This window comes from Bacillus cereus group sp. BfR-BA-01524 (genome assembly GCF_022662595.1).
In the GTDB taxonomy this organism is placed as follows: domain Bacteria; phylum Bacillota; class Bacilli; order Bacillales; family Bacillaceae_G; genus Bacillus_A; species Bacillus_A thuringiensis_S.
The window spans coordinates 1-57,411 of the sequence record NZ_JAKUDW010000001.1 but is presented as its reverse complement, the minus strand read 5'-3'; the positions used below and the strand labels follow the sequence as shown (position 1 = coordinate 57,411).

Below are 57,411 nucleotides of genomic sequence, written 5' to 3'. Positions count from 1 at the left end.
TCATTCATCACAACAAAGTCTGCATCTTTTCCTACCGATAATGCACCTTTATTATTTAATCCAAACTCTTCTGCTTGGTTAACTGATGTCATCAGTACTGCATCTTCGATTGAACAACCTGTAAATTCAATTACATTTCGGAAAGCTTGATCCATTTTTAGAATACTACCAGCTAACGTTCCATCTTCTAATCGAGCACTACCATCTTTTACATGTACTGGCTGTCCGCCAAGCTCATATAATCCATCTTCAAGACCTTTTGCGCGCATTGCGTCAGTAATAACACTTACTTTTTTCGGTCCTTTTAACTTATATGCTAATTTCACCATATCAGGGTGAATATGAATACCATCTGTAATTACTTCAACCATTACATCTGGATTTAATAACACATGACCAACAACTCCTGGCTCACGGTGATGTAATCCACGCATTTGATTGTATAAATGTGTCGCATGTGTAATCTTTCTATTTTTTAGTTGCGCATCAATTGCATCTGTATGCCCCATTGTGCCAACTACACCAGTTTCAGCAAGATATTGTTCAAACTCTAATGCTCCCTCTTCTTCTGGTGCATATGTTACTAATTTAATTAAATTCCCACTTGCTTCTTGCCATTGTTTAAATTGCTCAATATTTGCAGGAACGATATGTTCAAGTGGTTGTGCACCTGCACGTTTCTTTGAAACATAAGGTCCTTCTAAGTGAATATATTCGAAATGTGCTCCTTTTTCTTTTGCTTCTTTCGCAGCGGTTAGCGCTGCTTCAATTGCCTCTGGAGCTTGTGTCATTGTTGTTGGGAAGTAAGTTGTAACCCCTTCTTTTAACATTTCTTTACCTAGAGTTACTAACCCATCGCTATTTGCATCCATCGCATCAATATCGTATCCACCATGAATATGAACATCGATCATACCTGGAATTACAATCTTCCCTGTAGCATCAAAAACAGTTTCATTTTCTTGTGGTACATATTGAGCCATCAAACCAATTTCTTTAATGGTTTCTGCGTAACGGATAAATCCGTTTTCCACTATTTCTTGACCTGTGTAAATTTTGGCATTGATGACAATTTGCGTTTTCATTTTCATCGATCCTTTCCCATGAAATACCTACTTGTTATTATTACCTTATTCGCCTAGTTCCATCTTAATATATGCACGAGTAGTTGTCTATACATTCTAATGAAATTTCCTTTTTATTCAACAAAAAAGGAAATTTCTTACGTCCCTTATAATTATAATATATATTATTCATTTTTCCAAAAAGGGACAGTATCCACCCCTAATATAGAAATCACTTCAACAATGGCATTAACCCGCTAGACTCTAACATAACATGTTCACCATCTGTTTCTATTTCTACTGTACGTTTATTCGTTCTATATACCATTATACCGTGCCTTTTTAAGCGTTTTACTACACTTTGGTGAGGATGTCCATACGGATTACTACTCCCGTAAGACAGAATAGCAAACTGCGGCTCCACTTTTTTTATAAACGTTTCACTTGTTGAAGTATACGAGCCGTGATGCCCCACTTTTAAAACATCTGCATGTACATCAAATTGTTTTAATATTTCATGTTCTGTCCTTACATCCGCGTCACCCATTAATAAAAAATCCGCTTTTCCATATCGTACCTTTAAAACAATTGAGGATTCATTATTTTCATCTTTTGATTTCCCATTGTTTAATACCTGTATAGAAACATGTGGATCCAGCGGTATATATTGCCCTTCCTTTACTGAAACGAAAGGTATCCCTCTTTTTTTAATATTATTCCGATATGTATGATAAGTAAGAGAACTATATGTTTTTCCGCTATCTAATATAAGCGATACCGGCATTTGCTCTACAATTGGAATTAACCCCCCTATATGATCCATATCGGGATGCGTACTGACAATTACATCTAAATGATTAATCCCTTTCTCAATTAATTTCTGAATAATAACCTCTCCTGCTTCATAAGGTCCACCATCAATTAACATTGTTTGTCCGTTTGGCATTATGATAAGTGTTGCATCACCTTGCCCCACTTTTAAAAAGCTCACTTTCATTTTACTAAGATGTTGCCGATGCATATGTAAAGGAGACGTAGTATGAATGGACATCATATACCTTTTAGCTGATGCGCTATTTAAAGAAAAACATAATAAAACAGAAACTAATAGTAGAATAATCCGCATACCTCTCATAACTCGTCTCCTTTTTTCATTTAGTATGGCACTGTAAATAATTGATATACAAAAAAAGCTTAGCAAAATGCTAAGCTTTTATTTCGATATCTCTTGTAAGGAACCGAAGAATAAATCCGCTTCATTCATTTGTTCATTCTCTTCAGAAAGCGGCGGTAAATCATCTAATGTTTTCAATCCAAATGTGTCCAAAAATTCTTTTGTTGTTCCGTATAAAATAGGACGCCCTGGTCCTTCTGCTCTTCCCATTTCTTTTATAAGTAAATGTGAAACCAACGTTTGTAACGCCTTATCGGTTTTAACTCCTCTAATCTCTTCCATTTCAGTCCTTGTGATTGGTTGACGATATGCAACAATTGCTAACGTTTCGAGGGCAGCTTGTGAAAGCGAAGCAGCTGTTGGTGTATCTATTAATTTTTGATAATATGAAGCATGTTCTTTCTTTGTAGCAAAACGATATACTTTTGCATACTGTACAATTTGCAAACCACGGTTTGCACCTTCACATTCTTGTTGCATTTCTTCTAAAATATTAATTACTTCATTCATTTCAATTTCAAGAACTTTCGCTATTTGTTCTGGATAAATCCCTTCATCACCAGAAACAAATAAAAGGCCTTCAATAATTGACTTTTGTTCTTTCCTATCCATTTCACGAGCTCCTTCCTTCTATTTTCCCATAAAAATACACATCAAAAAACCGAATCACAATCAATGCGTTCGGTTCAATATTTTTTCTCTTGTTCCAAACGATACATTAAACCATAGCATGAAATAAAGTGTTTCTATCCCAATTTCACATACTTGCTCTATGCAGATTTATTAGAGCTTGATACGAAAATTTCATCAAAATTATGTTCTTGCTCAATTATGATTTGTTGATTTTTCATAAGTTCCAGAACTGCTAAAAATGTTACAACCATTATTTCACGTTCATCATCAACAAACAAATCATAAAAACTTTGGCGACCACCCTTTATTTTTAACTGCTTTAAAATATCAGTCATTCGCTGTTCAATTGGTATTTCTTGACGAGTAATACGTGTTGTTACAGGTTTCTTTGCCTTTTTACGGCGCATTAATTTTTGAAATGCCGCTAGCATATCATATAACGTAACATCAAGAGGCAAGTTTGTCTCTTCTTCTTGTTGCAACGATGTAAAGTCAATTGGTGGACGTGTATATAGCTGTGCTCTTTCTTGTTCTCTTTCTTTTAACTCAGTAGCAACTTGCTTATATTTCTTATATTCAATTAACCTCTCCATCAATTCTTGACGAGGATCATCTATAAAATCATCACCGTTATCAAGTACATCTTCTTCATGTTTCGGCAACAACATTTTACTTTTAATTTGTAATAACGTTGCGGCCATTACTAAATACTCACTTGCAACATCTAATTGAAGTTCTTTCATCGTATGCACATAAGATAAATATTGCTCTGTAATATCCGCTACAGGAATATTATATATATCAATTTCATAACGATGTATTAAATGTAACAATAGATCTAAAGGCCCTTCAAAAGCCTCTACTTTAAAATTATATTGCACAAAGCATCCCACCACATTTTTTCTATAACAACATAAGTATAGAGCATACTCATGTTCTATCCAACCTTTTTAAGAAATTTAATTAAAAATAGACCGATGCCTATGTCATCATGCCCACCACTTCATATGATAACAGTGTAGTAAGAACAATGTAGGAGGTCAAAAAACTATGGGTCACGTTGATTGTGGTTTTAGCGGTGGGTTCGCATTACTTGTTGTACTGTTTATTTTACTAATTATTGTAGGAGCAGCTTGCTTCTGCTAATATGAACAATAACGGCTAGGGGGAAATCTCCTAGTCGTTTATTGTTCATATTTCTATGATACACTTATATGTATAACCATTAGATAGGGGCGAGAAAACATGTATCCTACCGAATACATACAATTTTTAATTCATTTCCAAGGAGATTACGACTATTTTGAATGCCACGAAATACTAGAAGAGTACTGGAAGACAAAACCAAGAGGAAATCGTGACCATTACTTAGTGGGTCTCATTCAAATTGCAGTTTCTTTGTACCACCAAAGGCGTGCTAACTGGAATGGCTCCACAAAAATGATGAAAAGCGCAATCACAATTTTAGAAAAAAGCAGTGTGCCTTTACAACGTTTAGGAATTAATCAAGTACAACTTCTTTTCTTGCTCAATGAAAGATTGCAATCTATCCATAAAAAAGAACGTTTTGTACCTTTATTTTTACCCTTATCAGATCCATCGTTAGAGAAGCAGTGTATAGAGTTATGTCAAAAACAAAACCTCTCTTGGAAAGACTTGAATGCTATCCCAGGTGAATATATTATACACAAGCATACTTTGCGTGATCGCACAGAGGTCATTACTGAACGAAACGAACAATTACAAAAAAGAAAGCAGAGATAATAAACTACTTATCCCTGCTCTCACGAATGTATATTTTGTTCTAGCCCTTTACATTTTTCGCAAAAACTTGCTGTTTGCTCATTTCCGCAAATTGTAAACTCAAGAAATTTACTCTTTAACTCTTGAACCATCTTCGTTCCAATCCCCACATGACGATGAGACGGATTTACACTTAAATGCTGAATTTCTAATACTTGATTCTCTTTTTTTACAATCCCCATTATTCCAACAAAATCTTCATTTTGTTTCCACAAATACAATTGCCAATCATCTTTTGCTTCATATTCTTTCATTGTCAATTGTAATGTTTTTACATCTTTTTCAGTTGGCATAAACGAAAGAAGCCCCATTGCAATTTTTTCATAACTTTTTTTAAAACGAATTAACATAACCCTTATCCCTTCTTACAAAAGTTACAAACTAGTAATCCCCTCAATCACTCTTTTCATATCACATTCATTTTACAATATTTTCAACAGAGTGAGAAGAGTCTAAAACAACTTGATAATCATACAAAGCGAAAAGAAGAAAGTCAAATCTATGTTTCAGCACTATTCCTTTAATAAATAGAGTTAAAAAAATAAAATTTTATATGGAATGAAAAGAAACATATCATTCAACATCACTTCATTAATAGTTACCCTAAAACAGCACAATTCTAGCACAATTAATATAACAAAAAATATTTGTTGAAACATATAATGTATTGTATTCTATGTAATTTGTTAAAGGTTTGTTCTCACAAGCAATATATTTTAGCAACAATACTACTTGTATGATGCTGTTGAAGAAGTACTCAATCTCATTAAAAATAAAAAAGAGAGCAAAAGCTCTCTTTTTCCTTACCTTATTCTTCCCAAACTTTAACTTCTTTCATTACATCGCCTTGACGCATTTTTAATACTGTTTCAATACCGCTTGTTGCTTTACCAAATACAGTATGAACGCCATCTAAATGTGGCTGTGGCTCATGAACAACAAAGAATTGGCTACCGCCTGTGTTACGGCCAGCGTGAGCCATAGAAAGTGATCCTACAAGGTGTCTATGAGGGTTTCCATCAGTTTCACATGGAATAGAGTAACCTGGACCACCAGCACCTGTACCTGTTGGGTCTCCACCTTGGCTTACGAAGCCAGGAATAACACGGTGGAATGTAACACCGTCATAAAATCCTTGCTCTGCTAATTTTTTAAAGTTTTCTACTGTTTTTGGCGCTTCTTCTGGGAAAAATTCCAATTCGATTTTTTCACCGTTTTCCATTAATATGTATCCTAAAGTTTTCATATGTATATGTCTCCTTTCAACTATCTCAGCACTATATTACCACATTCATGACTAGAAACAAAAAGAATCCGACAATCTAGATACTTCTTTTTTGAAATGTGGAAAAAGCTAGGTGACAAATAAGAAATATATACTATAATAACTTTGTTGCCCGAAAATTTTAGAAAGAGAAAGGGAGCGGTTTTTCGTGAAAACGAAATTATTAGCTCTGCTATTAGCTGTAACGGTATTTATGATGCCAACAGCTTCATTTGCAGACATCATCGAGGGAGAATCAATTGTTACACTAGGAGAAAACTTATCCGAACAACAAAAACAAGATCTGTTAAAAGAAATGAAAGCACCGAAAGATGCTACAATTATTACTGTATCTAATGCGGAAGAACATAAATTTCTAGAAGGCATTGTTCCAAAAGCACAAATTGGTACGAGAGCAATTTCTTCTTCTATGATTACATACACAAAACCAGGATCTGGTCTTATTGTACGATCAAAGAACATTAACTGGGTAACAGATGCAATGTACACTAACGCTTTGATTACAGCAGGTGTAAAAGATGCAGAAATTCAAATTACTGCACCTTTTAAAGTTTCAGGAACTGCAGCTTTAACTGGATTAATGAAAGCATATGAAACAGCTTCCAATAAACCAATTCCGGAAGAAGTTAAAAAAGTAGCGAATGAAGAAATGGTACAAACAGCCCAGCTTGGTGATAAAATTGGTGAAGAAAAAGCAGTTCAACTTGTTGCAAAAATTAAAGAAGAAATTGCAAAAGAACAGCCAAAAACAACAGAAGATTTACGTTCATTAATAAAGAAAATTGCTGATCAACTCGGCATTACATTAACAGATGAACAGTTAGATAACTTAGTAGCGTTATTTGATAAAATGAAAAATCTTAATATCGATTGGAATCAAGTTGGTAGTCAATTAAACAAAGCAAAAGAACACGTTTCTGCCTTTTTAGGATCTGAAGAAGGACAAAGTTTTCTAGATAAAGTGAAAGATTTCTTCTCAAGTATCATTGATTTTGTTAAATCTTTATTCAAGTAAAAAAGAAGCCCGCCAGTGACGGGCTTCTTTTTTATACAAGTAACGGTAATTTCATAACAGCCTCTTCAACCGAACGCACTATATGATTTGCTTTCTCCTTTACATATGGATGGGCATGATGAAGAGTAAATGAATGCGGGGTTACTTCAAACATAGAAATATCATTGAAAGAATCTCCAATACAAGCAACTTCATTTGCTTCAATTTGCAAATGGTCCATTAGTCGCTTTAGAGCACTCCCCTTACTCACGCCTCTTGGCATAATATCAACATAGCGTTTACCTGATATAAAAACTTCCGCTTCGCCTTGAAACGTATCTCGTAGCTCTTGATCTAGCGTCACAATTTTCTCTTCATCTCCAAAAACAAACAATTTTGCAGGGTGTACAGTCTTACCAAACTCTTCTTCTAACGCTTCAATTTCAGCGATATGCACGCCCATATACGCTTCAAAATTATGGTGATGCTCATTTTTCCTTTTTGTATATCGCTGCTCATTTGCACAAACAATATCCGCTAGTCCTTTTTTATGTATATATCGATATATTTCCTGGGCAACCGTATTTTCAAAACTCGATTCATGAAATAAATTCCCATCCGGAAGTAACATTGTTGCTCCATTTAAGCCAGTTGTGTAATACGGGAATGAAAACCTTTTTACAACTTCATCAATTCTGTGTGTAAAGCGGCCAGAGGCAAAACAAATATTTGTCCCTTTCTCAGCTAACCAACACAGCGCACGCTCATCTTCTTTTTGCATATGATTCACATCGTAAACGAGCGTGTCATCTAAATCACTTACAAATAATTTAATCATGTCCTCTTCCCCTTCCATACACAATATCTACTCTAAGTGTACACAAAAAATGTTTGATTTTTGTTAAAAAACAATAAATTTTTACTAAAAAAAAATAAACGGGTGTATAATCCCGTTTATTTTTGTCTTTTTACATTTTGAGGTCTTACAATACTTGGTCGTACTTTTAAACTAGACATTGTTGGACGGAGTAAAATTTTTGTTAATGCGCCCCAATCAAATGGTAAAAACGGCCATAAATAAGGTGTTTGTAAACTTTTTATAGACGTTAAAAATAAAATTAATATCGTCATACCAATTACAAATCCCATCTCATGGAAGAGACCTGTTAAAATAATAACAAACAATTTCCCAACCTTATTCCCTAATCCTAATTCATAACTCGGTGTTGCATATGCACCGATCATCGAAACCGCTACATACAAAATTACTTCTGGCACAAACAAACCTACATCAATTGCAATTTGACCAATTAATATAGCGGAAATCAATCCTGCTGCAGATGATAGCGGCGTTGGAGTATGAATGGCTGCCATCCTTAAAAACTCAAGTCCGACCTCTGCCATTAACACCTGTAATAAAATTGGTAAATGCGTCATCTTAGTCGGTCCAATAAAAGCAAGATTTGCTGGCAAAAGAGTTGGATCAAATACAAACACTAACCAAAATGGTAATAAAAATAACGAGAATATAACACCTAAAAAGCGCACCCAGCGTAAAAATGTACCGACAGCTGGATTTTGTCTAAACTCTTCTGCATGCTGTAAATGATGAAAATATGTTGTCGGTGTAATCATAGCACTTGGTGATGTGTCAACGAGTACTAACACATGTCCTTCTAGTAGATGATTTGCTGCTACATCTGGTCTTTCTGTGTATCGAATAAGCGGGAAGGGATTGTAACCTTGTTTCACTACAAATTCCTCTACCGTTTTATCCGCCATCGTAATCCCATCTACTTCAATGTTATTTAATTCTTGTTTTATAATCTTTACTAAATCTGGATTTGCAACATCTTGAACGTATGTAATACAAATATCCGTTTGCGATCTATCTCCTACTCGAACCATTTCATTTCGAAGTCGTGGATCTCGAATTCTCCTACGAATTAACGCTGTATTTACAACGATATTTTCAACAAATCCATCCCTTGCACCGCGTACTACCTTTTCGGTATCTGGTTCTGTCGGTGTTCGCCCTGGATAACTACGAACATCGATCGCGAACGCTTCCGTTTCACCTTCCACAAATATCACGATGAGTCCTGATAATACTTGGAGCATTACCTCATCCATCGTTTTCACTTTACTTACTTGTTGATGGATTAAACGATTCTCTAAAAGCTTCACTGTATCTTCTTCTGCATCCCTTATCTCATTTGTATCCACAGCTTCTTCTAAAATAGGGATAATATAATTTGTATCACAAAGTCCGTTTACAAATAACACACCGATTTCTTTATTCAAAATTTGAAATTTACGAATGCCAACATCGTATGTAACACCTAGTCCAACTGTCTGCTTTAAATAATTTTCATTGTCACTTATGAAAGTTGATATAGGGATATCCACTTTTTTAGGCTTCGTCATAAAAACCACTCCTTTCCAAAATTAATTGAATCGCTTTTCTAGTAATAGGTGATCCCCTCTCCCATTCATCATTCCCACACATCTTACCAATGTCACCGACTCCAACGATGACAGGAACATTCAAGTCATCTAAACAATAAATTGTATCTCCGCTAATTCTGCCAATTTCACCATCTGGAAGTCCAAATTTATCAACACCGTATTCGGTTAAATTCCCGTTCCGATCTACACTTACATCTACACGTGCCCATTCCCAATGATGCGTATTAGACGCTACCGCTAAAATACCGAGCACATCAATTTGTTTATGGGTAGCTACATATTTTAAAGCCTTTTCACCAGATCCTTCTCCAATAAATCCACTGTCATCAAACATGACAAATACAGGGTCATATGGCGTTTGCATAATAAGCTCAACAACTTTTTTCCCTGTCAATTTGGTTGGATTACTTTGTGATGCTGAAATACACCTTCCCCCAAATTCCTTCGTTAAAAGCTCAATTGTCCGCTTTGCATATTCATCTCCATCTGTGACCAAAACAACCCTTCGTCTCATTTAATTTATCCTTTCGGTTTACATATAAGTGCTATAAAAAATGAAAACAATATCGCTGCGGAAATGCCCGCAGACGTTAAACTAAACATGCCAATACCAATTCCTAAATATCCATGTTTTTCTGCCGCATGCATTGCTCCGTGCAATAGTGAATGTCCAAAACTTGTAATAGGGACTGTTGCTCCAGCACCTGCAAACTTTATTAGTTTATCGTACAATCCAAATCCATCTAAAATTGCTCCGATGACTACAAAAGTTGCCATTAAATGAGCTGGTGTTAACTTTGCGAAATCTAACAATAGTTGCCCAATTACACAAATAGCTCCACCTACAAGAAATGCATATATAAAATCCACAATTCACTCTCCTTTAACTCTCTCAAATACGACACCATGTGCAATTGTTGGAATCGTTTCTTTCTGTTGCATCATTATCGGGCTTAATAATGCGCCAGTGGCAACGACAAAAATTCGTTGTAAATTCCCTTTTTGCATCTCGTGTAATAAATGGCCATATGTGACAACTGCCGAACAAGCGCAACCACTACCACCTGCAAACACTTCTTCTTGACTTGATTCATAAATCATTAATCCGCAATCATTGTATATATGTCCAAGATCGTAACCTTCCTCAAGTAAAAGTTGTTTTGCAATCGGCGTCCCAACAGCTGATAAATCACCCGTAACAATCAAATCATAGTCATCGGCACTTCTTCTTAAATCTTCAAAATGCTGTTGAATTGTATGAGCTGCTGCCGGAGCCATCGCTGCCCCCATATCCAAAGGATTTGTGATTCCTAAATCTTGCACTTTCCCGATTGTAGCCGCCGTAATTTTAATTGTGCTTTTTTCATTGCTAATTAATATAGATCCTGCACCAGTCACAGTTGAATTTGCTGTCCCTGGTTTTTGCCCACCGTACTCTGTTGGATAACGAAATTGTCTTTCAGCCGTTGCATTATGACTACTTACTGTAGCTAAGACACGATTTGCAAATCCACCGTCTATAAAAGCTGATCCAACTGCTAAAGTCTCCATAGACGTCGCACAGGCGCTAAACATTCCTAAAAAAGGAATGCCCCACTTACGCGCAACATAATTTGCGGTCACTGTTTGATTTAATAAATCTCCGGCTAAAAAGAAATCAATTTGCGATGTTTTTATATTCCCTTTTTGCACTGCTTGTTGAATTGAGTCTGACATTAATCTTCGTTCGGCGAGCTCCCAATTTTCCTCTCCACAATGCAAGTCGTCATATGAAATATCAAAATCTTTTCCAAGAGGGCCCTCAGCTTCTTTAGGACCGACAGCAGTACCCGTTGCATTCACATATATATCATTTTGAAATACCCACGTTTGTTTTCCGGTCAACCTCATACTAGTCCTCCTTTAAGACATAAAAATTTTAAAGGTATACCTTATTAACCCAATGATATATGCACCAACAACCCCAAATACAATCACACTTCCTGCCAGTTTAAACATATTTGTAGCAATCCCTAGAACAATCCCTTCACTCTTATGTTCTAAGGCAGCGCTCGCCATAGAATTTGCAAATCCTGTCACCGGCACCGCTGATCCTGCTCCAGCAAATTGACCAATTTTATCATATACACCACATCCTGTTAAAATCGCGGATAATAAAACAAGCGTTGCAACAGTTGGGTTTCCTGCCTCTTGTTCACTGAAGTGAAAATAATGTATATAAAATTTCATCATTACTTCTCCAACTGTACAAATGAGTCCACCTACAAGAAATGCTTTGATACAATTTAGTAAATAGTTTGGCTTTGGATGATACTCCTTCACTTTATTTATGTAATCATCCTTCAATTTCTGACTTGTCATTTATATACTGCCTCCTACTTTACGAAATAAATCCAGTGAAACAACGAGCCTATTACTTTCCCAAGTACAAGAGCAACGAGTAAAACAATAATCTTCCCCTCTACACCTACTCGTTTCGCTAAAATAGGTAGAACATTTAACACCTCTGTTAATGCCGCAGCAAGCATTCCAATGAACGTGCCACAAAATATCCCTAATATAACGAGCCAATATTGCGACGTTTGAAATGTAATGTTTTTCAAACTGCACCAAGCCCCTGTTAAAGTACCTGCAATGACTGCCCACTCAAAATATTGAATATGCTTTCCACTTCTCGTTAATTGAGCTAAACGGGGGATTATACCAAGTACAGCTAAAAATGCGACATATCCGCTACCTACCGCTATCCCTCCAGCTAAACCAATTAAAATAACAAATCCAGACTCAATCATCGGCAAGTTGTTTCATATTATCCTTGTTTTCATTAACGATTACATACTGATCAAGTGACTGTTGGTATTGAAACATCTCAACTTCTAACGGACTCGGCTCTTCATTAATTCGTTTTTGAAATACATGATTAAAGAATAAAACCATCCCTAAGCCAAGACCTACAGAATAAGGAATTTGAAATAAAAGTGGCTGTGCATTAAATTCTCCAGTAATCATGTAATATAACCGTTGATGTACTTGTTGCATACTTACATCTTCATGGAAATAAATGATCGCAAGGGCCGCTCCAATGAAAAGTAACAGCCATACAAGCCCGAAAAAAACTGGATGCGCCTTCTTTTTTTCGTATATAATTTCAACAAGAGTTTGTCCAGAACCAAGTAAATTAATTTGTACATGAGATGCTTTCTGTTGAATAATCTCGATTACTTTCATGACATCAATTACAACATGCGTCTTATCATGCGCTGTTATTTTGTAAACTATCTCATTTTGTAACAACTCAACTACGGAAGAATCTCCGGCAAGTTGAGCAACATCGCCCAGCTTTACTTCATAAGTAGGAGAAACTTTTAAACGATTGCGCATTTTAATATAAATCGTTTGTTCCAAATTTCCTTCACCCCTTCACTCTTCCTCGTAGTTGTAGTATGGTTATTGAATTTTTTTCTAATACAATTTTTTCATAAAAAAACATCTGCACCATTTTGGTACAGATGTTTTTTACTTATGCCTTTTTCTTAAATAAGTTTGCAATACTTAATGCAAGCCCTCCCCAAATGACTACTATTCCAATAACCATCATCATAATAGCTGATCCACTCATTATGAAACACCTCGATCTTTCCATTCTTTTTCAAGCTTAGCAGAATCCGAATGAATTTGTGCATCCCATTTTTTTAGGCCAATGATTATTGCAACTATGAGGAATGCTGCTGCTATCGACCAACCATACGTTACAACAAACTCAGTCGGATAATCTCCGTAGTTCTTTTTAATATTTTGGATTGTACCATCAATTAGCATATACCCTAACATAAGCGGAGTAATAACGAGTAAACTCACTCTCCAAAACGTTCCTAATTTAATATCAGATACAAAGTTTGCATGATTTTGATAAACTGGTAAGCGACGTAAAATGAGCCCTATCGTAACTACTTCCGCAAGTGCAATTGTAATTAATCCGAAATTATTAGCGAAATAGTCGACAACATCTAAGAACATAAGTCCACCACGTGTTGCAAAAACAAGAGAAACTAACACGAGAAGGGTTCCCATAATTCCAATAGTTTTTTCCCGACTTAAACTGAATTTTTCAGATACAGCGGCAAAGCATACTTCCGCGAGTGAAATAAGTGATGTAATTCCAGCAACCGTTAACGATAAGAAAAATAAAACACCAAACAACGGTGACATCGGCAATTCATTAATAATTTGTGGAAATACTACGAACGCAAGCCCAACGCCAGCACTTGCTACTTTATCAACCGGTACTCCCATATTATTTGCCATAAATCCAAGAGCTGCAAAGACCCCAATACCTGCTAATAATTCAAATCCTGAGTTTGCAAATCCAGTAATAAAGGCATTATTTGTTGTATCCGAGTTTTTCGGTAAATAACTAGAATACGTAATCATAATTCCAAATGCTAAAGATAAACTAAAGAATATTTGACCATAAGCAGCAAGCCATACTTTCCCATCAAAGATACGACTCCAATCTGGTTTAAAGAATGCATCTAGTCCTTGCATAGCACCTTCCATCGTCACTGCACGAACAACGATAATAAGGAACATAACAACTAATAAAGGAATAAATATACGGTTAACAACTTCGATTCCTTTTTTAACTCCTTTAAATGCAACGCCAAGCACAATAATCCAAACGAGAGCTAACGGAATTAATACTTCTGGTACAAGTCCTCCAAATTGTCCTGGCTTATCTGCAACATGTAAGTACTCTTTAAATAAAAATGATTGCGTGTCTTTTCCCCATGCTCCAGTAATTGCAAAGTATGTATACGATATAGACCAAGCAATAATCACTGCATAATATGTTGAAACGATAAATGTTACGCACATTTGCCACCATCCAATAAATTCGGCACGCGGGCTAATACGGAAAAATGTAAGTGGTGCCGAACCACGATGACGATGACCAAGGGCAAACTCAAACGCTAACAATGAAATACCAGTCGTTAATAATGCAAATAAGTACGGTAAAAAGAATGCTCCTCCTCCATTTTCATACGCTGTATAAGGAAAACGCCATATGTTTCCTAATCCAACGGCAGATCCGACTGCTGCGAAAATAAATCCAGCTCTCGTTCCCCATTGTTGCCTCGTTTCCATGTTTCCTTCCCCCTTTATGGCAAGTTCATACTTGGATTATATTTTAAATTAACTAAATTATCAATAAATTCTGTTAATTTTTACGAAAATTAACATCTCTCTCCTATTAACGGCATAAAAAAATCGAATAGACAATTATTCGTCTATTCGATCTTTCATCTGTTTTAATATTTTCTTTTCAAGTCTTGAAACTTGTACTTGCGAAATGCCTATGCGCTCTGCTACTTCTGACTGTGTTTGATCTTTATAGTAACGCAAGTATACAATTAAGCGCTCTCGTTCATCTAGTTCTCTAATCGCTTCTTTTAAAGCAATTTTATCGAACCATTTCGTTTCAGATTGATCTGCAATTTGATCTAAAATAGTGATTGGATCTCCATCGTTTTCATATACAGTTTCATGTATAGATGAAGGGGCCCGGCTCGCTTCTTGTGCTAGAACAACTTCCTCTGGCGTTAGTTCTAGTGCCTCTGCCACTTCATTAATCGTTGGAGCCCTTCCGAACTCTTTCGAAAGCTCATCTCTCATCTTTCGAATTTTGTTTCCTGTTTCTTTTAAAGACCTACTAACTTTCACTGATCCATCATCACGTAAGAAACGTTGTATTTCACCAATAATCATTGGAACTGCATATGTTGAAAATTTCACGTCGAAAGATAAATCAAATTTATCTACCGATTTCAAGAGCCCAATACATCCAATTTGAAATAGGTCGTCTGGTTCGTATCCTCGATTAAGAAACCGCTGTACAACCGACCAAACGAGGCGCATATTACTTTGAACGATTGTATCTCTCGCTTGTTGATCTCCATCTTGACTTTTTTGAATTAACGCTTTTAGCTCGTGGTCCTTTAACTGAGGTTTCTTCTTCTCATTTTTGACCTCTATGTCCATAGGCTATTCTCCTTAATTGCATAGAGCGTTACTATTTGATAAGTATTTTGTCAAATGGATTGTTGTCCCGAAAGATTCGTTTGAAATAACTTCTACTTCATCCATAAAATTTTCCATGATAGTAAATCCCATTCCGGAACGCTCTAATTCAGGTTTAGTTGTAAAAAGGGGTTGTCTCGCTTCATCTAAGTTAAAGATTCCAATCCCTTCATCTCGAATCGTGAGTTTCACCATTGCTTCTTCCAAAATTACAGAAATATAAACAATACCTTCTGCATTTCCTTCGTATCCATGAATAATTGCATTTGTAACCGCTTCTGACACAACTGTTTTAATCTCCGTTAATTCTTCCATCGTTGGATCTAGTTGTGCAATGAAAGCCGCCACTGTAACGCGAGCGAATGATTCATTTTGACTTAATGCTGAAAATTGAAGGTTCATTTCATTTCTCATCTATGCCACCCCCAACGTCGCGAGCGCGTGCGCTTCACTTTCTTCTAAGCGAACGATTTTGAATAAGCCCGACATTTCAAATAAACGCTTAACAGGCGGTGAAATTGCACAAACAACCATTTCTCCACCTAATCCCTTTACGTGTTTATATCGGCCTAATATAACACCTAGACCAGAACTATCCATAAACGATAAGTTCTCTAGGCTCAAAACAATATGATGAACACCATGTGTCTCAATCATATCTGTTACTTTCGTTCGCAACTCTTCAGCCGTATGATGATCTAATTCACCCTCTAGTCTCACACATAGGACGTCACGTTTTACTTCTAATTGCATGGAAAGACTCACACGATTTCCTCCTTATGCTCAAACTTTACTTATTCACATACATAAAGATTTTCGTGATATAAAATAAGAATCCTTCCTGCTGACAAAAGAAGAACTATTTCGTCATAAAGTGAAACCTTTCAGCATTATTCACTTACATACGAATAGAAAAGCGGCAAAATATTTGCCGCTATTTTGATGTTGAAAACATCCCAAAACTTCTTTTAAATAACTCCCACCAGCTCGCTGCAGCAACATCTTCTTTTGCTATAATTGTTTGTTTTAATAAAACATCTTTATCTTTTTTAATAACAAGGGTGCCAAGCGCGTCACCTTTTTTAATCGGTGCTTTTACTTTCTTTTCAGCAATTACTTCTTGTTTTACCTTGTCCATATTCTCGCCCTTCTTCATAAGAAGAGAAACATTATCTGACGCAACTAAATCTACTTTTTCTTTTTTCCCTTTTCCTACTTGAACTGTCTTAATTTTTTCGCCGCGCGTATACAATTTCTTTGTCATATATTGTCCAAATGCATAGTCAAGAAGCTTTGTCACTTGGTTGTTCCGTTCTTTTGATGTTGGTGCTCCCATGACAACTGAAATGACACGCATACCATTTTTTTCAGCCGATGCTGTTAAGCAATATTTCGCTTCTGTCGTAAAACCTGTTTTTACTCCATCTACGCCAGGATAAAAACGTACTAGCTTATTCGTATTAACGAGCCAAAACTTTTTATCCGTATCTTCACGTAAATAATCTTCGTACTTACCTGTGTATTTACGAATAAGTGGATACTTCATCAATTCTCTCGCCATTATAGCCATATCATTTGCTGTCGAATAATGGTCTTTGGCCGGAAGACCTGTTGGGTTTTGAAAATGTGTATTTTTCAGCCCTAAATCTTTCGCCTTTTTGTTCATCATATTTACAAATCCTTCTTCTGAACCTGCGATATGCTCGGCTACTGCAACAGATGCGTCATTTCCAGATGCAATTGCAATACCCTTTAACATCTCATTTACAGTCATCTCTTCCCCAGGTTCTAAAAAGATTTGCGATCCACCCATTGAAGCTGCATGTTCGCTTGCTCTAACTTTATCGGTCAGTTTTAGTTTTCCTTTTTCAACTTGTTCCATAATTAAAAGCATTGTCATAATCTTTGTCATACTAGCAGGTGGTAATTTTTCATTTGGGTTTTTATCAAATAAAACTTTACCTGTATCTTGCTCAATTACGATTGCTGACGACGCTTGTTCCGCTAACTTCGGCGTTGTTTCTTCTGTTTTCTCCTGCTTCGTTTTTTCAGATTGCGCAAAACTCACTGAAGTTCCAGAAAGCAATAACATGAAACAAACAAGTATTCCAAAAACTCGCTTCATGACTAACCCTCCATTCTATATCAGACCTATTTTTTCCAATTTACCTTTTTTTAATACCAATTTTTTCTATTATTTTCAGTTGACAAATACATTCGTCCCCTATATTGTATTAAGTGTATTACGCATAGTAGTACACTTAATACATATGAGGAAGGTGACATTGCTCTTGCATATTCAACTTGACCCAAGAAGCAACACTCCGATATGGGAACAAATTGTTCAAAATATAAAAGAACTCGTATTGAAAAACATGTTGGCTCCAAGTGATAAACTTCCTTCTGTACGCGAGCTCGCTTCTTTACTCGTTATAAATCCAAATACAGTGAGTAAAGCGTATCAAGAGTTAGAGCGACAAGGAATTATTGAAACGTTACGAGGAAAAGGAACATTTATATCCCAATCGATTACCCCAACATTAGACGAAAGGAAAATCGCTATGGTTGAAAAGCAATTTCATCAATTACTATTAGAAGCCTCTTATCTTGGTATTACGAAAGATAAAATTCATGATTGGATAGATTCATACTATAAAGAGATTGGAGGGAATACGGATGTTGAAAGTGACAAGCTTGAAGAAAACAATTGATAATCAAACAATTTTAGACGATGTTTCTTTCACATTACAAAGAGCTAGTATCGTCGGATTACTTGGAAGAAATGGTGCGGGGAAAACAACTTTATTACGAACGATAGTCGGCATTTTAGACCCAGATGAGGGAACTGTTACATATGAGGATATCGACATTCATAAAAATCCTGAAACGAAACAAAAAATCGTATATGTTCCGGATTCTACTAACATACTGAACGGTTATACAGTAAAAGAAATCGTGAAGTTTTATAAAGCAGTTTATACAGCATTTGATGAACCATATTTCTACGAACTACTAGAACGTTTCAACTTACCAAACAAACGAATTCGTAGTTATTCAAAAGGAATGAAAGCACTGCTTGCCATCATTTTAGCTGTTGCTGCAAAAGCTGAATATATCATTTTAGATGAACCGACAAACGGTCTAGATCCTATCGTTAAAAGACAAATCCTCCAATTTCTCGTTGGAGAAGTTGCAGAAAAAGAAATTACCATTTTCATCTCTACCCATCATTTAGATGAAGTTGAACAAATTGCAGATACAATCATTATATTAAAAGGCCATACTATATCTTCTATTACATCACTAGACGATGCAAAATCACAATTTGCTAAAATCCAAGTTGCTTATGAACGATCATTACCTCAAAAACTAGAAAACTTAAGCAATATTAAAATATTAAACCAAACGGGAAAAGTATATACAATCTTAATTGAGGGAAATGTAGCTACAACACTGGAGAAGTTTTATAAAGAGCAACCTATACTCATTGAAGAATTAACAATGTCACTTGAAGATGTCTTCGTTACGACACTGGAGGAGGATGGGTATGTTTCATAAAGCGTTGTGGATGTGGAATTGGAAGCGCGGGAAATATGCTGCTTTACTGTTTTTCTTTAGTACACTTTATTATTTATCCTTCAAATACTATAGAGATACTCAACTACAACTAGCTAAGTATTATACCTTAAAAGAAAAAGGAAGATTCGATTATAGTTACACATTTTGGTCAAATGATAATAGCCTTTGGTTAACTATTCTTATTATTTCTTTAGCATGTCTATTATTGGGATGGGAACGTAGCAATCAATCTATTACTTTACTTATGGGAATGCCTTTTAAGCGAAAAGATATTTTCTTATCTAAATGGGTTTTTGGTTCGTTCTGTATTGTATGCTCATTTCTTTTAAATTGGTTTTTTATGTATTTTATTTATAGAACTACAATTCATTTTGATTATCAATCATTTGGACCATTTCATCGATACTTTCTGTATGCAATCGTTTCATATGTCGCTGTATATACAGCTGCTTTATGTATCGGTACTTTTACTGGAGGGATCGTTTCACAAGTCGTTTTTTGTATTCCTTGGTTACTAATGGGTCTTACATTTATTTCATTACTATACAATTTCACAATTAATTCTCTAGATATTACATATCAAAAAGACCGAAACTTATATGTAAGCCTATCGGAAATTAATAGAAAAACAAATATCGCTGCACCGATAAATTACTTTTCTATTAATTACTACTATAATCAGGAAAAAGATACGGAAGCACCCGATTCATCGCTTCTAAAAGGACCAGAGTTCCATAGTTATTATTCGGCTAAATCAATGCTAGTTCCTATTTTTTATACAATTTTCTATTTATTAATTGGCACATATTTATATACGCGGTCACCACTAGAAAACAGTCAAAAGATATTTATTTCACTAAAGCATTTACGAATATGGATATGGATAGCGACAATTTATTTTGCATTACTAGGTAGCTATAGATTACCTCTATTTAATTTCTTATTTAATCAGTATACCGGTATGTGTTTTGCTGGAATCATCGCTTATTTCTTACTAAAACGCCTTACAAATTATAAAGCCTTTTAAAGGAGAGATCCTATGTTTCAAAAAGCATTATGGCTAAGGACTTATCAACAAAGTAAATATATGGTCTGGTTATTTTGGTTCATCAGCTTCTACAATTTATCATGCAAATATTATATGACATCAATTCAACAACAACACCTTCTAAACATGCCGAAAGAAGAAAATCATGTATATTATTACCATTTTGATTTATCACTTATGGATCCTGTCATGTTTCAAGGTGGTGCACTTATTATTCTCGCCTGCACTTTGATCGGTTGGGAAAGACAAAGTAGTTCCATTGATTTTCTTTGGTCTATGCCTTTTAAACGTTCACATCTTTTTATGACAAAATGGTTGTTTGGCATTTGTAACATTGTAGCAGTTGTCAGTATAAACTGGGGGCTATTTGCTATTATGAAAAATATGACTGTTCATAATAAATACCAAGTATTTTCTCCATTCCATTCTTATTATATATATCTGTTAATTGTATTAATTGCTATTTATACACTTGCCTTATGTATAGGAACAATCACTGGAAATATTATCTCACAGGGACTTCTCACTGCAGCTATATTCATGTTCCCATTGTTACTTCCATCTCTTATCTCAGGAGTCATGGCTATTCACTCAAATATAGATTTTCATGAAAACAATGGAATTATGCACCGTTTTTTGGAAAACATCCGTATTTCTGGTCCAGCAGAAGATTTTCGTATTAGATTTGATTATAATCCACAAAGTGCCTATACCGATCCTGATGGAGTGCGTCATAACGAACCAAACTTTACAAAAATCCCTTCAGCAAAATTATTGATCGCGCCTATTATACATACCATTATTTTATTACCCTTGGGTATGTATTTATATGTTCGTTCAGTCAATGAGCGAAACGGTAGCTTCTTACTTTATCCGAAGTTACAAAAAATAGTTATAGGCCTTGTTGTTTTCTTTATAGGAATCGTTGCTGGTTTAGTCTTAAGGGGAGATAAATCATTACTTAATTTTTACATTGGATTTTTTGGCGCAAGCACAATGAGCTATTTTCTTCTATCCAAACTATTGAAATGGAAGTTCTCTTGGAACGCTAAATAAACTCATCATTATCACAATTTTGTACTGGAGGGATTACATGTTTCATAAAGCTTTATGGATCCATCATTACAAGCAAAGTAAGTACATTCTTTTACTCTTTGCTTGTAGTAGTTTTTGGTTTTTACCTATTAACTATTTTAGGGATTTACAGGTTCAACCAAACGAAGATGGCTATTTCTTTTATAGTTTAAATGGGGATACTCTTATTATCCCCTTCATTCCAATCTTCATATTACTTGCCTGTTCATTAATCAGTTGGGAAAGACATAATCAAACAGACTATCTGTTATTTGCAATGCCATTCACAAGAAAAGAGCTTTTTCTTTCTAAGTGGCTGTTTGGGACAACCGCAATTATATTCATAATAGGTATTAATGCCGTCTTATTGTATTTCATCCTAAAAATTAATCTTTTTAACCAACACCAATCTTTTGGGCCAATGGGTACATTATTATGTTATGTTACCATTACATGGATGGCAATTTTTACAATAGCTATCTTTATCGGAACAATTGCTGGAAATGTCATTTCGCATAGTATATTAAGCTTAATTTTCATTATATTACCATCTGGAATAGGCATGTTACTGTTTCACTTTGCTTGGATTCACACAAATATATCTACAACTGAATTTTTCCTTAAGAAAGTGAATTATACATCATATATAGAGAACGTTGAAGTTTTTGTACCTACTAATAATACTTATATATCTTATGCATTTAATCCAAAAATAAAGGAAGTAGACATAAATAATTTAAAAGAATCGGTTAAGGAGCACCATCAATTTCAGCCTATCTGGAAGCTTATCACTCCGATTCTATATATTCTCATCCTTTTACCATTAGGAGTATTTTTATATAATCGGACCCCAAATGAAAATAACGGTAAAATATTATTATTCACTAAACTAAATGGTTTATTTATACCATGTGTTACAATATGTTTTGCTCTATTAGGAGGCCGGATAACAGGTGGGAAAAGTGATCCGCTATTAAGTTATTACGCTGGGTTCATAATAATAGGACTATTTAGCTATATAATACTTCACTATTTGATAAATAAAAAATTTTTACTTCCTACGAAATAACCTCCTTTAAAAGGAGGTTATTTCACATTTTCTCTCCTATCCCCATACACCATCTCTTCTTTCATCCCAAATCCATCACCATTTTGCACAATTTGCTCTGTCGGTGCAACTACACTTTCGGCAATTTTCCATTCCCCACGCTCTTTTACGAATACTTGTAGAAAATAGTTCATGCCATCTAATTGATATGCATTTTCTTTTTTCACATTATAGTGAATCGCAATGTAGTACACTTGAATGTTTTCTTTCCCTATTTTTGATACGTATTGCGATAGTCTCGGTATATAAAGTGCTGCTTTCTGAAAAGATAGTTGCTTCGCTTTAACAAGCGATGAACTTGTTACATTACGTAATGTGTCCCGATTACGAATATTATCGCTATGGTGGAATAATACTGCGTTTTGCATAGAACGAACCCATAATTTCGAATATAAGACTGTATTATCGTTTTCGATGTACTTCACTTCTTTTCGCACCACTTGGATAGGCGTATCTGCGTACGTGAATGTTTGAAAACAGAAAAAACTACCAAATAAAATGGTAAGTGCAGCAATATATTTCATAATCTTTCCTCCGATCTTTTAATTAAAGTATCGGAGTTTCAAAATATTTTTATTCAAAAGAAAAAGGATAGGAGTGCTTTCGCTTCCTATCCTCATTTATTATAATACGCGGCCAAATAGTTCTAAGACCATTTCTATTTCTTGGTCGCTCCAACCTTTAAATCTCTCTTTATAATATTCTTTACGCACAGCTTCAAGTTTTTCAGTTACTTCTCTTCCGTGCTCTGTAATTTCTAAGTACACGATTCGACGATCTGAATTAGAACGTTTTCTTTCTACTAATCCTTTTCGTACGAGACGATCTGTAACAGCTGTAATATGACTGGAGGTTACGTTTACTTCACTCGCAATTTGCGAAGCCATCTGTGGACTGTTTAAAAATAACGCACGTAATACAGAAAATTCATTATATGGCATATGTTCTGCAAAACGTGTATTAATATCATTTTGTAATAAACGTATCATTTTTCGAAATGATGCAGATAAATCTAAAATCAGCGTTTCTCTTTTTTCGTTCAATAGCCTCGTCCCTTTTTTATCATATTTACACATATTATAATCTATAAATACCTATGTTGTATATGCTTTCTTTCCTCAACATTCTCATTTATGTAACTTTTTTCATATAAATTTCTTTTTTGTTCACACATATACATATAAAAAGGATGGTGATGGAAAATGCAGGGTGGAATGAATTCTTATTTACACAACGTACGCACTGCTAATACTGGTAAAGAAGCTACTATTACTGTACAAGGAGAAGGTGTTGTAAAAGCAAAACCGAATGTTGTTATATTAACACTCGGCATTCGAACAGATGATAAAAATGTAAAACAGGCTCAAGAAGAAAATGCAGTGCAATCCAAACAATTGCTGGATGCACTTAAACAGCTTGGTATTGCCGATAAAGATATAGAGACGATTTCTTATACAATTACTCCTCAATACGAATATGTAAATGATAAAGCATTGCTGCAAGGATACCGTGTAGAGCATTTGTATGAAATTACCGTTTTAAATGTACAAAAAGCTGGGGAAGTATATGATATAGCCGTTTCAAATGGCGCAAATGTAGCAAAAGGTTTACGTTTCCGAGTATCTCATCCAAATAAATATTATGAGCAAGCTCTCATTCAAGCTCTGCACCAGGCAGTAGAAAAAGCTCGTGCTATTGCGAGTACATATAATTTAAATATTAATCCTGTTCCCCTCTCATTCGTTGAAGAATCTGCCCAATTACCAAGGGAGGTTACGTCTTATGCTACTTTACATGCGCAAGCAGCTCCACCTATTCAATCGGGAGAATTAGAAATTATTTCAACAATACGGGCAATTTTTACGTATTTATAAATAATTTCATTTATAAGTAAACGTTATCATTTTCCTTGTTGTAAAAACATGATGTTCTGATATAATAAAGGACGGTGAGCTCTTACGAAAGAGATATCACGGGTGGGAGAGGGATATGAAAAAGAAGGTTTAACATGAAAGGAATACTTGAAAGAACATTTAAATTAGGTTTACACGAAACATCACCAAAACAAGAAGTTTTAGCTGGAGTTACGTCATTTTTCACGATCGTATATATTATGATTGTAAATGCGTCAATTTTATCCGATGCTGGCATTCCTCTTGAAGCTGGAATTTTAGCAACTGTTTTCAGTTCATTTGTCGGATGTCTACTCATGGCATTTTGGGCAAATGCACCTGCTATTCTTGTCCCTGGTATGGGTGTAAATGCATTCTTCACGTACACAGCTGTGCATACGCTTGGACTAACTTGGCAAGAAGCATTAGCTGCTGTCTTTATCTCTGGTATTATTTTTGCAATTGCCGCTTTTACACCAATCGCTCGCGTGCTATCAGTATCAATTCCAAAGTCATTAAAGGAAGCGATTACTGTCGGCATCGGATTATTTTTAGCGTTTATCGGATTGCAAAAAGGTGGTTTAGTCGTTTCGAACCCAAATACTGCTGTTGCAATGGGTAAATTAAGTAACCCTGTCGTTCTTGCGACCGTGCTTACTCTTATCGTTGCACTTGTACTATTTATTCGTAACGTACGTGGAAACTTTTTATGGACGATTGCAATAGGAACTGGTATTGCATGGCTATTTGGCCTTGTTGATACAAGTCAAATCGGAAATAGTTCATTCTCATTCGCTAATTACGGCGATGTGTTTGGAGCTATGTCATTTGGCAAACTTTCTTCCTTACCGTTTTGGATTGCAACATTCTCCTTAAGCATGGTGCTTATTTTTGAGAACATGGGACTTCTGCACGGTTTATTAGAAGATGACCGTAAATTCCCACGTGCTTACCAAGCCAATGCAATTTCAGCAATGACATGTGGTCTATTTGGCACAAGCCCTACCGTATCAACAGTAGAGAGTGCCGCAGGTATTACTGCAGGTGGAAAGACAGGTCTGACGTCTATCGTTACAGGGTTGTTATTCTTTGCATCATTGTTTGCACTTCCGTTTGTCAAACTAATTCCTGATAGTGCCATTGCACCAATCTTAATTATTATTGGCGGCCTGATGATTACAAGCATTCAGCAAATTCCTCTGAACGATTTTTCAGAAGGATTTCCAGCGTTCTTAATTATCGTCATGATCCCGCTCACATATAGTATCGCTGATGGCATTGCGTTCGGATTTATTGCTTATCCTATCTTAAAAGTTGCTCTTGGAAAGCGTAAAGAAGTCGCACCATCTATGTATATCATTACATGCTTATTCTTAGCTATGTTTGTATTACATGCCATTGGTTAAGAAAAAACACCGGGGAAATCCTCGGTGTTTTTTTACTTAAACCATCCTTTTTTATAAAACCAGGCCATCATTCCGCCGCCAATTAATGCCATTAGAAGAAGACAAATAAAATAACTATATTGTCCACCAAGCTCTGGCATATGCGTAAAGTTCATTCCATATACTCCCGCAATAAATGTTAATGGCATGAAAATAGTCGAGAATACAGTTAATGTTTTCATAATGTTATTCATATGATGTGAGTTTAATGAAAAATAACTATCCCGAATATCCGCCGTTAACTCTCGACTTGCCTCAATCATTTCCGTAAGTTTAAGTAGATGATCATGTATATCTTTAAAATAAATCTCATGATCACTTATACCGTAAAAACGAGTGGAATTCAAAATACGATACAATAAATCACGCATTGGAATAATTGTACGTCTTAACTTAGATAAATCTGCCCTAATATCAAATACTTCTTCTAGCACGGCTCCTGCTGTCTCACCTGTTAAATTATCATCGATCGCATTTAAATGATCTTCAATGTAATATACAGGTGCGAAATAATCATCTACAATTTGATCAGTGATTGTATGTGCTACATGTAAAGGCCCTTTCTTAATCCGCCTCTTCTCACCAAGTGTTTTCCATACTCTTTCAATTGCATTATTATGAGAAAAATGGAAAGAAACAATATAGCGATCACTAACAAATAAATCAATTTCATGTGGCTCTAGCCCATCTTCTCCAAACGCGTGAAGAACTAAAAAGTTATATCCATCATAAAAATCAACTTTTGGCCTCTGTACATATTCTAGACAGTCTTCAATTGCAAGGGGATGGAACTTAAAATGGTCTTGCAGAATATATGTATACTCTTCTTTCGTTGGCTTATATAAATCTAGCCAATACCATACAATATGGTCTTTCTTTGTTTCTTCTAGAGAAACATCATATAATACTTCATCTGTTTTTGTTACTGCACAAATTCTAATCATAATTTCACCCATTATTATTATAAACAAAAAATAGTAAAAAAAGCCAAGGAGAAATCTCCTCAGCTTTTTTTTATTACTTCGTTACGATACCGTGTACTAAAGTTGGTGCATCTACGTGTTCTTTAGAGATCTTCATGTTCTCATAAATTTTCGCTTTTACATCTTCAACATTTTCGCGATTTGCGTAAATTGTAACAAGGGATTCACCTTGCTTCACGCTATCGCCTACTTTTTTGCGCAGCATTAGACCAACTGCTAAATCAATTTCAGATTCTTTCGTTGCACGTCCTGCTCCTAAAAGCATTGCTGCTGTTCCGATTTCGTCTGCAACGATTTCTGATACATATCCGTCTTCTTTCGCGTCCACTTCAATTTTAAATTGTGCTTGTGGCAATTTAGAAGGGTCATCAACAACAGATGCGTCGCCGCCTTGCGCTGATAAGAACGTTTTAAATGATTCTAGCGCTTTTCCGTTGTTCATTACTTCAATTAGCTTTTCACGTGCATCTTCTAAAGATGAAGCTTGTCCAGCAAGGTACACCATTTGACTTCCAAGTGTTAAACATAGCTCTTCTAAATCTTTCGGCCCTTTACCTTGTAATGTATCAATTGCTTCTTGTACTTCTAATGCGTTACCGATAGCTTCACCGAGTGGTTGACTCATATCAGAAATAACTGCCATCGTATTACGACCAACGTTATTACCGATACGTACCATTGCTTCTGCTAAACGTTTTGCATCTTCATCCGTTTTCATAAATGCACCTGCTCCAGTTTTTACATCAAGAACAATTGCATCTGCACCAGCAGCAATTTTTTTACTCATAATCGAACTTGCAATAAGCGGAATTGAGTTTACTGTTGCTGTTACATCACGAAGTGCATATAGCTTTTTATCAGCAGGTGTTAAGTTACCACTTTGGCCGATAACAGCAATTTTGTTTTCATTTACAAGACGCATGAATTCATCGTTTTCAATTTCCACATGGAATCCTGGAACTGCTTCTAATTTATCAATTGTACCACCAGTATGTCCTAAACCGCGTCCAGACATTTTCGCTACTGGTACACCTAAAGCAGCTACTAATGGACCTAATACAAGTGTCGTTGTGTCACCAACACCACCTGTCGAATGCTTATCTACTTTTACACCTTCAATAGCTGATAAGTCGATTGTATCACCGCTATTTACCATTGCCATCGTTAAATCAGCACGCTCTTGATCGTTCATATCTTGGAAGAAAATTGCCATTGCAAGTGAACTTACTTGATAATCAGGAATATCACCATTTGTATATCCTTCAACAATAAAGTTAATTTCTTCTGTCGTTAATGCATGTCCGTCACGTTTTTTTGCAATTAGGTCCACCATTCTCATTGTGAAGTCACCCCTTCATTTGTTTTACGATTGCTTTTACTAATGCTAAGAAGTTAGCTTTAACACGTTCTGTCGTTTCAATTACTTCATCGTGGTGAAGTGGCTGATCTAAAATACCAGCTGCCATATTTGAAATACAAGAAATACCTAATACTTTCATACCAGCATGACGCGCTACAATTACTTCAGGTACTGTTGACATACCAACTGCATCTCCGCCAAGTGTACGAAGCATACGAATTTCAGCAGGTGTTTCATATACAGGACCTGTCATTCCTACGTATACACCTTCTTGTACTTTAATATTTAAGTCTGCTGCAACTTGTTTCGCCATTTCGCGAAGTTCTACTGTATATGATGTAGACATATCAGGGAAACGTACGCCCATTTCAGAATCATTTGGTCCGATTAATGGATTCGTACCCATGAAGTTAATGTGGTCTGAAATTAACATAAGATCGCCTGGCTCAAATGATGTATTTACACCACCAGCTGCGTTTGTTACAACAACCGTTTCTACACCTAGTTCTTTCATAACACGAACTGGGAATGTTACTTTTTGCATGTCGTATCCTTCATAGAAGTGGAAACGTCCTTGCATTGCTACTACTGTTACACCTTGAAGTGTACCAAATACTAGTTGACCTGCATGGCCTTCTACAGTTGATACTGGGAATTCAGGGATTTCACTGTAAGGTACTGTTACTGCGTTCTCAATTTCATCTGCTAATACACCTAGTCCTGATCCAAGGATTAGTCCTACTTGTGGTGTCTCTTGAAATTTCTCTTTTAAGTATGAAGCTGATTTTGTAATAAGTTCACGATTCATTTGTTTATCCCCCTATTTCTTTAGCTCGTTTAAGAAGCTTGTTCCGTATTCTGGCATTTTCACACCGAAGTTTTCTGCTACTGTTGCACCAATATCAGCAAATGTTTGACGAAGTGGTAACTCTTGTCCGCCTTCTTTCATGCTTGGGCTATATGCTAATAATGGTACATATTCACGTGTATGGTCAGTACCAGGGTGAATTGGATCATTACCGTGGTCTGCTGTAATTAATAATAGATCATCTTCTTTTAGTTTTGCGAATACTTCTGGTAGACGTGCATCATATTCTTGCAGAGCTTCTCCGTATCCTTGTGGATCACGGCGGTGGCCGAATAATGCATCAAAGTCAACTAAGTTTAAGAAACTAAGACCTGTAAAGTCCATATTTAATGTATCTACAAGCTTATCCATTCCATCCATGTTAGACTTCGTACGAAGTGATTCCGTTACCCCTTCGCCATCATAAATATCAGAGATTTTACCGATAGCAATTACATCGTAGTCACTATCTTTTAATTCATTCATTACTGTACGACCGAATGGTTTTAATGCATAGTCATGACGGTTTGGTGTACGTGTAAAGTTTCCAGGTTTACCAACGAATGGACGAGCAATAACACGACCTACCATGTACTTCTCATCTAATGTTAATTCACGTGCAATTTTACAGATTTTATATAACTCATCAAGTGGCACTACTTCTTCGTGTGCTGCAATTTGCAATACGCTATCAGCAGAAGTATAAACGATTAAAGAGCCTGTTTCCATTTGCTCTTGACCAAGTTCATCAAGAATCTCAGTTCCAGAAGCTGGCTTATTACCGATAATTTTACGGCCTGTTTTTTCTTCTAATTCATCAAGTAATTCTTTCGGGAATCCTTCCGGGAACACTTGAAATGGTGTATCAATGTAAAGGCCCATAATTTCCCAGTGACCTGTCATTGTATCTTTACCAGTAGATTTCTCTTGCATTTTTGTGTAATATCCAAGTGGTTTCTCTACTTTAGAGATACCTTTCATTTCACGAATGTTACCAAGACCTAATTTCACCATGTTAGGCATTTGTAAACCATTCATATGTTCAGCAATGTGACCAATTGTGTCAGATCCTAAATCACCAAATTGCTCAGCATCTGGTGCTTCACCGATTCCCACAGAGTCCATTACGACTAGGAATATACGTTTATATTTATTCATAACTGCGACCTCCTATAAGTTCAGTTCTACTTCTTGTAGTATGTTCAAAACGCTATAAAGTGAAACTGTTATCCATAAGAATTCTCATTGTCAAACAGTACTTCTTTAAACCATTCTCTAACCTATTTCGTTTTACTTGAAACGACTCAAAAACATTTCTAGTTTTTTCTAAGTCAGATGTCAGACATCTGATACTGATATCATAACATGTTTACGCTTTCTTTTTAATACATTTTCGTAGAATTTCTCATTTTCTTCACACTTCTATTGTAATCCATTCTGCAACGAAGTGCTAATTATTTTATGATTTATTTCTTCATAACAAAAATAAAAAGTAGCTCTAAAGAGCTACTTTTTATTTTACTTCTATCGTTTCTTCTTTATGTTCATGCAATTCGCCTTTTCTTACATGCACTTTCACTTTGTAAGAGCCGTTCTCTTTGAAAGTATGTTTCGTTTCATACTCTCCTTTATTTCCTTCTTTCGCTGGAATAAATTCGTGTTTTTCAACACCATCTTTCCAAATCTCTAATTGTACTTCAGCACCAGTTAATGCTTCTTCTTTTTGCTTTAAATGAACTTTCATTGTAGATTCAGCATTTGCCTTTATGTCTCCAGCCATAAGATGGATCATTGTGTCACTTTTATGATCTCCATGTCCTGCACTGTGATCACTATTTTCTTTTTTTGCATCTTCTACTTTCGCATTTCCTACAGCCACTTTGTGTGCTGGCATAACGTGCATATCGCGTGCATTTGTATGAGGAATAATATGATATACTCCATCAGTTTCAAATGTTTTCTCTGCTGCATAAACACCTTTTCCTTTATGCTTACCATCTAACATCTCGTGTTTCTCGTCGCCATCTTTCCAAATTTCAAACTTTACGTCATCAGCATCCGTTACTCTTTCTTTTCCTTGTGTAACAAGTGCTTGTACTTCTGTTTTTTCACCAGGTTTAATTTCTTTCGGATTCGTTTGAATCGCTACGTTTATACTTTCAAGTTTCTTTTCTTTTTTCGGTTCTTCTTTGTTTGTATTACAGCCAGCCAACGCTAGCATCGCGATAAATAAAATCATAATAAGTTTTTTCATCATCATTTCCTCCTTTATACTTTATTTAGTATAGAGGAAATACATTGTAATATTCCAGTCTTCTGCTGAAAACAATATACGAAATGTTTGTGAAGTTTCTGTGAAACGGTCTTTCCCTCTTAATCTATGAAAAAAAGAGCATAGTAACTATGCTCTCGGATGAAACTGTTTATATACATCTTTTAATCTAGTTTTTGAAACGTGCGTATAGATTTGCGTCGTTGAAATATCTGCATGTCCAAGCATTTCTTGTACAGCACGTAAATCTGCTCCATTTTCTAATAAATGCGTAGCAAACGAATGACGCAACGTATGAGGTGTAAGCTCTTTTTCAATATTTGCTTCTTTCGCTAATCGTTTTAATATTTTCCAAAATCCTTGTCTTGATAATCGATTACCATGATGGTTTAAAAAGAGTGCATCTACTACTTTTTTCCCCATTAATTCTCTTCTTCCTTTTTCAATATACTTTTGAATCGCTTCCGTTGCTAAACTTCCTAGTGGAATAATTCTTTCTTTATTCCCTTTCCCTATGCAACGAACAAATCCCATCGTTAAATGTACATCTTCTAAATTGAGTGCAATCAATTCTGAAACACGAAGTCCTGTTGCATAAAGTAACTCTAGCATCGCCTTGTCACGAATCCCAAAAGCACTTGTCATTTTTGGTGTTTGAAGTAACGCCTCTACTTCATCAACTGATAATACTTTTGGCAATTTCCGCTCCCCTTGCGGCGTTTCAATATGTACGGATGGGTCGTGTTCTACCGCTCGTTCACGAAGTAAAAATTGGTGGAACGAACGAATTGATGCGATATGACGCGCCAATGTTTTCGAAGATTTTCCGTTTTCTTTTAAATACTGCAAAAAGTTAACAATGTGTAAACGGGTCACTTCATGAAAAGTTTTCGTCTGTTCCACATTTTGCAAATACTTTACGTAGCTTTTTAAATCCCGTTCATAAGATACTACTGTATTCTTTGCTAATCCTTTTTCGACAACCATATAATGAATAAAATCTTTTAATTGATCTTCCACTCTACACTACTCCCCATTTTCATAGAAAAACATCATTCTATTTACGAAAGCATCCTTTGCCGGTTCTTCATTCCCTGATACTTTTTCTACAGTCTCTTCTTTAGGTTTTTCATAACGATGATAGCTTTCATATTCTTCATTTATCCATAGTATAGCGAAATAAAACAAAATCGTACAACTTGTAAATAATAAAAATACTTTTATTCCATCAAAAGTTAATTTTAAAGCTCGGCGCATTGTAAATTCCTCCAAAATATAAGTTATTACAACATATGCCAAGCTTTCATCAATTTATACCTTATTCAAATAAAAAACCTCTTCCTAGATAAATAGGAAAAGGTTATTTTTCATCCGTTTCATTTTCTTGACAGTTTTTACAAATCCCATGGAATGTTAAACGATGATCTTTCACCTTAAAGCTCCAGTCTCGCTCTACTTTCCTTTCCACTTCACCAAGTAAATCTTCTTGTATTTCTTGTACAGCACCACATTGTGTACAAATCAAATGATGGTGGAAACGCTGCGCACCTTCTTGGCGTAAGTCATAGCGTGAAACACCGTCTCCGAAGTTAATCTTATCGACAACTTTTAACTCAGATAATAGTTCTAAAGTTCGATAGACGGTTGCTAATCCGATCTCTGGCGACTTTTCTTTTACAAGGAGGTAAACATCTTCTGCGCTTAAATGATCTTCTTCATTTTCTAGCAGCACACGAACTGTTGCTTCACGTTGCGGTGTTAATTTGTAGCTCGCTGCATGTAATTGCTTCTTAATTCGTTCAATTCTTTCTTCCATTCGGTACTACTCCCTCCTCGCCACTCTTACACCATTATATCAGAAGAGGGGCTTCTGTCAAAAGAAAAACAATAAAAATAAATTGATAATTATTCTCAAAAAGTATTTATTTTTTATTAATAGCCTCAACAACTTCTTTCATTAAAACTGGTGATGCGTAAGCCTCCACACTAGAAGCAAGTGCTAACACCACTCCAATTACAAGAAAGAAGCATGTATACCGGATTAATAATGGTAACAGTGGCTCGGTTATTTTTCTAATAAATTGATGCCTAATCATCCGTAAAGAAAAACTTGCAGCAATGGTTGTCATAACGAGAAAGACTGGAATGATAATTAAATTTTGTGGCAAAACAGATACAAATGCTAATAATAGTCCATTCCATCCATGCTGACTTACTAAAAAACCAACTGTAAATCCAACAACAACTCCTTTTACAAATAATAAAATAAAAATAAGTGGTAATCCAACAATTGAAATCCCTAAAATCCAAATAAATCCGATGTATTTTAATTGCGAAAAGTAACTTTCTCGAAACATTTCGCCCGCAATGGCAAATTCTCCTTTAGAGACTTGTCCAAAAAAACGTTGTAAATAAAATGATAAATCTTGTTTTTGATTGATTTGTAAACTATTCACAAGAATGGCTCCGAATATTACTCCCATCAATAATAAAACAGCATTAAATATATATAATGAAGAGTTTTCCTGTATGTGAGACATTACACGGTCTTGCCAATTTTTTCGCCACATTTTTCTTCCCTCCGTTCACACTCTTATTAAAAATGTATGAAAGAAAGAAAAAAGTATGACGAATTAACATTGAAATTCCGCTCTACTTTGCTAAACTAAAAAGTAGAGAATAGGAGGGATTTCTCTTGAAACCATTATTATTAGATTTTCCAACATTATTTCAAACTGAACGCTTGCAAGTTCGTAAACCATTTCCAGGTGATGGTGCAGAAGTATATGAAGCAATCCAAGCTTCTCTAGAAGACTTAGTACCGTGGATACCAATTAACGCTGAAACAGAAGAGAGTGCTGAAGAAATTGTTCGCGAAGCTCACGGACAGTTTTTACTTCGTGAAACACTTGATTTTCACTTATACGATAAAGTATCTGGTACATTCATCGGAGCAATTACACTAAAGCCTGAAAACTGGGATATTCCAAAGTTTTCACTTCACTTCTGGCTACATAGTGCCTATACAAAACAAGGCTATATGACCGAAGCTGTTAAAGGCGCTATTCAGTTCGCCTTTGATAAACTAGGCGCTAGAAGAATTGAAATTCGTACTGATGCAACAAATATAAATGCATGTAGCTTAGCAGAACGTTTAGAATTCATTCTAGAAGGTACAATGGAAAATGATTTCCTAGCACCAGATGGTAGCTTACGTGATGCACGTGTATATGCAAAAATCAATTAAAAAACACTCGCCTTTGGCGAGTGTTTATTTTTGTAGTTGTAAATATTGTACTGCAAACATCGTCTTCGCATCATGAATACGAAGATCTTTCATAAGAGTAATCGCTTCTTCTAATGATACTTCCATTAATTCCACAAACTCATCTTCATCTAACTCAGCTTTATTTTCTTTTTTTGTCAAACCTGTCGCTTTATATACATATAAAATTTCATCTGCAAATCCTGGAGATGTATAGAAAGAAGTAATGAGCTCCATATTTTCACATACATATCCTGTTTCCTCTTCTAATTCACGAACTGCTGTTACCTCTGGTTTTTCACCAGGTTCTAACTTGCCGGCTGGAATTTCTATAATCGCCTTTTCAAGCGCTTTACGATACTGCTCAACAAGCACAATTTTCCCCTCATCCGTAATAGCAATAATCGCAACTGCACCAGGGTGATTTACAATTTCACGTTTACTCATTTCTCCATTTGGTAATACTACATCATCAACACGAACTTTTATAACTCTACCATCAAAAATCGGCTCAGTTTTTACTGTTCTCTCTGTAAGATTACTCATACTACTTCATCTCCCTGTTCTATTTCCTATTCTTTCTTCATACATTTTACCACATTGAAAGGAGCGTGATAGAAATGAAAGTTTATATTTTACCAAATCGCATCACGTTAGTCGGAAAAGCATGGCAAATTCGCCATAAGCTAAAACAATATAGCAAAGAGTATACAACTGTACAAGAGTGGATTACAGCAAATAAAGTGAAACATTAATCATGCCTTTACGGGCAGTTAATGCGAAGCGAAAAAGGAAACGTTTGTCAACCTCTTTTTCCTCTCGTACAATAAAGGTAAGGAGGTTGACCTATGAAAAAACGTCAATTAGGAAACTCAGATTTGTTTGTTACAGAAATGGGCCTTGGCTGTATGTCTCTCGGTACATCTGAAACAGAAGCTATGCGTATTATCGATGAAGCGATCGATTTAGGAATTAATTTTTTTGATACAGCAGATTTATATGATTACGGATTAAATGAAGAATTTGTTGGAAAAGCCTTGAAGGGGAAAAGAGACCAAATTGTTCTTTCAACGAAGGTTGGAAATCATTGGACAGAAGAAAAAAATGGCTGGTCTTGGGATCCTTCTAAAGCTTACATAAAAACTGAAGTAAAAGAAAGTTTACGTAGACTTCAAACTGATTATATTGATCTTTACCAACTTCATGGCGGAACGATTGAAGATCCAATCGATGAAACAATTGAAGCTTTTGAAGAATTGAAAAAAGAAGGTATTATTCGCCATTACGGTATTTCTTCTATACGCCCAAATGTCGTTCGTGAGTATGCAAAACGCTCAAACATCGTTAGTGTACTAATGGAATATAGCCTTTTAAATCGTCGTCCAGAAGAATGGTTCCCCCTTCTGAATGAACACCAAATTAGTGTCATTGCTCGCGGGCCACTTGCAAAAGGAATTTTAACTGACAACAATGCAAGAAAAGTAGAAAGAGTAAAGGAAAAGGATTATCTCTCTTATTCTTACGATGAATTACATACAACTCTAGCGAGTGTAAAAGAAACGATTGGAGAAAGCTCTTTAACAGGAACAGCTATTCAATATTGCTTACATAATAAGACTGTTGCAGCTGTTATACCTGGTGCAAGCTCGCTTCAACAATTGCAGGAAAATATACGAGCTAGCCAACAGTTACCTTTAACTAAAGAAGAATATGTACAACTTCAAAAGATTGTTAAATATGACACATATGCTTTGCATCGTTAAAAATATCGAATTACCGATAAACAGAAGACTGTCTCCAGTATTAGGAGACAGTCTTTTTTATAACGTATCATATTTATCAGGATTCGTTCCTACATGTAAATCACGATTCAACGTGTTAATTTGACGTATCTCTTCTTCAGTTAGTGCAAAATCAAAAATAGTAAAGTTTTCTTTAATACGAGATGGTGTAACAGATTTAGGAATTGTAACAATCCCGCTTTGAATATCCCACCTTAATATAACTTGTGCAGGTGTTTTTTCATATTTGTTAGCAATAGCCTGAATGATTGGATGCTGGAATACTTCTCCGCCCCTCATTAACGGACTCCATGCTTCCATTTGAATTTGCTCATCTTGACAATAATTACGCAATTCAAATTGCGTCAACATCGGATGAAGTTCCACTTGGTTTACCATCGGCTTCACTTTGCAATTTGGTAATAATAGTTCTAAATGATGTTTATGAAAATTAGAAACACCAATCGCACGCACTTTACCTTCTTCATACAATTTCTCTAAAGCTCGGTACGTATCAACATACTTCCCTCTTACCGGCCAATGTATTAAATATAAATCTACATAGTCCATTTGTAATTTTTTTAAACTCTTTTCAAACGCCTCGAGTGTCTCTTCATATCCTTGATCGTCGTTCCATACTTTTGTTGTAATAAATATATCTTCTCTTGGAATTCCTGATTCAAGTATCGCCTCTCCGACACCGCTTTCATTTTCATACACAGTTGCTGTATCAATTGAACGGTATCCAACTTCTAACGCTGTTTTTACTGCTTGTTTTACTTCGTCGCCTTCTTTCGCTTTATATACGCCTAGACCAATCATCGGCATTTTCACGCCATTATGAAGTGTAGTTGTTGGAATATGCACAGTCGTCTCCCTTTCATTGTTACATTTTTTATAAGCCATAACTTTATTTCAACAAGATTCATCCAAAAAGTCAAAACATACGTACAGTTTACATAACACTTTTATATAGCTAAAAAATAACGTGAACTCATTCATTCACGTTATTTTCTCTCCATTCTTTCGCTTTTTCATCCACATTGCGCACAAACTCATTTTTCCCTTCCGTATATAGCGTGCCATCATATGTATACTTTTCGGCTAATTCTTTCTTTAAGGTTGCATATGCCTCTGCTTCTTCACAATGAGCCATCATATAATCACGAAACGCTAAATGCCTTACTATCTCTGGATTTCCTTTTTCAAACACGTGTAAATGATACGAACGTTTTTCCTCAGTTCCATGAATAAAATATCGGCGTCTTGAAATACCATTTTCCCCTTTTACGATGTAACCAAGCTCTATAAAGCGTTCATTCCACCCATCTACTCTTTCGATATTTTCTACTTCCATGATCATATCAATAATAGGTTTAGCTGCCAGTCCGGGCACTGACGTACTTCCAATATGATGCATTTCCACCGTTTCTGGCATCGCTGATTTTAATCTTTCAGCCTCCATTTGAAATTTTTCAATCCAATGGTTTTCATGCGGAACAACGACAATTTTCCTCATTCTAACTCCCCTTTTCTTACAAGCTCGTCAAAAAATGATCAGTGGTATTTCACTGATCATTTTTTTATTATTTAAAGTCTTTCCAAGTAAGGTTACTTTCACTTAGCAGTTCTTCAAATGATTTATTCTTTTCACGTTCTTTTTGTTCTTGGCGCTTTCTTTCCAGTTCAGCTGCCTCTTTTACCTCTTCTCTCACTTGCAACTCTTTCTTCTTACTCTTTAATTGTTGCATGAGTGAATCATTTAATTGATCGCCTAATGTAAGTGTTTCTTTCTTTGGTTGATTCACTTGCGATTGTCTTTGCATTTGTCTTTGTTTCTTTTTCTTCATGCTACTCACCTTTTACTTTTTTCTCCATTATAGTAGATACACGATGAAATCGACAATAAAAAAGGGTCTTTACTCTATTATTCACTTTTTGTAAATATGTTAATTTTTCGAAAAGACTAAATTTTTATGTAGCTATAATCCTATGAATCTATTAAAATTATGTCGTATGATGTCAGATTATAAAAAAAGGAGAATTATATTATGTGGAAAAAAATTATTCCTGCCGTTGCTGTTTTAAGCACTATTACTTTTTCAAGCGTATTTGCCGCTCCCCCATCTCAGAATCCAGCTGAACAAAACCGCTACATAGACGTACAAATGCTTGGTATTAATGATTTCCATGGACAACTAGATACTGTTAAAAAAATCAATAATAAAGAAGCTGGTGGCGCTGATTACTTAGCTACTTATTTAAAAGAACGTAAAAAACAAAACCCTAATACCCTTCTCGTACATGCTGGTGATATCGTCGGAGCTAGTCCACCAGTTTCAGCATTATTACAAGATGAACCGACGATTGAATTTTTAAATGACTTAAAATTTGATGTTGGTACAATCGGGAACCATGAATTTGATGAAGGCATTGATGAAATGAAACGCCTCATTTACGGTGGATATCATGAAAAAACAGGGAATTTCAAAGGGGCTAACTTCCCCTATGTAGCTGCTAACTTCTATAACAAATCAACTGGCCGCTTATTTTTACCACCATTTACTATAAAAATGGTAGATGGTGTTCCTGTCGGATTCATTGGTGTTGTTACAACTGATACACCAAATGTTGTTATGCCTACGATGCTTAAAAATGTACAAATTACTGATGAAGTAGAAGCAATTAATAAATCAACACAACAATTAAAACGCCTCGGCGTTAAATCAATCGTCGTTCTTGCTCATGTCGGTGGAACAACCGATGAATCTGGGGTAACAAATGGCGACCTTACTCGAATTGCAAATGAAACAGACCCAGAAGTTGATGTTATTTTCGGTGGACATAGTCATACGTATGTAAATGGTACAGTAAATAATAAACTAATTGTCCAAGCAAATTCATACGGAACGGCTTTCTCAGACGTGGATGTAACAATTGATCGTAAAACAAAGGATATTGTAAAGAAAAAAGCTGAAGTTGTTACAACGTATCATGAAGGTGTAGAACCTGATAAACAAGTAAAGAAAAAACTAGATCAATATAAAGAAAAAATCGCACCACTTGTAAATGAAGTGGTCGGAAAATCTACAGCACCTATCGACCGTAAACAAAATGATGCTGGTGAGTCCACTCTTGGAAATTTAGTTGCCGATGCTCAGCGTCAAACGATGCAAACTCAAATCGCCCTCATGAATCCTGGTGGCATTCGTAATGACTTAGATGCTGGTGATATTACGTGGGGTGAGTTATACGGCATTCAACCTTTTGGAAATCAATTGATTAAAGTAGATTTAACAGGTCAAGACATTCGCGATATTTTAAATCAGCAATGGCAAAAAGGAACAACAAGAATGCTTCAAATTTCAGGTATTCAATATACGTGGGATGTAAATAAACCAAACGGTGAAAAAGTTACAAATATACGTTTAACAAACGGAGAAGAATTATCTCCATCTACAACGTATAGCGTAGTTGCAAATGCCTTCTTAGCTTCTGGCGGTGACGGATTCGTATCATTTAAAAATGGTAAAAATGCAGAAACTGGTCCAAACGACTTTGAAGCGTTAGTCGATTACGTAAAACAATTAAAAGAACCAATTCAGCCAGTTATTGACGGAAGAATTCAAAAAGTAAATTAAGTGTTTCTCTAATAATAAATTTCATTTTTCACGCCATAAAGGATTTGTACTGATCCTCTATTTTATACGTAATATACATCATAAAAAGGATACTCGTTCTTCCAATGAACATAGTATCCTTTTCTTTAGTTATCAAAATGTGATGTTTTGTCAACTTCATATTGCTGTAAAAATTGTTGCAACGCCTCTTCTACAAGTTTAGACTTTTGAATTCCTTTCGATTCTGATATAAGGTCCAATCTTGCTAATATTTCTGTATTAATAGAAAAGGTTCGTCTCTTTTTCTCTGTACTCTTACTCATAATTGGTGCAATTACTTCGTCTCTTTTTCTTAGTAACTCATAAATGCTTTGTAATTGCTCGTAAATTAATAATTGATAATCTGTTTTCTCATATTGAAGGGCGGTCGCTTCTTGGAGTTGTAAGTGACGTGGTTCTTCTCCATCTCCTACAAAAATACGTTTCTTCTGCTCTCCATCATATTCGTATCCAATCAATCTTAATTTCTTCGATAATGTATACGGGCTTATTTCAAGACGTTTTGCTATAATAGCGATGGATTCACGTCTATTTAAACCATCTATAATTTCTCCAATCGTCACAATTTCCCTCCTCCCGTGTTGAAATGACACTAGTATGGTATGTTACAATGATTTTCTAACAGTATATGCAAAATGAATAGCCTGTGCGATTCATACGATTTCACAAAAGGAGGTTTTCAATATGCTTTTTCGTAGCTACACCCCTCAGTTCTATAACGAAAACAAACAACTCATTCCTAATAGTATCGCTACGATAGAAAGCGTTATGATAAATAATCGAAAACAAACTCTCCTTATGCGTGGACAAAACGTAGAGCAACCTATTTTATTATGCTGTCACGGCGGACCTGGGATGGCACAAATCGGATTTATTCGCCATTTTCAAAAAGAATTAGAGAAGCAATTTATTGTTATTAATTGGGATCAACGCGGGGCTGGTAAATCCTTTTCAATGAAAGATTTCGGAGCCAATTTCACAATCGAACAATTCGTTTCCGATGCAAAAGAAGTGATTCAATATGTACTTAAAAGGTTCAACAAACAAAAACTATTTCTCGCTGGTCATTCTTGGGGAAGTATTATTGGGCTTAACATAGCACATCAATATCCAAAGTATATCGAGGCTTACATCGGTATTGGGCAAATTGTACATATGAAACAAAATGAAGAATTGCTATATCAACATTTAATTCATTCTGCAAAAAAACATAATCATAAAAAAGCATTAGCTTCCCTTTTAAAATTAGGCAAACCACCATTTTTAGATACGAGACGTCTCATTATTCAAAGAAAGTGGCTTGGCACATTTGGAGGCGCAATCCAAAACGGATCTTCCTTTTCTTTCATACGAAAAGGTTTCTTTTCTCCTGAGTATACGCTATTAGATTGGTTCAAGTTTCTCGCAGGAAATTTAAAATCTGGCGTTTTATGGGAAGAAATGCTGACAATCGATTTCTTTGCTTCTATCTCAAGTTTATCTATTCCAGTTTATTTTTGTTCTGGTCGCTATGATTATCAAACTCCTTATGCACTCGTTCAGGAATATTGCGATATTATTGAAGCGCCTATAAAAAAGATGGTTTGGTTCCCAAATTCAGCACATTCTCCTGATTTAGAAGAACCAGAATTATTCGCCAATTCTTTGCGATCAATTAAACAAGAGCTAGCTTTTCAGCATTAGTAACAAAAGGCTCTTTTACATTTCATAGAAAACATTTTATAATAATATGTCGCAAGTATGTATAAACATAGCAAAATGTTTCATATTTACTTGTCTTAACAGAATAAAAATTTAGGGAGATTACATTTATTATGAACGCTGTACTCGTCGCAGTAGCAATTATGCTATTGCTTAGTTTGTTACGTGTCCAGGTCATTGTCGCCATCATTGTTGGAGCTTTAACAGGCGGAATTATCGGCGGACTCGGTATTTCAGAAACGATTAACACTTTTACAACTGGTCTTGGAAACAGCGCTCCAATCGCTTTAAGTTATGCAATGCTTGGTGGTTTCGCTATTTCCCTTTCCAAAACAGGACTTCCAGATGCTATGATTCAAACTGCATTAAAATGGATTGGCAATGAACAAGACACGAAAAAACAAGTTTATTCTAAAATACTTATTTTATTCATTATTTTAACGATGGCTTGTTTCTCACAAAATGTGATTCCTGTTCACATTGCTTTCATCCCCATCTTAATTCCAGCACTTTTAAAAGTATTAAATGAGCTGAAAGTGGATCGCAGACTTGTCACATGTATTATTACATTTGGATTGATTACTCCTTATATGTGGATCCCTGCAGGATTCGGAAAAATTTATCATGACGTATTACAAACCAACGCTGCGCAAAGCGGCCTTACATTTGATGTCACACTTATTCCAAAAGCAATGACTATTCCAGCAATTGGTATGATTATTGGATTATGTGTAGCGGTATTCATTACGTACCGAAAACCTCGTACGTATGAAACAGAACAAATTCATACTACCGAAAATGAAATCGTTCCCTATACAAAACGTAGCATTACTTTCGGGTTATTATCTATCATTACTACATTAACTGTTCAATTAACAACAGAATCAATGATTTTCGGTGCTTTAGCAGGTATTATCGTCTTATCAGTTAGTGGCAGTCTACCACTTAAAGAAGCAGATGCGATATTAACAAGCGGAATGCGTATGATGTCCTTTATTGGCTTTGTTATGATTGCTGCCGCTGGATTCGGCGCTGTCCTTCGAAAAACAGGACATGTTGAATCACTGGTGCAAACGAGTGCACATATAATTGGAAATAACAAACCACTCGCTGCATTTCTTATGCTCGTTATTGGACTTCTCGTTACGATGGGAATTGGTTCATCCTTTTCAACCATCCCTATCTTAACAACCATTTTTGTACCTCTTTGCATTCAGCTTGGATTTAGTCCAATGGCCACAATTGCAATTATCGGTACAGCCGGAGCACTAGGTGACGCAGGATCTCCAGCATCAGATAGTACCCTTGGACCAACATCCGGTTTAAATGCTGATGGTCAGCACCATCATATATGGGATACATGTGTACCCACTTTTCTACATTACAATATACCGTTACTTATATTTGGCTTTATTGCCGCAATTACATTATAAAAAGGTGCGTATAAAACGCACCTTTTACTTTTTTATTTTTCCTTTTAATTGTTGAAAAGCTACTTTTCCATTATCTTTGACATAGCTTTCAATTGCCGGTAGTGATGAGCCTATCCATTCACACTCTATGCTCCCATTCGGTCCAACAATTTTTAATTTATCTGGTATATGTATATTTAGAAATCTCGCTGACCGAATTAACTCAATAGCAATCTGATCACTTGAGGTTACAATTCCATCTATATACGGATTATTTTGCAATAATGTAATAAATTGTTTATTTGTATACCCTTGTACACATTCTTCTCGATAAGAGATTCCTTCATCCCAAACAGCGTCTAAAAACCCTGCTATATGATCTTCCATTTCTTCACTTTCTTCTCCCTCACCGAAATATGCAAGAAAGTGACACCCTTCCTCTTTTAATAAAGAAACAGCTCTCTGCCCACTTTCATAATAATTTGCATGTGATTGTTGCTCATCAATCAAAACAAACGGAAATGGAATTTCTCCTATACTTTTAAAAACTGCTCTTGTCAAAATAACACCTGCAATGTTATTTTGCTTCAGCATATGTATGTATCTATCTTTATTCTCTATATTACAAATAATGATTTGATAGCCTTCTTTATATGCTATTTCCTCAATACAATGTAGCAAAGTGATGTTTGATGGGTTACATAAATTATCTACAAGTAATGCAATTATCGTTGAATTCTCTTTAAATAGTGGCTTCGCTGCACTGTTTGGCCTATAACGTAATTCTTCAATTGCTTCCTTTACTTGTTTTACTGTGTCCTCATGAACGTATCCTTTTTCATTAATAACTCGTGAAACGGTTGCGACTGAAACACCTGCCAATTTTGCAACATCACGTATAGTTGCCACATCGTCACCCCTTAATATGGTAATAGACTACAATTTTACGGTAACCTAAATTACACTATCCGTCAAGATTAATAACTCATATTTCTGAAAATTGTTACATCATTTGACTGAATGATACTCCAACTGAATTTCATGTAAAATTGGGATATTATCATATCCAATACGTGGAATTTCTTTCTTTATTTTTCGTGCCTCCTCTACCGCATTCACATATAAATTAGTCATTACAAAATTACGTTTTTGGTAAAATCGTAACGCATTCATATTATCATTTGTTGTAATAAGCCAAACCTGTCTGCACCGCTCTTCTTCTGCAACTTGTAATACACAATCTACAAGTTTCGTCCCTATTCCTTTTCTTTCTTCAAAGCTATCTAGCGATACAATTTCACACATATTTCCGGTCACTTCATACGTTATAATTCCGATTATTCTGTCATCTAAGAGCGCAACAAATCCTGGCAACTCTTCTAACTGATGTCCCTTACCACGTGAAACCATCAATGAACTTCCCCAGTTCTTACACATGAACATTCGGATTGTTTCTTTCATCGCTGGCGTAATTTTTTGTATATGCAGCATTTCCTATTTCTCCCCTTTTATATCATTGTGATACAATATAAGTGTATCACATGTAACGGTATTTGGAGGATGAGGTAAAGTATGAAACGTTTTTTTGCAGCATTGTTTACTATACTAGGTGCAATAACTGCCCTTGGGATTTTCTTTACAAATAAAGTGATGTACTTAAAGAAAAAAACAGAGGAAGAAGTACTCGAAAGAGAAACGAAAAAACATTTTCGTATAGAGGATTTTGATGCTCTTCATAAAGAAGAAATTCATATCCCTTCACAATTCGGATACAACCTTCACGGATATTACATTCCTGCTGGTCATTCCAATAAGTTTATGGTTTTTTGCCACGGTGTAACTGTAAATAAAATAAACTCTGTAAAATATGCAAACTTATTCTTAAAAAGGGGATATAATGTCCTCATTTATGATCATCGTCGTCATGGTAAAACTGGCGGAAAAACAACAAGCTATGGATACTATGAAAAGCATGATTTGAAATCCGTAGTTGACTGGCTAAAAAGCCGTTTTGGAACCAATATTACACTTGGTATTCATGGTGAATCTATGGGAGCTGCAACAATTCTTCAATACGCAGGACTTGTAGAAGATGGTGCTGATTTCTATATTGCAGATTGTCCTTTCTCTGATTTTCACGGACAATTACAGCACCGTTTAAAGGTTGAATTCCATTTACCAAAATGGCCTTTATTACCTTTAGCAAACGCATTTTTAAAAGTTCGTGACGGTTATACAATTCGTGAAGTTTCACCAATCGACTGTATAAAAAACATTAACAATCCCGTTCTCTTTATTCATAGTAAAGATGACGACTATATTTTAGCTGATATGACAAAAGCGTTATATGAAGCGAAAGAAAATAATAAGCAACTTTATATTGCAGAACACGGTGCACACGCTTGCTCTTATAACGAAAATAAAGAAGAGTACGAAGCAGCCATCGATCAATTTTTAAACACATATGTGAAAGAAACAAAAAACAGGCTTGCATAAGCCTGTTTTTTTATTGCGCTAAAACGTCTGTAACTTGTTCCATATTTTTAGAAATCCATTGCATTGCATCATCTAACGTTGGAAATTCTGTCGTTTGAAATGTTACTTCATCTTGAAGTAACCAAACATCCTTTGCCTCTTGCCCTACACCTGCAATGGACCAATGTAACAAACTATATGGATGATTATCATTCAAAAATGATGCCCACGTGCGCTCATTTGCAATGTTTCGTAATGTATGTAATTGTTTATCCATCTCTCGTCACCTTACTCTAGTCAGTTATGAAAACTATTATAACACTCTCTTCTTTCTCAAACAAAGTGCTCTTTTTTCCCCGCTATTTGCGGGCAGTAAAACTCCCACCTCAAAATTCGGCTGAAACAAAGAAGTTAGGTGGGAGATTAACTGCCCCTAAAAGCCCGATTGGTTCAACTAATAATTAGTGGGGGATGCCTCCCCCACTAATTAAAGTTTCACTTTATATTGCCAAGCACTTCCCTTGATTATATGATGAAATTAAGCGTTTGGGAAGGAGGGATAACGTTGGCAAAAGTACAAATTAAAGTAAATGATAATGGCTCTTTTCGCGTTACAGGGGACGTGGAATTAGTCGACTCACAAGGGAATGTATTCCCAGCAAAACCGGCATTTTCTTTATGCCGTTGTGGCTTATCAAAAAATATGCCTTATTGCGACGCTTCGCATAAAGGTAAATTCGAGTCCGTTGTTAGAGCACCAGAGGCAGAATAATTTTACATGTGACATGCACATTTTTTTGTGCATGTTTTTTTCTTTTTAGCAACTCCGTTATATCCCTTCTCCTTACAACATTTCTAATACTTTTATTTCCATTCCAGCCCACATATATTTTCACACAATTCTTCACATTCGAATATTTTTTACTAGCCTTTTATTTTTTTTGTGCTATAATTTGAGCAAACAGCATCCTTCGGGGTCGGGTGAAATTCCCAACCGGCGGTGATGAAGTGAAAACTTCTAAGTCCGTGACCCGTTTTCAACTCGAAAACGGTGGATCTAGTGAAACTCTAGGGCCGACAGTATAGTCTGGATGGGAGAAGGATATGTTTCTAGTTTTTTATATAGTGAATACACTTTTATTTCAGTATGCATATTTTTAAAGATCCATTTTGATTCTTTATATATGTTTAATTTTCTATACTTATTTTTTATACTGAAATAAAAAGAGACAACTAGCGTTTAAAAATTCGATATTTTGCTGGGTTTTTTCCTTATGCAGAAATATCAATTATCGTTAGGTTTCTTTCCTATGCTTTCGTATTCAAACTATATTTCTAGAAATCACGTCTCCCAAACCCCAAGGATATTAAATCCTTGGGGTTTTTTGATTTTTTTAGGAGAGGTGAAGAAAATGACAGATCAAGAATATATGAGGATTGCCCTGCAGTTAGCAGAAGGAACATCAGGACAAACAAGTCCAAATCCTATGGTTGGTGCTGTTGTTGTAAAAGATGGAAACATCGTTGGTATGGGGGCTCATTTACGAGCTGGTGAAGAACACGCAGAAGTTCATGCCCTTCAAATGGCTGGTCAGAACGCCAAAGACGCTACCGTTTATGTAACACTGGAACCCTGTAGCCACTTTGGAAAAACACCACCTTGTTGTGAATTGCTCATCGAAAAAGGAGTTAAGCGTGTTGTAATTGCTACTCTCGATTGTAATCCGCTCGTTTCTGGTAACGGAAAAAGAAGATTAGAGGAAGCTAGAATTGAAGTAACTACCGGTGTTCTTGAAGCGGAAGCAGTTTTATTAAATCGCTACTTTTTTCACTACATGAAAACAAAACGCCCTTTTGTAACAATAAAAACAGCGATGAGCTTAGATGGAAAAACAGCAACTGTAACTGGTGAAAGTAAGTGGATTACAGGTGAAGAAGCACGTGCTGATGTTCACCAATATCGCCATACACATGATGCAATTCTTGTTGGAGTAAATACAGTTATAGCTGATAACCCACATTTAACAACAAGAATTCCAAATGGTGGGAAACACCCTATTCGCGTTGTTTTAGATACCCATTTACGAACACCACCATCTTCTCATGTTATAATAGATGGTTTAGCACCGACATGGATTATTGTCGGTAAGGATGTAAAGAAAGAGAAGATATCTTCTTATGAATCTAAAAATATAGCTATATTCCAAATGGAAACGAAGCATATAGAAATCGAGGACCTTCTTTCCTTTCTTGGAGAGAAACAAATTCTTTCTCTATTCGTTGAAGGTGGCCAATCGATTCATGCAAGTTTCTTAAAAACAAACAATTTCAATGAAATTGTAACCTATATAAGCCCGAAATTAATTGGTGGGAAAGATGCTCCTACTTTATTTGGAGGAAATGGTTTTTCAAAATTACAAGATGCGCTTTCCTTGAAAATTCAAGAAATGAAACAAATTGGTGATGATATAAAAATCGTTGCGCATGCCCGAAACGAGGTGACGGAATGTTTACAGGAATTGTAGAAGAATTAGGAACGATAACAAACATGCAACAAAGCGGAGAATCGATGAAATTAACGATTCATGCACAGAAAATTTTATCAGATATTCACTTAGGTGATAGTATCGCGGTCAACGGTATTTGCTTAACTGTAACAAGCTTTACAACTACTTCATTTACAGTTGATGCAATGCCTGAAACGATGCAGTCGACATCGCTTCGCATGCTTAAACCCCACTCTAAAGTAAATTTAGAGCGGGCAATGTCTGCAAACGGACGATTCGGTGGACATTTCGTTTCAGGACATATTGATGGCATCGGAACGATTTTAAATAAAAAACAACATTACAATGCCGTCTATTACAAAATAGCAATTTCTGATGAATTGCTACACTATTGTTTGCATAAAGGATCCATTGCTGTTGATGGAACGAGTTTAACGATATTTGATATAGACGAATCTTCCATAACGATTTCCCTCATCCCGCACACAGTAAGCGAATCTGTCATTGGAGAAAAAAATGCCGGAGATATCGTAAACATTGAGTGTGACATGATTGGTAAATATATCGAACGCTTTATTACTAAACCTGCAAAACGAGTAGGTTCAATGACTGAAAGCTTTTTACAAGAAAACGGATTTCTATAAGGGGGAAGCACAATGTTTCATCGTATTGAAGAAGCTCTAGAAGATTTAAAACAAGGTAAAGTCGTTATCGTATGTGATGATGAAAACCGAGAAAATGAAGGCGATTTTATTGCTTTAGCAGAGTACATTACACCAGAAACAATTAATTTTATGATTACACATGGTCGTGGTCTCGTTTGTGTACCGATTACAGCAGGGTACGCAGAACGTCTACAATTAGAACCAATGGTATCTCATAATACAGATTCACATCATACTGCGTTTACAGTGAGCATTGACCATGTTTCTACAACAACAGGGATTAGCGCTCACGAACGTGCAACTACGATACAAGAATTGTTAAACCCCGCATCAAAAGGCGCTGATTTCAATCGACCTGGACATATTTTTCCATTAATTGCGAAAGAAGGCGGTGTCCTGCGTCGTGCAGGTCATACAGAAGCTGCTGTTGATTTAGCGAAGCTATGCGGTGCCGAACCAGCTGGAGTTATTTGCGAGATTATAAATGAGGACGGCACGATGGCACGTGTACCTGATTTAATAGAATGCGCAAAACAATTTGATATAAAAATGATTACAATAGAAGATTTAATTGCTTACCGCCGCCATCATGAAACACTTGTGACGAGAGAGGTGGAAATTACATTACCTACAGATTTCGGTACTTTCCACGCAATTGGCTATTCTAACTCATTAGATACGAAAGAACATATCGCACTTGTAAAAGGTGATATTTCAATAGGTGAACCGGTACTTGTGCGTGTTCATTCTGAATGCTTAACAGGAGATGTATTCGGTTCACATCGCTGCGATTGCGGACCACAACTCCATGCAGCACTTGCTCAAATTGAGCGTGAAGGAAAAGGTGTTCTTCTTTATATGAGACAAGAAGGAAGAGGCATTGGGCTTCTTAATAAGCTTCGTGCTTATAAATTGCAAGAAGAAGGATTCGATACTGTAGAAGCAAATGAAAAACTCGGCTTCCCTGCTGATCTTCGTGATTACGGTATCGGAGCACAAATATTAAAAGATTTAGGTTTACAAAGTTTACGATTATTAACGAATAACCCAAGAAAAATTGCTGGCTTACAAGGTTACGATTTAGAAGTAGTCGAGCGTGTACCGTTGCAAATGCCAGCAAAAGAAGAGAATAAATCGTATTTACAAACGAAAGTAAACAAATTAGGACACTTACTAAACTTATAATTAAAGGAGAGATTTATTATGGTATTCGAAGGTCATTTAGTTGGTACAGGATTAAAAGTTGGAGTTGTTGTTGGACGTTTTAACGAATTTATTACAAGTAAGTTACTTGGCGGCGCTTTAGACGGATTAAAGCGTCACGGTGTAGAAGAAAATGATATTGATGTTGCTTGGGTTCCTGGTGCATTTGAAATTCCTTTAATCGCTAAAAAGATGGCTAGTAGCGGAAAGTATGATGCTGTTATGACATTAGGTACTGTAATCCGAGGTGCTACAACTCACTACGATTACGTTTGTAATGAAGTAGCAAAAGGTGTTGCGTCTTTATCACTACAAATGGACATCCCAGTTATTTTCGGCGTATTAACGACAGAAACAATTGAACAAGCGATTGAACGCGCAGGTACGAAAGCTGGTAATAAAGGATATGAATCAGCTGTTGCTGCAATTGAAATGGCTCACTTATCAAAACAATGGGCATAAAAAAAGAGGCTTCGGCCTCTTTTTATTTTTTCACCTTTTTTTGTACATCTTTTATTAATTCATTCATCGTTTTTCCTTCTGTTTTTATATGAAGAGCTTGTGCTGTTCTCCATACATTCTCTCTTTTTTTCGCTTCTTCTATAATAGTAATTTCTTTTCTAACTTCCTTTAAATCTTTTCCTTCCGTTTTCAATCCAAAATGTTCAGCTTTCGTTCGAAAGTGTTGTTCGATTCTTTGTTGCATCTCTTTTTGTTCAGGATTTTCAGCAGCCTTAACTGGATCAGAACTTATTGCTTTTATTAAAATTAAACAAGTCATAATCGCTAATATGTATTTGTACATGTAAAATCCTCCAACCCAATATAAATTACATATTTACTATGTACAACTAGGGCTTGGAAAATTCGTCCACAAAAATTCTTTTTTTCGTTCAAAAACCAATAGTAACAGGCGTTCACAACTATTTATTACATTTTATTTACAAAAAAAGCAAACCCTTTTACAAGTTTGCTTTTTCATCTATCTTATAATGCACACTCTTCAATCTCAAATCCTAAATCTGCAATCATACCCCAGTCTGCAGTCGGCTCTTGTCCAGCTGTCGTTAAGTAGTCCCCGACAAAAATAGAATTTGCTGCAAATAAACCGATTGGCTGTACAGAACGTAAATTGATTTCACGTCCTCCTGAAATACGAATTTCTTTTGTCGGGTTTACAAAACGCATCATTGCCAGTACTTTTAAACATTCTACTGGCGTTAACTCTTTTTGCCCTTCAAGAGGTGTTCCCTTTACAGCAACAAGGAAATTACAAGGGATAGAATCTGCATCTATACGTTGTAATTCAAATGCAATTTCAGCACGCTCTTCAATTGTTTCTCCCATGCCAAAAATCGCTCCAGAGCATGGTGAAATACCAGCTTGTTTCGCTTTTTGAACTGTATCAACACGATCATCATACGTATGCGTTGAACAAATACTATCGTAATTATTTGCATGTGTATTTAAGTTGTGGTTATAACGATGCACACCTGCTTCCGCTAAACGTCCTGCTTGATCTTCATTTAAGAAACCTAAACAACAACAAATCTTCAAATCTGTCGTTTCACGAATTTCCTTAACTGCTCCAATTACGTGATTTACCTCTTTATCCGTCGGACGACGACCAGATGCTACAATACAATATGTACCTGCTTTACGGCGTATTGCTTCATGTGCCCCTTCTACAATCTTCTCCTGCGTTAACCATGCATATTTATCAATCGGCGCTTCTGAAATAATAGACTGTGAGCAATATCCACAATCTTCAGGACATAATCCAGATTTCGTATTAATAATCATATTCAATTTTACTTTCTTACCAAAGTGATGATGGCGAATAATGTAAGCTGCATTCATAATTTCTAAAACTTCTGTATCATCAGCTTCTAATATCGCTATTGCATCTTCTTTCGTAATCATCTTCTCTTCCACTACGTCGTATGCAAGTTTTTTCCAATCCCTTTTTGTTTGTACTTGTTTCATTTCATCTCTTCCCCTCTTTTGTTATATGCATAAATAAAGCATGATACGTTGCCATTATCCCTTCATTTCCCGTGAAGTCTCTTTCGTATATGCGCAGCATCGCACGAAAGAGTGAGGGACTTTGACAATATGATCCTTCATTGCTATTAGTCGCTCCTACTTTTCGAATAGAATGCAGAAACTCCTTAACTTCTGTAAAACTCTCTATGTAACATGTTTCAGAAACATGCACATCCCCTGTTTCTATCTTGCATATATGAAGCAACTGATCTTTTGAATAAAAACGTTGACCAATCGATGTTTCATTTTTTATATTTCTTTCTTCTTTCGCACGTTGGAACGAAGTATGCAATTCTTGAAATGTTTCATGTCCAAACGTTGAAAAGAGTAATATCCCATCTATAGACAAATGATGAAATAAATTTCTTAACACTTGTTGTAAATTATTTAACCATTGAAATGTAGCATTTGAAATAATGACATCATATGATTCTTCTAATCGTAATCGCTCAATATCTTCACAGTGAAACGTTACATTTTTTACATTTTGTCTAGTTTGCGCAATCGCAATCATACTTTCAGCAAAATCAACTGCTGTAATATGTGCTTTCGGAAATAACTTTGATAATTGCTCTGTTACATACCCCGTCCCGCACCCCAGTTCTAAAATACGTATCGATGCCGTTTCACTATATCGTTCCTTTAAGATTGAAAGTAATGAATGTGCCATCTTTTTTTGTACATTTGCATATCGATCGTAAGATACGGCTGCCCCATTAAACCGTTTTTGTAGTAACGTTTTGTTGATCATGTCGTATCCCCTCTACAAATTGAATTATCTCATTTACGCAATATTCAAAATTCGTTACACATAACGCATGCCCTGCTTCACTTACTACTTTCAGCTCGCTACTGCTATTCTCCGTCATACTACGTGCCGCAGACAATGGGCATATTACATCCTGTTCTCCGTGAATAAGTAGTATAGGTACTTTAATTTCTTTTAGTTCTTCTCTCATATCTGTTTCTATTAAATAATCCAAACCTAGTTGTAAAGACTGAATAGAATCACCTTTAAAACGGTCTACAATGTCTTCAAAGTTTTTATTCTCTTTTAGCTCATCTTTCGTAAACATATTTTCATAAAACCGCTTGAGCGTATCTTCTTTCCTTCTCGCCAAATTCCTTTTCAGCCGTTCTACATGCAAAGCATTCCATCCGTTACTGTAATCGCTCGTATTTGTAAATTTAGCAGTACCACCAATTAATACGATGCCTTTTGCCTTAATCTTTTTATAAGCTTCAACTGCTGCTAACGCTCCTAGTGACCAACCAACTAAAATTACGTTGTCGTTATGTGCTACATCTATAATTCGTTCCACAAATTCACTTCGTTCGTTCACATTACGCCAATCTATGCATTGAACAGGATATCCTTTAAAATACGGAAGTACTAAATCCCAAATATTCTCTTCCATTCCCCATCCGGGGATAAAAATAATCTTTAGCTCTTTCATACGAAAATCTCCTCTTCTTTCGCAATGTGAATAATTCGGTCAATAGCCCATTTTAAATCAGCTATTGTATGTTGCGATGTAACTGCAAAGCGAATTCGAGAACTATGAATCGGCACAGTTGGCGGACGAATTGCAATAGCCGCAATCCCTGCCTCTTGCAACCTTTTACTAAATCGTAAAGCATGTTCATTTGAACCGACTACAATCGGTACAATATGAGTTGAACTATTCCCAATATCAAAACCAGCATCCCTTAATTTAGTTCTGAAGTATTCTCCGTTTGCTATAAGGTTCTCTCTTCTTTCGTTATCTTCTTTTACAATTTCAATTGCTTTTTGCACTGCTCCTAACGTACTTGGTGGTAAAGCTGTAGTAAAAATAAAGCTTCTCATCATATTTTGTAAATACTCTATATAAATTTCATCACCTGTCAAATACGCACCATAACACCCTAAAGCCTTGCTAAACGTCCCCATATGTATATCAATTTTTTGAGCAAGATTTTTTTCTATATGAGATAACCCAGCTCCGCCGATTCCATATATTCCACTCGCATGTGCTTCATCGACTATAATGATTGCCCCGTATTTCTCTTTCAGCTGTACTAAATCTCTCAAATAAGCAGTATCACCATCCATACTAAAAATGGTATCAGTTACGATTAATTTCCGCTTTTCAGGTGACGCTGTTTTCAACAGCTTCTCTAAATGATCCAAATCATTATGACGATACCTTTTATGCTCTGCCCCGCTTAATATGATTCCATCAACAATACTTGCGTGATTTAACTTATCACTAAAAACAATATCGTGCCGAGAGGCTAAAGAAGATATGGCACCTATATTTGCCGTATACCCACTATTTACAATTAAAGCTCTTTCAGTACCTTTCCAGTCACATATGCTTCTCTCAACCTCTTCATATAATGGATGATTTCCTACAACGAGACGAGAGGCAGTCGCTCCAGTTCCACATCTTTTTGTACAGGCAATAGCAGCTTCTTTTAACCTTTCATCTCCAGCTAACCCTAAATAATTATTTGACGCTAAATTTAACATCCTTTTTTTATCTCGAATAAGCCAAGTCTCTTCTGCCTTCTCTGTTACATATAAATTTCGATACTGCCCTTGCTCATGTAATTGTTGTAATTTAGATTGAAGGTGCGCCCGCCACGTTTGATTCATTTTGGATAAACTCCTCTAATTTTGAAATCATAATATGTTCTTTTGCAGATTCTAATACTTCTTCTTTCGTAAACTCACCTTCAAAGAATGGTAATAATCCTAAAACTGGTACCCCGCTCAGCTCTTCAATCATCTCTTTATTTTCTTGCACTCTTTCCATTTCACATTCTTTGCAACCTGATAAAATGACACCCGCTACGGTTAAGCCATGCGCCTTTGCGTAAGCAATCGTTAACACTGTATGATTTACTGTTCCTAATGTAGGACGAGCTACTACAATAAGAGGCAACTGTAATTCTGTTGCAAAATCTATTACTAAAGCATCTTCTGTATATGGGACAGCAAGCCCACCTGCTCCTTCTACAAATAAGCTATTAAACTCTTTTAATAGTTCATTATAGTAATCAGTAATTTCTTTTAACTTTACTACTCTTCCAGCTCTTTTCATGGCAAGTCTCGGAGCAAGTGGTTCTTCAATAGAATAAGGGCAAATTTCATTTTCTTGTGTCGGTACACCTGATAGTACTTTTAACCTTGCCGCATCTCCCTCAGGGTTTGATGCAACATGCCCACTTTGTAACGGTTTATATACCCCTACGTTATATCCTAATTCTCTAAATACACCTGCTATAGCACCTGCAACTACTGTTTTTCCAACTTCAGTATCAGTTGCTGTTATGAAAAAACCACTCATTATTCTCCCTCCGTAACATCTGAGATTGCCTTATATAAAATGCGTAACATATCATCAATCTCTTCAAAAGTAGAAGCAAGTGGTGGCATAAATACAATCGTGTTACCTAGCGGTCGTAAAATCATACCCAGCTCTCTTGAGCGTTTACATACTTGAACACCGACTCTTTCTATCCAGTCAAACGCTTCTTTCGTTTCCTTATTCTTCACAAGCTCAATACCAACCATTAATCCGCACTGACGAATATCACCTACATGTTTATACGCAAAGAGCTTTTCTAATTGCGCTGTCACATAATCCGTTTTACGTGCCACTTCTTTTATTAAATTTGTTTTTTCATATAGTTCTAGATTCGCGATTGCTACGGCACACCCTAACGGATTACCTGTGTAGCTATGTCCATGGAAAAATGTTTTTTGTTCTTCATATTCTCCTAAGAAGGCATTATATATTTCATCTGTCGTTACCGTAACTGCAATTGGTAAATATCCACCTGTTAAACCTTTCCCAGCAGTTAAAATGTCTGGCGTCACATTTTCATGTTCACACGCAAACATTTTCCCTGTACGCCCAAATCCAGTCGCTACCTCATCTGTAATAAATAATACATTGTACTTTGTACATAAATCGCGCAGTCCTTTTAAATATCCTTTTGGCATTGTAATCATTCCGCCAGCACCTTGCATTAATGGCTCTACAATGATGGCAGCTACTTCTTCATGCTTTTCTTTCAACAATTCTTCCATTTCTTCTAAATGGATTTTTACAATTTCCTCCTTATTATTTCCGTAAGGAGAACGATATGTATATGGATACGGCATTTTAATCGCATCAAATAAGAGCGAACTATACACTTGGTGAAACAAGTCTATTGCTCCTACTGAAACAGCTCCAATTGTATCACCGTGATATGCTTCTTTTAATGTAACGAATCTTTGTTTCTTTGGTTTCCCTTTATGCTGCCAATATTGGAAAGCCATCTTAATTGCAATTTCAACAGCGGTAGAACCTGAATCAGAATAGAATACCTTCTTCAATCCATCTGGTACAACCTCAATAATTTTTTCTGCTAATAAAATAGATGGAACGTTAGCAAGTCCTAACATAGTAGAATGAGCAATTTTATTTAATTGCTCACGAATTGCTTCATCTAATTCCGGTACTTGATGTCCGTGAACATTTAACCATATAGATGAAACACCATCCCAATATTCATTACCATTTACATCGTATAGCTTTCTTCCCTCTCCACGTTCAATAATGACAGGATCTTCTTCTAAATAATCTTTCATTTGTGTAAATGGGTGCCATACGTAAGCTTTATTTTTCTCTGCTAATTCTTCATATATATAAGATGATTTTTCAATCGTTCTACTATTTATTGTCACAACTGTCACCCCTAATGTTAACTTGTTTATAAATATAGTTAACATTAAATCCGAATGACTGTCAATTATTTTAAAATCAAATAGTTCTTAAAAAAGAACAACTTATCATACGATAAGTTGTTCTACTTTCCATGCTGTATCTTTCCAATTTCTAAAATAATTTCTTCATCTTTTTTCCCCTCTGTATCAATTCCAAGTTGCTTAGCGTGCTCAATTAATAAATCATGACGCTTCTCAAATCTAGCGGTATTTACTTCTTTCGTAACCTCTTCTTTTGTTTTCCCCTCAGTAGAAACTCCTAGTTTTTCTGCTGCTTTTTCCATTGATTTCTTCTCTTCTATTTCTTTTACTTTCTTCACTTCTGACTGTTGTATTTGCTTTTGTTTCAACTGCTCTGATTCAGCCGCAAAAGCTGTGTAAATTCCAGCACTTCCTCCAATAACTAATAAAGTGGTAAAAAGAATTATTTTTTTCTTCACTCTTTCCTCCCCCTTTCAAATTCATTATAACGTACATTTTTACAGCGTTAAAAACAATTATCCTTTATTTCCCTAAAAAAACATTTAATATTTTTATTGACATGTAAGATGAAAATATGATAAAAATTTAACTAACATCATATGAATCGGCGTTGATAGGATTTAGTAGTATTTCGATTTCTGATTTCAGAGAGCTGGTGGTCGGTGCGAACCAGTACAGAGCGAATTATGAATTACCCCCTGGAGCTTCTTTTACGAAACGTGAGGAGTAGTGAAAGACGGTTATAGACCGTTATGTCTAAAGAGTGGTGAAACGACACTGTTTCACAATTTAGGGTGGTACCGCGAATTTTTCGTCCCTGCATA

The 57,411-nt window shown here is 35.8% G+C and carries 69 protein-coding genes, 1 riboswitch and 1 other annotated feature (1 of these 71 only partly in view); of the genes, 22 read left to right on the top strand and 47 right to left on the bottom strand.

All coding sequences use genetic code 11. The features are described from left to right. The 4 genes from nagA to scpA form a co-directional block, all read right to left on the bottom strand. Positions 1-1,085, bottom strand: partial view of an N-acetylglucosamine-6-phosphate deacetylase gene (gene nagA / locus MR170_RS00345; RefSeq protein WP_016080400.1) — the 5' portion only. 58 nt of this gene lie to the left of the window's left edge; only the first 1,085 of its 1,143 coding nucleotides appear in the window; it begins with the start codon at positions 1,083-1,085; the stop codon falls past the left edge of the window. Between the two features lie 211 nt (positions 1,086-1,296). Next, complete coding sequence (locus MR170_RS00340; protein ID WP_001214828.1) at positions 1,297-2,199, bottom strand: ComEC/Rec2 family competence protein; 903 nt, start codon at positions 2,197-2,199, stop codon at positions 1,297-1,299. Between the two features lie 78 nt (positions 2,200-2,277). Then, positions 2,278-2,850 carry a segregation/condensation protein ScpB gene (gene scpB / locus MR170_RS00335; protein ID WP_000375171.1) on the bottom strand — a complete coding sequence of 191 codons (573 nt, stop codon included), beginning with the start codon at positions 2,848-2,850 and terminating at the stop codon, positions 2,278-2,280. Between the two features lie 158 nt (positions 2,851-3,008). Then, on the bottom strand, positions 3,009-3,752 hold the full coding sequence (gene scpA / locus MR170_RS00330; RefSeq protein ID WP_016080398.1) for a segregation/condensation protein A: 744 nt from the start codon (positions 3,750-3,752) through the stop codon (positions 3,009-3,011). A gap of 169 nt (positions 3,753-3,921) precedes the next feature. Here scpA and MR170_RS00325 point away from each other — a divergent pair, with 169 nt between their 5' ends. Together MR170_RS00325 and MR170_RS00320 are read left to right on the top strand one after the other, a co-directional pair. Then, entirely contained in the window at positions 3,922-4,017 is a 96-nt protein-coding gene (locus tag MR170_RS00325) for a YjcZ family sporulation protein (protein WP_000510194.1), read from the top strand. Positions 4,018-4,116: 99 nt separating this feature from the next. Next, a complete protein-coding gene (locus MR170_RS00320; protein WP_016080397.1) occupies positions 4,117-4,635 on the top strand; it encodes a DUF309 domain-containing protein in 519 nt (172 codons plus the stop codon). A 20-nt stretch (positions 4,636-4,655) separates the two neighbouring features. On the opposite strand, the gene ribT is transcribed toward MR170_RS00320, so the two are convergent. Both ribT and MR170_RS00310 read right to left on the bottom strand, forming a co-directional pair. After that, positions 4,656-5,024, bottom strand: coding sequence for a GNAT family N-acetyltransferase RibT (gene ribT / locus MR170_RS00315; protein WP_016080396.1), 369 nt, complete (start codon positions 5,022-5,024; stop codon positions 4,656-4,658). Positions 5,025-5,482: 458 nt separating this feature from the next. Further along, positions 5,483-5,920 (bottom strand): peptidylprolyl isomerase, encoded by a 438-nt coding sequence (locus MR170_RS00310; protein WP_016080395.1) that lies wholly within the window; start codon positions 5,918-5,920, stop codon positions 5,483-5,485. 187 nt (positions 5,921-6,107) lie between these two features. Here MR170_RS00310 and MR170_RS00305 point away from each other — a divergent pair, with 187 nt between their 5' ends. After that, the gene (locus tag MR170_RS00305) at positions 6,108-6,974 is read left to right on the top strand and encodes a DUF1002 domain-containing protein (RefSeq protein WP_000850513.1); all 867 of its coding nucleotides are present in this window, start codon (positions 6,108-6,110) and stop codon (positions 6,972-6,974) included. Positions 6,975-7,005: 31 nt separating this feature from the next. Here the strand turns inward: MR170_RS00305 and MR170_RS00300 are convergent, their stop codons facing one another. The 14 genes from MR170_RS00300 to dacF all read right to left on the bottom strand — a co-directional run bounded on the left by MR170_RS00300 (position 7,006) and on the right by dacF (position 17,625). Then, complete coding sequence (locus tag MR170_RS00300; RefSeq protein ID WP_242306750.1) at positions 7,006-7,809, bottom strand: Cof-type HAD-IIB family hydrolase; 804 nt, start codon at positions 7,807-7,809, stop codon at positions 7,006-7,008. 98 nt (positions 7,810-7,907) lie between these two features. Beyond that, the gene (gene spoVAF / locus MR170_RS00295) at positions 7,908-9,380 is read right to left on the bottom strand and encodes a spore germination protein SpoVAF (RefSeq protein ID WP_242306749.1); all 1,473 of its coding nucleotides are present in this window, start codon (positions 9,378-9,380) and stop codon (positions 7,908-7,910) included. Further along, on the bottom strand, positions 9,367-9,936 hold the full coding sequence (gene spoVAEA, locus MR170_RS00290) for a stage V sporulation protein SpoVABEA (RefSeq protein ID WP_001254416.1): 570 nt from the start codon (positions 9,934-9,936) through the stop codon (positions 9,367-9,369). The genes spoVAF and spoVAEA overlap by 14 nt, the downstream gene beginning before the upstream one ends. 5 nt (positions 9,937-9,941) lie before the next feature. Next, entirely contained in the window at positions 9,942-10,292 is a 351-nt protein-coding gene (spoVAE, locus tag MR170_RS00285; RefSeq protein WP_000345907.1) for a stage V sporulation protein AE, read from the bottom strand. Positions 10,293-10,295: 3 nt separating this feature from the next. Beyond that, positions 10,296-11,312, bottom strand: coding sequence for a stage V sporulation protein AD (gene spoVAD, locus MR170_RS00280; protein ID WP_016080391.1), 1,017 nt, complete (start codon positions 11,310-11,312; stop codon positions 10,296-10,298). A gap of 12 nt (positions 11,313-11,324) precedes the next feature. Further along, positions 11,325-11,783 (bottom strand): stage V sporulation protein AC, encoded by a 459-nt coding sequence (gene spoVAC, locus MR170_RS00275; RefSeq protein ID WP_016080390.1) that lies wholly within the window; start codon positions 11,781-11,783, stop codon positions 11,325-11,327. A 14-nt stretch (positions 11,784-11,797) separates the two neighbouring features. Then, positions 11,798-12,214, bottom strand: coding sequence for a stage V sporulation protein SpoVAB (spoVAB, locus tag MR170_RS00270; protein ID WP_000572936.1), 417 nt, complete (start codon positions 12,212-12,214; stop codon positions 11,798-11,800). Beyond that, positions 12,207-12,827: a stage V sporulation protein AA gene (locus MR170_RS00265; protein ID WP_016080389.1), complete on the bottom strand. Its 621-nt coding sequence runs from the start codon at positions 12,825-12,827 to the stop codon at positions 12,207-12,209. The genes spoVAB and MR170_RS00265 overlap by 8 nt, the downstream gene beginning before the upstream one ends. Positions 12,828-12,942: 115 nt before the next feature. After that, the gene (locus MR170_RS00260) at positions 12,943-13,041 is read right to left on the bottom strand and encodes a methionine/alanine import family NSS transporter small subunit (protein WP_000016826.1); all 99 of its coding nucleotides are present in this window, start codon (positions 13,039-13,041) and stop codon (positions 12,943-12,945) included. Then, the gene (locus MR170_RS00255) at positions 13,041-14,567 is read right to left on the bottom strand and encodes a sodium-dependent transporter (RefSeq protein WP_000450088.1); all 1,527 of its coding nucleotides are present in this window, start codon (positions 14,565-14,567) and stop codon (positions 13,041-13,043) included. Before MR170_RS00255 ends, MR170_RS00260 begins: the two co-directional genes overlap by 1 nt. 135 nt (positions 14,568-14,702) lie before the next feature. Further along, entirely contained in the window at positions 14,703-15,461 is a 759-nt protein-coding gene (gene sigF, locus MR170_RS00250) for an RNA polymerase sporulation sigma factor SigF (RefSeq protein ID WP_000350729.1), read from the bottom strand. Between the two features lie 12 nt (positions 15,462-15,473). After that, on the bottom strand, positions 15,474-15,914 hold the full coding sequence (gene spoIIAB / locus MR170_RS00245; RefSeq protein WP_001243398.1) for an anti-sigma F factor: 441 nt from the start codon (positions 15,912-15,914) through the stop codon (positions 15,474-15,476). Next, positions 15,915-16,265, bottom strand: a complete 351-nt coding sequence (spoIIAA, locus tag MR170_RS00240) for an anti-sigma F factor antagonist (RefSeq protein WP_000059135.1) — start codon at positions 16,263-16,265, stop codon at positions 15,915-15,917. 169 nt (positions 16,266-16,434) lie between these two features. After that, positions 16,435-17,625 carry a serine-type D-Ala-D-Ala carboxypeptidase DacF gene (gene dacF, locus MR170_RS00235; RefSeq protein ID WP_000831997.1) on the bottom strand — a complete coding sequence of 397 codons (1,191 nt, stop codon included), beginning with the start codon at positions 17,623-17,625 and terminating at the stop codon, positions 16,435-16,437. Between the two features lie 166 nt (positions 17,626-17,791). Here dacF and MR170_RS00230 point away from each other — a divergent pair, with 166 nt between their 5' ends. The 5 genes from MR170_RS00230 to MR170_RS00210 are packed head-to-tail and all read left to right on the top strand — an operon-like array spanning position 17,792 to position 22,270. Continuing rightward, positions 17,792-18,211 (top strand): GntR family transcriptional regulator, encoded by a 420-nt coding sequence (locus tag MR170_RS00230; RefSeq protein WP_098256497.1) that lies wholly within the window; start codon positions 17,792-17,794, stop codon positions 18,209-18,211. Continuing rightward, the gene (locus tag MR170_RS00225; RefSeq protein WP_242306748.1) at positions 18,177-19,058 is read left to right on the top strand and encodes an ABC transporter ATP-binding protein; all 882 of its coding nucleotides are present in this window, start codon (positions 18,177-18,179) and stop codon (positions 19,056-19,058) included. Before MR170_RS00230 ends, MR170_RS00225 begins: the two co-directional genes overlap by 35 nt. Then, positions 19,048-20,106 carry an ABC transporter permease subunit gene (locus tag MR170_RS00220; protein ID WP_242306747.1) on the top strand — a complete coding sequence of 353 codons (1,059 nt, stop codon included), beginning with the start codon at positions 19,048-19,050 and terminating at the stop codon, positions 20,104-20,106. The genes MR170_RS00225 and MR170_RS00220 overlap by 11 nt, the downstream gene beginning before the upstream one ends. Before the next feature lie 12 nt (positions 20,107-20,118). Next, a complete protein-coding gene (locus MR170_RS00215) occupies positions 20,119-21,183 on the top strand; it encodes an ABC transporter permease subunit (RefSeq protein WP_016080386.1) in 1,065 nt (354 codons plus the stop codon). Between the two features lie 37 nt (positions 21,184-21,220). Beyond that, entirely contained in the window at positions 21,221-22,270 is a 1,050-nt protein-coding gene (locus tag MR170_RS00210) for an ABC-2 transporter permease (protein WP_242306746.1), read from the top strand. Between the two features lie 17 nt (positions 22,271-22,287). Here the strand turns inward: MR170_RS00210 and MR170_RS00205 are convergent, their stop codons facing one another. After that, positions 22,288-22,833, bottom strand: a complete 546-nt coding sequence (locus MR170_RS00205) for a hypothetical protein (protein WP_000873787.1) — start codon at positions 22,831-22,833, stop codon at positions 22,288-22,290. 99 nt (positions 22,834-22,932) lie between these two features. After that, positions 22,933-23,352 (bottom strand): MarR family winged helix-turn-helix transcriptional regulator, encoded by a 420-nt coding sequence (locus tag MR170_RS00200; RefSeq protein WP_001003307.1) that lies wholly within the window; start codon positions 23,350-23,352, stop codon positions 22,933-22,935. 159 nt (positions 23,353-23,511) lie between these two features. On the opposite strand from MR170_RS00200, the gene MR170_RS00195 reads away from it, so the two are divergent. Beyond that, the gene (locus MR170_RS00195) at positions 23,512-24,183 is read left to right on the top strand and encodes an SIMPL domain-containing protein (protein WP_242306745.1); all 672 of its coding nucleotides are present in this window, start codon (positions 23,512-23,514) and stop codon (positions 24,181-24,183) included. Positions 24,184-24,317: 134 nt separating this feature from the next. Next, on the top strand, positions 24,318-25,607 hold the full coding sequence (locus MR170_RS00190; protein WP_000676248.1) for an NCS2 family permease: 1,290 nt from the start codon (positions 24,318-24,320) through the stop codon (positions 25,605-25,607). A gap of 32 nt (positions 25,608-25,639) precedes the next feature. Here the strand turns inward: MR170_RS00190 and corA are convergent, their stop codons facing one another. The 9 genes from corA to spoIIM all read right to left on the bottom strand — a co-directional run bounded on the left by corA (position 25,640) and on the right by spoIIM (position 33,648). Then, entirely contained in the window at positions 25,640-26,602 is a 963-nt protein-coding gene (corA, locus tag MR170_RS00185; RefSeq protein ID WP_002026281.1) for a magnesium/cobalt transporter CorA, read from the bottom strand. A 61-nt stretch (positions 26,603-26,663) separates the two neighbouring features. Beyond that, on the bottom strand, positions 26,664-27,968 hold the full coding sequence (locus tag MR170_RS00180) for a pyrimidine-nucleoside phosphorylase (protein WP_016080382.1): 1,305 nt from the start codon (positions 27,966-27,968) through the stop codon (positions 26,664-26,666). Between the two features lie 7 nt (positions 27,969-27,975). Next, complete coding sequence (locus MR170_RS00175; RefSeq protein WP_001078446.1) at positions 27,976-28,797, bottom strand: purine-nucleoside phosphorylase; 822 nt, start codon at positions 28,795-28,797, stop codon at positions 27,976-27,978. Between the two features lie 12 nt (positions 28,798-28,809). Then, the gene (gene deoB / locus MR170_RS00170) at positions 28,810-29,994 is read right to left on the bottom strand and encodes a phosphopentomutase (RefSeq protein ID WP_016080381.1); all 1,185 of its coding nucleotides are present in this window, start codon (positions 29,992-29,994) and stop codon (positions 28,810-28,812) included. Positions 29,995-30,349: 355 nt separating this feature from the next. Further along, complete coding sequence (locus tag MR170_RS00165) at positions 30,350-31,093, bottom strand: FixH family protein (protein ID WP_016080380.1); 744 nt, start codon at positions 31,091-31,093, stop codon at positions 30,350-30,352. Positions 31,094-31,237: 144 nt separating this feature from the next. Further along, positions 31,238-32,128, bottom strand: a complete 891-nt coding sequence (gene xerD, locus MR170_RS00160) for a site-specific tyrosine recombinase XerD (protein WP_000390088.1) — start codon at positions 32,126-32,128, stop codon at positions 31,238-31,240. 6 nt (positions 32,129-32,134) lie between these two features. Continuing rightward, positions 32,135-32,365, bottom strand: coding sequence for a YqzK family protein (locus tag MR170_RS00155; RefSeq protein WP_001250432.1), 231 nt, complete (start codon positions 32,363-32,365; stop codon positions 32,135-32,137). 103 nt (positions 32,366-32,468) lie between these two features. Continuing rightward, complete coding sequence (gene fur / locus MR170_RS00150) at positions 32,469-32,924, bottom strand: ferric iron uptake transcriptional regulator (protein ID WP_000392657.1); 456 nt, start codon at positions 32,922-32,924, stop codon at positions 32,469-32,471. 106 nt (positions 32,925-33,030) lie between these two features. Then, positions 33,031-33,648 carry a stage II sporulation protein M gene (spoIIM, locus tag MR170_RS00145; RefSeq protein ID WP_224413400.1) on the bottom strand — a complete coding sequence of 206 codons (618 nt, stop codon included), beginning with the start codon at positions 33,646-33,648 and terminating at the stop codon, positions 33,031-33,033. A gap of 155 nt (positions 33,649-33,803) precedes the next feature. Here spoIIM and MR170_RS00140 point away from each other — a divergent pair, with 155 nt between their 5' ends. Continuing rightward, the gene (locus MR170_RS00140) at positions 33,804-34,355 is read left to right on the top strand and encodes a GNAT family N-acetyltransferase (protein ID WP_000803479.1); all 552 of its coding nucleotides are present in this window, start codon (positions 33,804-33,806) and stop codon (positions 34,353-34,355) included. Positions 34,356-34,379: 24 nt separating this feature from the next. Here MR170_RS00140 and MR170_RS00135 read toward each other — a convergent pair whose 3' ends face one another. Continuing rightward, positions 34,380-34,919 (bottom strand): NUDIX domain-containing protein, encoded by a 540-nt coding sequence (locus tag MR170_RS00135; RefSeq protein ID WP_016080378.1) that lies wholly within the window; start codon positions 34,917-34,919, stop codon positions 34,380-34,382. Positions 34,920-34,993: 74 nt separating this feature from the next. On the opposite strand from MR170_RS00135, the gene mciZ reads away from it, so the two are divergent. Continuing rightward, a complete protein-coding gene (gene mciZ / locus MR170_RS00130; RefSeq protein ID WP_000870292.1) occupies positions 34,994-35,128 on the top strand; it encodes a Z-ring formation inhibitor MciZ in 135 nt (44 codons plus the stop codon). A gap of 93 nt (positions 35,129-35,221) precedes the next feature. After that, on the top strand, positions 35,222-36,136 hold the full coding sequence (locus MR170_RS00125) for an aldo/keto reductase (RefSeq protein WP_242306744.1): 915 nt from the start codon (positions 35,222-35,224) through the stop codon (positions 36,134-36,136). 57 nt (positions 36,137-36,193) lie between these two features. On the opposite strand, the gene MR170_RS00120 is transcribed toward MR170_RS00125, so the two are convergent. The 3 genes from MR170_RS00120 to MR170_RS00110 all read right to left on the bottom strand — a co-directional run bounded on the left by MR170_RS00120 (position 36,194) and on the right by MR170_RS00110 (position 38,004). Next, on the bottom strand, positions 36,194-37,021 hold the full coding sequence (locus MR170_RS00120; RefSeq protein ID WP_016080376.1) for an aldo/keto reductase: 828 nt from the start codon (positions 37,019-37,021) through the stop codon (positions 36,194-36,196). A gap of 127 nt (positions 37,022-37,148) precedes the next feature. Then, on the bottom strand, positions 37,149-37,673 hold the full coding sequence (locus MR170_RS00115) for a GrpB family protein (RefSeq protein WP_242306743.1): 525 nt from the start codon (positions 37,671-37,673) through the stop codon (positions 37,149-37,151). Positions 37,674-37,740: 67 nt separating this feature from the next. Continuing rightward, on the bottom strand, positions 37,741-38,004 hold the full coding sequence (locus MR170_RS00110) for a YqkE family protein (protein ID WP_242306742.1): 264 nt from the start codon (positions 38,002-38,004) through the stop codon (positions 37,741-37,743). Positions 38,005-38,205: 201 nt separating this feature from the next. Between MR170_RS00110 and MR170_RS00105 the strand changes: the two genes are divergently transcribed. Continuing rightward, positions 38,206-39,795: a bifunctional metallophosphatase/5'-nucleotidase gene (locus MR170_RS00105; RefSeq protein ID WP_242306741.1), complete on the top strand. Its 1,590-nt coding sequence runs from the start codon at positions 38,206-38,208 to the stop codon at positions 39,793-39,795. A 125-nt stretch (positions 39,796-39,920) separates the two neighbouring features. Here the strand turns inward: MR170_RS00105 and MR170_RS00100 are convergent, their stop codons facing one another. Next, positions 39,921-40,397, bottom strand: a complete 477-nt coding sequence (locus MR170_RS00100; RefSeq protein WP_029443255.1) for a ribbon-helix-helix domain-containing protein — start codon at positions 40,395-40,397, stop codon at positions 39,921-39,923. Positions 40,398-40,518: 121 nt separating this feature from the next. On the opposite strand from MR170_RS00100, the gene MR170_RS00095 reads away from it, so the two are divergent. Further along, positions 40,519-41,517, top strand: a complete 999-nt coding sequence (locus MR170_RS00095) for an alpha/beta fold hydrolase (protein ID WP_016080372.1) — start codon at positions 40,519-40,521, stop codon at positions 41,515-41,517. 131 nt (positions 41,518-41,648) lie between these two features. Beyond that, entirely contained in the window at positions 41,649-42,968 is a 1,320-nt protein-coding gene (locus MR170_RS00090) for a Na+/H+ antiporter family protein (RefSeq protein WP_242306740.1), read from the top strand. Positions 42,969-42,992: 24 nt separating this feature from the next. On the opposite strand, the gene MR170_RS00085 is transcribed toward MR170_RS00090, so the two are convergent. Continuing rightward, the gene (locus MR170_RS00085; RefSeq protein WP_242306739.1) at positions 42,993-43,856 is read right to left on the bottom strand and encodes a LacI family DNA-binding transcriptional regulator; all 864 of its coding nucleotides are present in this window, start codon (positions 43,854-43,856) and stop codon (positions 42,993-42,995) included. 99 nt (positions 43,857-43,955) lie between these two features. Beyond that, positions 43,956-44,438: a GNAT family N-acetyltransferase gene (locus MR170_RS00080; protein ID WP_242306738.1), complete on the bottom strand. Its 483-nt coding sequence runs from the start codon at positions 44,436-44,438 to the stop codon at positions 43,956-43,958. Positions 44,439-44,519: 81 nt separating this feature from the next. Between MR170_RS00080 and MR170_RS00075 the strand changes: the two genes are divergently transcribed. Further along, complete coding sequence (locus tag MR170_RS00075) at positions 44,520-45,443, top strand: alpha/beta hydrolase (RefSeq protein ID WP_242306737.1); 924 nt, start codon at positions 44,520-44,522, stop codon at positions 45,441-45,443. 10 nt (positions 45,444-45,453) lie between these two features. On the opposite strand, the gene MR170_RS00070 is transcribed toward MR170_RS00075, so the two are convergent. Then, positions 45,454-45,699 (bottom strand): DUF2552 family protein, encoded by a 246-nt coding sequence (locus MR170_RS00070; RefSeq protein ID WP_242306736.1) that lies wholly within the window; start codon positions 45,697-45,699, stop codon positions 45,454-45,456. 288 nt (positions 45,700-45,987) lie between these two features. Here MR170_RS00070 and MR170_RS00065 point away from each other — a divergent pair, with 288 nt between their 5' ends. The 5 genes from MR170_RS00065 to ribH all read left to right on the top strand — a co-directional run bounded on the left by MR170_RS00065 (position 45,988) and on the right by ribH (position 50,259). Next, positions 45,988-46,194, top strand: coding sequence for a CDGSH iron-sulfur domain-containing protein (locus MR170_RS00065; protein WP_001151582.1), 207 nt, complete (start codon positions 45,988-45,990; stop codon positions 46,192-46,194). Between the two features lie 191 nt (positions 46,195-46,385). Further along, a riboswitch (FMN riboswitch) is annotated at positions 46,386-46,529 on the top strand. 305 nt (positions 46,530-46,834) lie between these two features. After that, positions 46,835-47,947, top strand: a complete 1,113-nt coding sequence (ribD, locus tag MR170_RS00060) for a bifunctional diaminohydroxyphosphoribosylaminopyrimidine deaminase/5-amino-6-(5-phosphoribosylamino)uracil reductase RibD (RefSeq protein ID WP_242306735.1) — start codon at positions 46,835-46,837, stop codon at positions 47,945-47,947. Then, complete coding sequence (gene ribE / locus MR170_RS00055; RefSeq protein ID WP_242306734.1) at positions 47,929-48,573, top strand: riboflavin synthase subunit alpha; 645 nt, start codon at positions 47,929-47,931, stop codon at positions 48,571-48,573. The genes ribD and ribE overlap by 19 nt, the downstream gene beginning before the upstream one ends. 12 nt (positions 48,574-48,585) lie before the next feature. Continuing rightward, positions 48,586-49,779 (top strand): bifunctional 3,4-dihydroxy-2-butanone 4-phosphate synthase/GTP cyclohydrolase II, encoded by a 1,194-nt coding sequence (gene ribBA, locus MR170_RS00050; protein WP_000468981.1) that lies wholly within the window; start codon positions 48,586-48,588, stop codon positions 49,777-49,779. A gap of 18 nt (positions 49,780-49,797) precedes the next feature. Continuing rightward, the gene (gene ribH, locus MR170_RS00045; protein WP_242306733.1) at positions 49,798-50,259 is read left to right on the top strand and encodes a 6,7-dimethyl-8-ribityllumazine synthase; all 462 of its coding nucleotides are present in this window, start codon (positions 49,798-49,800) and stop codon (positions 50,257-50,259) included. A 22-nt stretch (positions 50,260-50,281) separates the two neighbouring features. On the opposite strand, the gene MR170_RS00040 is transcribed toward ribH, so the two are convergent. The 8 genes from MR170_RS00040 to MR170_RS00005 form a co-directional block, all read right to left on the bottom strand. Further along, positions 50,282-50,602, bottom strand: coding sequence for a hypothetical protein (locus MR170_RS00040; RefSeq protein WP_000280032.1), 321 nt, complete (start codon positions 50,600-50,602; stop codon positions 50,282-50,284). Positions 50,603-50,784: 182 nt separating this feature from the next. Beyond that, positions 50,785-51,783 (bottom strand): biotin synthase, encoded by a 999-nt coding sequence (gene bioB / locus MR170_RS00035; RefSeq protein ID WP_000815856.1) that lies wholly within the window; start codon positions 51,781-51,783, stop codon positions 50,785-50,787. A 1-nt stretch (position 51,784) separates the two neighbouring features. Further along, on the bottom strand, positions 51,785-52,594 hold the full coding sequence (bioC, locus tag MR170_RS00030; protein ID WP_029443262.1) for a malonyl-ACP O-methyltransferase BioC: 810 nt from the start codon (positions 52,592-52,594) through the stop codon (positions 51,785-51,787). Next, positions 52,560-53,300 (bottom strand): alpha/beta fold hydrolase, encoded by a 741-nt coding sequence (locus tag MR170_RS00025; protein ID WP_242306732.1) that lies wholly within the window; start codon positions 53,298-53,300, stop codon positions 52,560-52,562. The genes bioC and MR170_RS00025 overlap by 35 nt, the downstream gene beginning before the upstream one ends. Beyond that, positions 53,297-54,484, bottom strand: a complete 1,188-nt coding sequence (gene bioF / locus MR170_RS00020; RefSeq protein ID WP_242306731.1) for an 8-amino-7-oxononanoate synthase — start codon at positions 54,482-54,484, stop codon at positions 53,297-53,299. The genes MR170_RS00025 and bioF overlap by 4 nt, the downstream gene beginning before the upstream one ends. Beyond that, entirely contained in the window at positions 54,450-55,178 is a 729-nt protein-coding gene (bioD, locus tag MR170_RS00015; protein ID WP_029443264.1) for a dethiobiotin synthase, read from the bottom strand. The genes bioF and bioD overlap by 35 nt, the downstream gene beginning before the upstream one ends. After that, complete coding sequence (bioA, locus tag MR170_RS00010) at positions 55,178-56,611, bottom strand: adenosylmethionine--8-amino-7-oxononanoate transaminase (protein WP_242306730.1); 1,434 nt, start codon at positions 56,609-56,611, stop codon at positions 55,178-55,180. Before bioA ends, bioD begins: the two co-directional genes overlap by 1 nt. Positions 56,612-56,688: 77 nt before the next feature. Beyond that, entirely contained in the window at positions 56,689-57,045 is a 357-nt protein-coding gene (locus MR170_RS00005; RefSeq protein ID WP_000726902.1) for a hypothetical protein, read from the bottom strand. 143 nt (positions 57,046-57,188) lie between these two features. Then, positions 57,189-57,409: a binding site (T-box leader), on the top strand. The last annotated feature ends 2 nt before the right edge of the window (positions 57,410-57,411 follow it).

Coding starts and splice junctions, on each gene's coding strand:
- MR170_RS00075 (WP_242306737.1), top strand. CDS start 44,520: ATGAAACGTTTTTTTGCAGCATTGTTTACTATACTAGGTGCAATAACT.
- bioF (WP_242306731.1), bottom strand. CDS start 54,484: ATGAATCAAACGTGGCGGGCGCACCTTCAATCTAAATTACAACAATTA.
- MR170_RS00205 (WP_000873787.1), bottom strand. CDS start 22,833: ATGAAATATATTGCTGCACTTACCATTTTATTTGGTAGTTTTTTCTGT.
- sigF (WP_000350729.1), bottom strand. CDS start 15,461: ATGGACATAGAGGTCAAAAATGAGAAGAAGAAACCTCAGTTAAAGGAC.
- bioB (WP_000815856.1), bottom strand. CDS start 51,783: ATGAAACAAGTACAAACAAAAAGGGATTGGAAAAAACTTGCATACGAC.
- MR170_RS00225 (WP_242306748.1), top strand. CDS start 18,177: ATGTTGAAAGTGACAAGCTTGAAGAAAACAATTGATAATCAAACAATT.
- MR170_RS00210 (WP_242306746.1), top strand. CDS start 21,221: ATGTTTCATAAAGCTTTATGGATCCATCATTACAAGCAAAGTAAGTAC.
- MR170_RS00175 (WP_001078446.1), bottom strand. CDS start 28,797: ATGAATCGTGAACTTATTACAAAATCAGCTTCATACTTAAAAGAGAAA.
- mciZ (WP_000870292.1), top strand. CDS start 34,994: ATGAAAGTTTATATTTTACCAAATCGCATCACGTTAGTCGGAAAAGCA.
- MR170_RS00320 (WP_016080397.1), top strand. CDS start 4,117: ATGTATCCTACCGAATACATACAATTTTTAATTCATTTCCAAGGAGAT.
- deoB (WP_016080381.1), bottom strand. CDS start 29,994: ATGAATAAATATAAACGTATATTCCTAGTCGTAATGGACTCTGTGGGA.
- MR170_RS00110 (WP_242306742.1), bottom strand. CDS start 38,004: ATGAAGAAAAAGAAACAAAGACAAATGCAAAGACAATCGCAAGTGAAT.
- MR170_RS00340 (WP_001214828.1), bottom strand. CDS start 2,199: ATGAGAGGTATGCGGATTATTCTACTATTAGTTTCTGTTTTATTATGT.
- MR170_RS00105 (WP_242306741.1), top strand. CDS start 38,206: ATGTGGAAAAAAATTATTCCTGCCGTTGCTGTTTTAAGCACTATTACT.
- MR170_RS00180 (WP_016080382.1), bottom strand. CDS start 27,968: ATGAGAATGGTGGACCTAATTGCAAAAAAACGTGACGGACATGCATTA.
- MR170_RS00155 (WP_001250432.1), bottom strand. CDS start 32,365: ATGCGCCGAGCTTTAAAATTAACTTTTGATGGAATAAAAGTATTTTTA.
- spoVAB (WP_000572936.1), bottom strand. CDS start 12,214: ATGATTGAGTCTGGATTTGTTATTTTAATTGGTTTAGCTGGAGGGATA.
- bioC (WP_029443262.1), bottom strand. CDS start 52,594: ATGATCAACAAAACGTTACTACAAAAACGGTTTAATGGGGCAGCCGTA.
- MR170_RS00260 (WP_000016826.1), bottom strand. CDS start 13,041: ATGAGTGGATCAGCTATTATGATGATGGTTATTGGAATAGTAGTCATT.
- MR170_RS00195 (WP_242306745.1), top strand. CDS start 23,512: ATGCAGGGTGGAATGAATTCTTATTTACACAACGTACGCACTGCTAAT.
- ribBA (WP_000468981.1), top strand. CDS start 48,586: ATGTTTCATCGTATTGAAGAAGCTCTAGAAGATTTAAAACAAGGTAAA.
- MR170_RS00310 (WP_016080395.1), bottom strand. CDS start 5,920: ATGAAAACTTTAGGATACATATTAATGGAAAACGGTGAAAAAATCGAA.
- corA (WP_002026281.1), bottom strand. CDS start 26,602: ATGGGTGAAATTATGATTAGAATTTGTGCAGTAACAAAAACAGATGAA.
- MR170_RS00190 (WP_000676248.1), top strand. CDS start 24,318: ATGAAAGGAATACTTGAAAGAACATTTAAATTAGGTTTACACGAAACA.
- ribT (WP_016080396.1), bottom strand. CDS start 5,024: ATGTTAATTCGTTTTAAAAAAAGTTATGAAAAAATTGCAATGGGGCTT.
- MR170_RS00115 (WP_242306743.1), bottom strand. CDS start 37,673: ATGAGGAAAATTGTCGTTGTTCCGCATGAAAACCATTGGATTGAAAAA.
- spoVAEA (WP_001254416.1), bottom strand. CDS start 9,936: ATGAGACGAAGGGTTGTTTTGGTCACAGATGGAGATGAATATGCAAAG.
- MR170_RS00070 (WP_242306736.1), bottom strand. CDS start 45,699: ATGGATAAACAATTACATACATTACGAAACATTGCAAATGAGCGCACG.
- MR170_RS00040 (WP_000280032.1), bottom strand. CDS start 50,602: ATGTACAAATACATATTAGCGATTATGACTTGTTTAATTTTAATAAAA.
- MR170_RS00165 (WP_016080380.1), bottom strand. CDS start 31,093: ATGATGAAAAAACTTATTATGATTTTATTTATCGCGATGCTAGCGTTG.
- MR170_RS00025 (WP_242306732.1), bottom strand. CDS start 53,300: ATGAAAGAGCTAAAGATTATTTTTATCCCCGGATGGGGAATGGAAGAG.
- MR170_RS00095 (WP_016080372.1), top strand. CDS start 40,519: ATGCTTTTTCGTAGCTACACCCCTCAGTTCTATAACGAAAACAAACAA.
- ribE (WP_242306734.1), top strand. CDS start 47,929: ATGTTTACAGGAATTGTAGAAGAATTAGGAACGATAACAAACATGCAA.
- MR170_RS00255 (WP_000450088.1), bottom strand. CDS start 14,567: ATGGAAACGAGGCAACAATGGGGAACGAGAGCTGGATTTATTTTCGCA.
- scpB (WP_000375171.1), bottom strand. CDS start 2,850: ATGGATAGGAAAGAACAAAAGTCAATTATTGAAGGCCTTTTATTTGTT.
- spoIIM (WP_224413400.1), bottom strand. CDS start 33,648: ATGTCTCACATACAGGAAAACTCTTCATTATATATATTTAATGCTGTT.
- MR170_RS00125 (WP_242306744.1), top strand. CDS start 35,222: ATGAAAAAACGTCAATTAGGAAACTCAGATTTGTTTGTTACAGAAATG.
- MR170_RS00215 (WP_016080386.1), top strand. CDS start 20,119: ATGTTTCAAAAAGCATTATGGCTAAGGACTTATCAACAAAGTAAATAT.
- spoVAC (WP_016080390.1), bottom strand. CDS start 11,783: ATGACAAGTCAGAAATTGAAGGATGATTACATAAATAAAGTGAAGGAG.
- spoVAF (WP_242306749.1), bottom strand. CDS start 9,380: ATGACGAAGCCTAAAAAAGTGGATATCCCTATATCAACTTTCATAAGT.
- MR170_RS00300 (WP_242306750.1), bottom strand. CDS start 7,809: ATGGAAGGGGAAGAGGACATGATTAAATTATTTGTAAGTGATTTAGAT.
- dacF (WP_000831997.1), bottom strand. CDS start 17,625: ATGAAGCGAGTTTTTGGAATACTTGTTTGTTTCATGTTATTGCTTTCT.
- ribD (WP_242306735.1), top strand. CDS start 46,835: ATGACAGATCAAGAATATATGAGGATTGCCCTGCAGTTAGCAGAAGGA.
- bioA (WP_242306730.1), bottom strand. CDS start 56,611: ATGTTAACTATATTTATAAACAAGTTAACATTAGGGGTGACAGTTGTG.
- MR170_RS00135 (WP_016080378.1), bottom strand. CDS start 34,919: ATGAGTAATCTTACAGAGAGAACAGTAAAAACTGAGCCGATTTTTGAT.
- bioD (WP_029443264.1), bottom strand. CDS start 55,178: ATGAGTGGTTTTTTCATAACAGCAACTGATACTGAAGTTGGAAAAACA.
- fur (WP_000392657.1), bottom strand. CDS start 32,924: ATGGAAGAAAGAATTGAACGAATTAAGAAGCAATTACATGCAGCGAGC.
- spoVAD (WP_016080391.1), bottom strand. CDS start 11,312: ATGAGGTTGACCGGAAAACAAACGTGGGTATTTCAAAATGATATATAT.
- MR170_RS00080 (WP_242306738.1), bottom strand. CDS start 44,438: ATGCTGCATATACAAAAAATTACGCCAGCGATGAAAGAAACAATCCGA.
- MR170_RS00325 (WP_000510194.1), top strand. CDS start 3,922: ATGGGTCACGTTGATTGTGGTTTTAGCGGTGGGTTCGCATTACTTGTT.
- spoIIAB (WP_001243398.1), bottom strand. CDS start 15,914: ATGAGAAATGAAATGAACCTTCAATTTTCAGCATTAAGTCAAAATGAA.
- ribH (WP_242306733.1), top strand. CDS start 49,798: ATGGTATTCGAAGGTCATTTAGTTGGTACAGGATTAAAAGTTGGAGTT.
- MR170_RS00090 (WP_242306740.1), top strand. CDS start 41,649: ATGAACGCTGTACTCGTCGCAGTAGCAATTATGCTATTGCTTAGTTTG.
- MR170_RS00220 (WP_242306747.1), top strand. CDS start 19,048: ATGTTTCATAAAGCGTTGTGGATGTGGAATTGGAAGCGCGGGAAATAT.